Source organism: Actinomyces culturomici, assembly GCF_900499005.1.
Lineage (GTDB): Bacteria > Actinomycetota > Actinomycetes > Actinomycetales > Actinomycetaceae > Pauljensenia > Pauljensenia culturomici.
This window is the reverse complement of the sequence record NZ_LS991316.1, coordinates 889823-946368: the sequence shown is the minus strand read 5'-3', so window position 1 is coordinate 946368 and position 56546 is coordinate 889823. Positions and strand designations below refer to the sequence as shown.

Here is a 56546-nt window from a genome sequence, read left to right as displayed (position 1 = left end):
CGAGCGCGTCGGCGACTACGCGGAGGTCCACGGCCTCCTGCCCCTCGCCGTCGTCTCCGAGCAGGCATCGCGCTGCATGGACTGCGGCACGCCGTTCTGCCACATGGGCTGCCCGCTCGGCAACGTCATTCCCGATTGGAACACCTACGCGTACTCCGATCGGTGGGACGACGCGATCGAGCGCCTCCACGCGACGAACAATTTCCCGGAGTTCACGGGGCGCCTCTGCCCGGCCCCCTGCGAGTCCGCGTGCGTCCTCGGCATCAACCAGGAGCCCGTGACGATCCGCAACACCGAGCAGACCGCCGCCGACACCGGGTGGGAGTCCGGGACGATCACCCCGCAGATTCCGCACCGCCTCACCGGCCGCACGGTCGCCGTCATCGGCTCGGGGCCCGCGGGCCTCGCAGCCGCCCAGCAGCTCACCCGCGCCGGTCACACCGTCGCGGTCTTCGAGCGCGACGACGCTCCCGGCGGACTCCTGCGCTACGGCATCCCGCAGTTCAAGCTCGAGAAGTCCGTCCTCGATCGCCGCCTCGAGCAGATGCGCGCCGAGGGCACCCGCTTCCACTCGGGCGTCAGCATCGGCGTCGACCTCACCGGGGAGGACCTCCTCGAGCGCTTCGACGCGGTCGTCCTCGCGATCGGCTCGCGCGTCGGGCGCGATCTGCGGGTCGCCGGCCGCGAGCTCGACGGCATCCACCAGGCGGTCGAGTACCTCACCGCCTCGACGAAGCACGTCCTCGGCGTGAGCGACGAGGGCTTCATCTCCGCGAAGGGCAAGCACGTCGTCGTCATCGGCGGCGGCGACACCGGCTCCGACTGCGTCGGCACGGCGATTCGCCAGGGCGCGGCCTCGGTGACGAGCCTCGAGATCATGCCAAAGCTCCCGTCCGAGCGGACGGCGAAGGACCCGTGGCCGACGTTCCCGCGCCTCTTCACCGTCTCCTCCTCCCACGAGGAGGGCGGCGAGCGCGTCTACTCCGCGTCGACCGCCGAGCTCGTCGGCGACGAGTCGGGACGCGTCGCGAAGCTCCGCCTCACCGACGTCCGCATGGAGAACGGGCGCCTCGCCCCGGTCGAGGGGACGGAGCGGGAGATCCCCACCGAGCTCGTCCTCCTCGCGATGGGCTTCACCGGCGTCGAGTCGGACGGCCTCGTCTCCCAGCTCGGCCTCGAGGTCGATGGGCGAGGGCGCATCGTCCGCGACGACTCGTGGGCGACGAGCGCGCCGGGCGTCTTCGTCGCCGGCGACGCCGGACGCGGCCAGTCGCTCATCGTGTGGGCGATCGCCGAGGGCCGCTCGGCGGCGGCCTCCGTCGACGAGTACCTCCGCGGCCGCACGGAGCTCCCCGCCCCGATCCGGCCGACCTCGCTCCAGTACCGCCCCTGATCGAAAGAGCGCGGGAGGGGCCGGACGGCGGTCCGGCCCCTCCCGCGTCTATCCTGGTGCGGTGGCAGATCCAGCGACCTACCGGCCCCCGACGAGCGAGATCCCGACCTCGCCGGGCGTCTACCGGTTCAGCGACGCCGAGGGCCGCGTCATCTACGTCGGCAAGGCGAAGAATCTCCGCAACCGCCTGACGAACTACTTCCAGGATCCCGCGAACCTCCATCCGCGCACGCAGCAGATGGTCTTCACCGCGGCGCGCGTCCAGTGGACCGTCGTCCGCACCGAGGTCGAGGCGCTCGCCCTCGAATTCACGTGGATCAAGGAGTTCGATCCGCGCTTCAACGTCGTCTTCAAGGACGACAAGACCTACCCCTACCTCGCGGTGACGATGGGGGAGCGCTTCCCCCGCGTCCACGTCACCCGCCAGGCGAAGCGGGCCGGCACCCGCTACTACGGGCCCTACACGCAGGTGTGGGCGATCCGCGAGACGATCGACCTCCTCTCGCGGGTCTACCCGGTCCGGACCTGCGCTCCCGGCGTCTTCCAGAGGGCGAAGGCGCAGGGGAGGCCCTGCCTGCTCGCGCACATCGACAAGTGCTCCGCGCCCTGCGTCGGCCGGATCTCCGAATCGGATCACCGGGCGCTCGCCGAGGCGCTCTGCGAGTTCATGGAGGGGCGCACAGGACCGATCGTCGCCGATCTGCGCCGTCGTATGAAGGAGGCGGCCGCCGCCCTCGACTTCGAGACCGCGGCCCGCCTGCGCGACGACCTCAAGGCCGTCGAGACCGTCCTCGAGAAGAACGTCGTCGTCCTGCCCGACGGCACCGACGCCGACGTCTTCGCCCTCGAGGCCGACGAGCTCGACGCGGCCGTCCACGTCTTCCACGTGCGCGGCGGGCGTATTCGCGGCACGCGCGGGTGGGTCGTCGACCGGGTCGACGGCGCCTCCGAGGAGGTCCTCATGGAGCGCCTCCTCGAGCAGGTGTACTCCGAGCTCCCGCCCGCCGACTCCCGCCCCGTCGAGCCGAAGTCCGGCCCGAACTCGATCGACGACGTCGCCCACACCCCGACCCGGGCGGTTCCGCGCGAGATCCTCGTCTCCCTCCTCCCCGAGGACGCGGAGACCGTCGCCGACTGGCTCTCCGGGATCCGCGGGGCGCGCGTGCGCCTCCACGTCCCCGAGCGCGGGCCCAAGGCGAGCCTCATGGCGACGGTGCGAGAGAACGCCCGTCAGGCCCTCGAACTCCACCGGACCCGCAGGGCCGGCGACCTCACCGAGCGCTCCCGCGCCCTCGAGGAGCTCGCGAAGAACCTCGGCCTCGACTCCGCGCCCCTGAGGATCGAGTGCTACGACGTCTCCCACACGATGGGGACCGACCAGGTCGCGTCGATGGTCGTCTTCGAGGACGGCGCCCCGCGCAAGGACGCCTACCGGACCTACAACATCCGCGGAGAGGACGGGAGCGGCGCCCCGGACGACACGAGCGCGATGGACGAGGTCCTGCGCCGCCGCTTCTCGCGCCTCCTCGCCGAGGAGGTCGGCCAGGAGGGCGAGGATGAGGAGGGCGTCGCCTACGCGTCCGGCCCGATCGACGAGGCGACCGGCCGTCCCCGTCGTTTCTCCTATCGCCCCGACCTCGTCGTCGTCGACGGCGGCCTCCCGCAGGTGAACGCCGCGAGGCGCGCCCTCGACTCGATGGGCGTCGACATCCCCCTCGTCGGCCTCGCCAAGCGCCTCGAGGAGGTGTGGGTGCCCGGCGACGAGTTCCCGCTCATCCTCCCGCGTGCCTCGGCGGCCCTCCACCTCCTCCAGTACCTGCGCGACGAGTCCCATCGCTTCGCGATCACGAAGCACCGCAAGCGGCGCGGGCGCGCGCAGACGCGCTCCGCCCTCGACGCGATTCCCGGCGTCGGGCCCGCCCGTCAGTCCGCCCTCCTCGCGCAGTTCGGCTCCGTCAAGCGCCTGCGCGCGGCGTCGATCGACGAGGTCGCGGCGGTTCCCGGGATCGGGCCGGCGCTCGCGACCGCGATCCTCGAGGCCCTCGCCTCCGACTGAGCCGCCTCGACTACCCTGGGGGCGTCCCCTCGCGAAGGAGCCCCCATGCCCGATGCCCGCGATCTTCCCCTCCCGCGCCGGATCCTCCTCCTCGGATCCGGCGAACTCGGCAAGGAGCTGACGATCTCCCTCCAGCGTCTCGGACGGGAGGTCGTTGCCGTCGACTCCTACGACGGCGCCCCCGCGATGCAGGTCGCGGACTCCAGGCGCGTCCTCGACATGACTGATCCGGAGGCCCTCGCGGACCTCCTCGAGGAGGTCCGCCCCGACCTCGTCGTCCCCGAGGTCGAGGCGATCGCGACCGACGCCCTCGTCGCCTACGAGGCCGCGACCGGTCGACAGGTCGTCCCCAACGCCTTCGCCGTGCGCGCGACGATGGACCGCCAACGGATCCGCGCCCTCGCGGCCTCCCTGCCGGGAGTGCGGACCTCCACGTTCCGCTTCGCGTCGAGCGCGCAGGAGCTGCGCGAGGCGCTCGCCCACACGGGACTGCCCGCCTACGTGAAGCCGACGATGTCGTCCTCCGGGCACGGCCAGTCGCGCATCGTCTCCGCCGACGAGGCCGAAGCCGCCTGGGAGGCGGCCGTCGAGGGAGCGCGCTCCGACACCGGGCGCGTCATCGTCGAGGAGGAGATCCCCTTCGACTCCGAGATCACGCTCCTCACGATCCGGTCCTGGGACGCCTCCACAGGATCGGTCGTCACGTCCTTCTGCGCGCCCATCGGGCACCGCCAGGTCGACGGCGACTACGTCGAGTCCTGGCAGCCCGCCGAGGTGAGCGCCCCCGCCCTCGCGGCCTGCGAGGAGATGGCGCGCGCCGTCACCGGCGCACTCGCCGACGGGGGAGCGGCCCCGGCCCTCGGGCTCTTCGGCGTCGAGTTCTTCCTCAAGGGCGATGAGGCGTGGTTCTCCGAGCTCTCCCCGCGCCCCCACGACACGGGGATGACGACGATGGCAACCCAGGCGCAGTCCGAGTTCGACCTCCACGCCCGGGCGATCCTCGGGCTGCCCGTCGACGCGTCGCTGCGCGCCCCCGGCGCCTCCGCGGTCGTCAAGTCCACCGCTCCGATCGACGATCCCGAGTACGCGGGCGTCGCCCGGGCCCTGGAGGTCGCCGACGAGGTCCGGATCTTCGGGAAGCCCGTCACCCGGGCCGGGCGCCGACTCGGCGTCGTCCTCGCCTCCGACGTCGATGCCGGTGCCGCGAGGGAGCGGGCGAACAGGGGCGCCGCCCTCGTGACCGTGCGCGAAGCGTCGCCGTCGGCGGGCGGGGCGGGCGAGGTGAGTGGCATCCTGTGAGGATGAACGACGACGCGCGCACCCCGAACGAGGGACCCGAGACCTTCCCCTCGGGGATCCCGATCCTCGACCGCCTCCCCGCCGAGGCGCCGGCCCCCGACAACGAGGTCCTCATCATCACCGGCGCCTCCGGAGCCGGGCGAACGGGAGCGGCGCGAGCCCTCGAGGACCTCGACTGGTACGTCGTCGACAACCTCCCGCCGATGATGATCCCCGCGCTCGTCGGCATGATGTCCCCCGAGGGCGGCGGCGTCCACCGCCTCGCCGTCGTCGTCGACGTCCGGTCGCGCACGTTCTTCGCCGACCTCTCGAAGGCCCTCGACCAGCTGAAGTCGATGGGCGCCGCCTACCGGATCGTGTTCCTCGAAGCGACCCCGGAGGCGCTCGTCAAACGCTACGAGTCGAACCGGCGCCCCCACCCCCTCCAGGGCGGCGGCACGCTCCTCGACGGGATCGAGGCCGAGGCGCGGCTCCTCGCGCCCGTGCGGCGCATCGCCGACGAGATCATCGATACATCCCGGATGAACGTCCACGAACTCACCCGGCACATCCGCGACGTCGTCGCCGACGAGGGTCCCCGGCCCCTCCAGATCACCGTCGAGTCCTTCGGCTTCAAACGCGGCATCCCGATCGACGCCGACCACGTCCTCGACGTCCGCTTCCTCAAGAACCCGTACTGGGTCGACGAGCTGCGTCACCTCACGGGGCGCGACAAGCCCGTCGCCGATTACGTCCTCGACCAGCCCGGGGCCCGCGACTTCGTCCTCGGCTACGCGGACCTCCTCGCGCCGATGCTCCAGGGCTACCTCGTCGAGCTCAAGCCCTTCGCGACGATCGCCGTCGGATGCACGGGCGGGCAGCACCGCTCGGTCGCCTGCGCGGAACTCATCGCCGGGCGCCTGCGCGAGAGAGGCTATTCTGTCCGGGTTCACCACCGCGATCTCGGGAGGGAATGATGACCTACCTCGACGCCGCCGGATGGGCCCAGAGGGGCGAATCCGGGGACTCCGTCGTCGCGCTCGGCGGCGGCCACGGCCTCTCGGCGACCCTCCGTGCGCTCCGGCACATCACCCGATCGCTCACCGCGGTCGTCACCGTCGCCGACGACGGCGGCTCGTCCGGCAGGCTCCGCCGGGAGATGGAGATCCTTCCGCCCGGCGACCTGCGCATGGCCCTCGCGAGCCTGTGCGAAGAGACCGAGTGGGGACTCACCTGGCGCGACGTCCTCCAGACGCGCCTGGAGACGACGGGCCCGCTCAACGGGCACGCCCTCGGCAACCTCCTCATCTCCGGCCTGTGGCAGCTCCTCGACGACCCGGTCGAGGGACTCGACTGGGTGGGGCGCCTCCTCGGCGCGACCGGCCGCGTCCTCCCGATGTCGACCGTCCCCCTCGAGATCGAGGCCGACATGGACGACGGCGGTCGCCACTACACGGTGTCCGGTCAGTCGAAGGTCGCCATCGCCCCCGGCACCGTCGAGCACATCCGCCTCCTCCCGGAGAACCCGGAGGTCCCCGCCCCCGTCCTCGAGGCGATCTCCGAGGCCGAGTGGGTCGTCCTCGGACCGGGGTCCTGGTACACCTCCGTGATCCCGCACCTCCTCGTGCCGGACCTCCACCGCGCGCTCGCGACCACGGACGCCCACCGGGCGCTCATCCTCAACCTCTCGCGCCAGCGCGGCGAGACCGATCGCATGACGACCGCGGATCACGTGCGCGCGATCCGCGACTACGCGCCCGACTTCAAGCTCGACGTCGTCATCGCCGATCCGACGGCGACCGACGACATCGACGACCTCATCGTCGCCTCCGAGGAGCTCGGCGCCCGCGTCCTCCTCCGCCAGGTCCGCACCGGCGACGGCCAGCCCCATCACGATCCGCTCCGGCTCGCGGCGGCCCTGCGCGACGCCTTCGACGGGTTCCTCGGCGAGGTCGGCCGCGCCGAGACCTGGCTGTGAGGGGAGGGGCCATGTCGCTCACGACCGATCTCAAGGACGAACTCGCCCGCACGCCGGCTCCCAGCCCGGCGGCGATGGCCGCCGAGGTCGCGACCACGCTGCGCTTCGCGGGGGGCCTCCACCTCGTCTCCGGCCGGATCCTTATCGAGGCCGAGCTCGATTCGCCGGTGGCCGCTCGCAGGCTCCGCGCCTTCCTCCACGGCCTCTACAACGCCGAGTCGACCGTCGTCGTCGTCTCGGGGGGCTCGCTGCGCCGCGGCAAGCGATACGTGGTCCGCGTCGTCCACAAGGCCGACGAGCTCGCCCGCATGACGGGCCTCGTCGATTCGCTGCGCCGCCCCGTGAGGGGACTGCCGGCCACGCTCGTGGCCTCCGGCGTCGAGGAGGCGGCGGCGATCTGGCGCGGGGCGTTCCTCGCCCGCGGCTCCCTCATGGAGCCGGGCCGCTCGACCTCGCTCGAGGTCACGTGCCCGGGGCCCGAAGTCGCTCTCGCGATGGTCGGATGTGCGCGCAAACTCGGAGCGGCTGCACGTTCGAAGGAGGTGCGCGGCTCAGATCGCGTCTCCGTCCGCGACTCCGAGGCGATCGGGATCCTCATCGGCGCGATGGGCGCCGAGCAGACGCACCGCGCCTGGCAGGACCGCCGCGAGCGTCGCGAGGCCCGCGGATCGGCGAACCGCCTCGCGAACTTCGACGACGCCAACCTCCGGCGCTCGGCCCGGGCCGCCGTGGCCGCGGGGGCCCGCGTCGCCCGCGCCTTCGAGATCCTCGGCGACGACGTCCCCGAGCACCTCCTCGAGGCGGGGCGCCTGCGCCTTCAGTTCAAGCAGGCGTCCCTGGAGGAGCTCGGCAAGCACCCCGACCCGCCGCTGACGAAGGACGCCGTCGCGGGCCGGATCCGACGCCTCCTCGCGATGGCGGACAAGGCCGCGCACGAACGGGGCATCCTCGATACGGAGGCCGCCCTCACCCTCGACATGCTCGACGAGGACTAAAGTCCGTCGCCCCCGTCCCGGCTTCCCGGAGACGGGGGAGCGGGCGGTCATCGGGCGTGCTCGGGGGCGGCTCGGGGTGTAAATTGTCAGTGCTGGAACCGCAGTGATCTGCGGGCCGGGTCCGCATCCCGCGAATCCGGTTGCACCGAAAGAACGTGCCCGCGCAGGGCACGAGCAGGAGGACAATAGTGACCACCCGCGTTGGCATCAACGGCTTCGGCCGCATCGGCCGCAACTTTTTCCGCGCCGCTCTCGAGCAGGGCGCGGACATCGAGATCGTCGCCGTCAACGACCTCACCGACACCAAGACCCTCGCCCACCTCCTCAAGTACGATTCGATCCTCGGTCGCTTCGGCGGCGAGGTCTCCTACGACGAGACCTCGATCATCGTCAACGGCAAGGCCATCAAGGTCCTCGCCCAGCGCAACCCCGCCGATCTCCCCTGGGGCGAGCTCGGCGTCGAGGTCGTCGTCGAGTCGACCGGCTTCTTCACCGATGGCGAGAAGGCCAAGGCCCACCTCGAGGCCGGCGCCAAGAAGGTCGTCATCTCCGCTCCGGCGAAGAACGTCGACGGCACCTTCGTCATGGGCGTCAACGAGAAGGACTACGACAACGCGACGATGAACATCGTCTCGAACGCGTCCTGCACGACCAACTGCCTCGCCCCGCTCGCCAAGGTCCTCCACGAGAACTTCGGCATCGTCCGCGGCATCATGACGACGATCCACTCCTACACCGGCGACCAGCGCGTCCTCGACGCCCCGCACTCGGATCTCCGTCGCGCCCGCGCCGCCGCCCTCAACATGATCCCGACGAAGACCGGCGCCGCCCAGGCCGTCGCCCTCGTCCTCCCCGAGCTCAAGGGCAAGTTCGACGGCCTCGCCGTCCGCGTCCCCACCCCGACCGGCTCCCTCACCGACCTCACCTTCCAGGCGGAGAAGGAGGTCTCCGTCGAGGCCATCAACGCCGCCGTCAAGGCCGCCGCCGAGGGCGAGCTCAAGGGCATCCTCGCCTACACCGAGGATCCGATCGTCTCCACCGACATCGTCGGCGATCCGCACTCCTCGATCTTCGACGCGCTCGAGACCAAGGTCATCGGCGATCTCGTCAAGGTCCTCTCCTGGTACGACAACGAGTGGGGCTACTCCAACCGCCTCGTCCAGCTGACGGCCCTCGTCGGCTCGAAGCTCGCCTGAGCATCGACTCACTCGCTGTGATCAGCTGACACGGGCGCCCGCGCACCTTCCGGGGTGCGCGGGCGCTCGCGTTCACCACGACAATTCGGGCGCGCGAGCGCCCGCGGTAGAAAGGCCGGTTCCATGAGGACCATCGACACCCTCGGGGATCTGCGCGGCAAGCGCGTCCTCGTCCGCTCGGACTTCAACGTGCCGCTCAAGGACGGCGTCATCACCGATGACGGCCGCATCCGCGCGGCGCTCCCCACCCTCAACGCCCTCGTCACCGCGGGCGCCAAGGTCGTCATCATGGCGCACCTCGGCCGCCCGAAGGGCCAGGTCGACCCCGCGTACTCGCTCGCGCCGGTCGCCGCCCGCCTCGGCGAGCTCATCGACGCCCCCGTCACCCTCGCCGGCGACGTCATCGGCGAGTCCGCGAAGGCCACGGTCGCCGCGCTCGCCGAGGGCGAGATCGCCCTCCTCGAGAACGTGCGCTTCGACGCTCGCGAGACCTCGAAGGTCGACGCGGAGCGCGAGGAGCTCGCGGCCGCCTACGCCGAGCTCGGCGACGCCTTCGTCTCCGACGGCTTCGGCGTCGTCCACCGCAAGCAGGCGTCCGTCTACGACATCGCCAAGCTCGTCCCGTCCGCCGCGGGCCTCCTCGTCCTCAAGGAGATCGAGTCCCTCCGCCGCGCGACCGAGAATCCCGAGCGCCCCTACGGCGTCGTCCTCGGCGGCTCGAAGGTCTCCGACAAGCTCGGCGTCATCGCGAACCTCCTCAAGAAGGCCGACCTCCTCTTCATCGGGGGCGGCATGGTCTTCACCTTCCTCGCCGCGCAGGGCCACTCGGTCGGCAAGTCGCTCCTCGAGACCGACCAGATCGAGACCGTCAAGGGCTACATCGCCGAGGCCGCCGAGCGCGGCGTCGAGCTCGTCCTCCCGGTCGACGTCGTCGTCGCCCCCGAGTTCGCGGCCGACGCGCCCGCGACCGTCGTCCCGGTCGACGCGATCCCCGAGGACCAGATGGGCCTCGACATCGGCCCCGAGTCTCAGAAGCTCTTCGCCGAGAAGCTCGCGACCGCGAAGACCGTCGCGTGGAACGGCCCGATGGGCGTCTTCGAGTTCCCCGCCTTCGCCGCCGGCACCAAGGCCGTCGCGCAGGCGCTCTCCGAGGGCGACATGTTCTCGGTCATCGGCGGCGGCGACTCGGCCGCGGCCGTCCGACTCCTCGGCTTCGACGAGTCGACCTTCGCCCACATCTCCACGGGCGGCGGCGCGTCCCTCGAACTCCTCGAGGGCAAGACGCTCCCCGGCATCGCAGTTCTGGAGGACTGAACAATGGCACGCACCCCCCTCATGGCCGGCAACTGGAAGATGAACCTCGATCACTTCGAGGCGAATCACCTCGTCCAGGGCCTCGCGATGGAGCTCAAGGACCACGACCACGACTACGCCAAGTGCGAGGTCCTCGTGATCCCCCCGTTCACCGACATCCGCACCGTGCAGACGATCGTCGATGCCGATGAGCTCGGCATCAAGTACGGCGCCCAGGACGTCTCGATCCACGACAACGGCGCGTACACCGGCGAGATCTCGACCGCGATGCTCGACAAGCTCGGCTGCACCTACGTCGTCATGGGGCACTCCGAGCGCCGCGAGTACCACAACGAGTCGGACGAGCTCGTCGGCCAGAAGGCCCGCAAGGTCCTCGACGCCGGCATGACCCCGATCCTCTGCTGCGGCGAGGCCCTCGAGATCCGCAAGGCGGGCACGCACGTCGAGTTCGTTCTCGGCCAGATCCGCGCGGCCCTCGCCGGCTGGTCCGCCGAGGACGTCGCGAAGATCGTCATCGCGTACGAGCCCATCTGGGCGATCGGCACCGGCGAGACCGCCACCGCCGACGACGCCCAGGAGGTCTGCGGCGCGATCCGCGCGGCGCTCGCGCAGGACTTCGGCGCCGAGACCGCCGAGGCGACGCGCGTCCTCTACGGCGGCTCCGCCAAGCCCGGCAACATCAAGGAGCTCATGGCTCAGCCCGACATCGACGGCGCGCTCATCGGCGGCGCCTCGCTCAAGGCCGAGTCCTTCGCGGAGATGGCGCGCTTCTACGCCTGATCCGAAACTCCCCGCGGGGGCCGACCGGTGCGCCGGTTGGCCCCCGCGGCGCGTCGCCCGGTAGACTCGACCACGTTCGACCGGAGGCCGACCGGCCCCGCTGAGAAAGAATCGGAAACACAGTGACCGCACTCAAGATCACCCTGATCGTCCTCATCGTGCTCACGAGCCTCCTGCTCACGCTCACGGTGCTCATGCACAAGGGCAAGGGCGGCGGCGTCTCCGACATGTTCGGCGGCGGCATCTCGTCGACCGCGGGTTCCTCCGGCGTCGCCGAGCGGAACCTCAACCGCATCACGCTCGGCATCCTCATCATCTGGGTCGTCTGCATCATCGCCTACGGCCTCATGCAGAAGTGGGTCTTCTGAGCCCTCTCCTTCACGGCCTCGCCCCCGCGGAATGATCCGCGGGGGCGTCGTCGTATTCGGGCCGCGGCTCCGAGCCGCTCTGGAACGGGGCGAATGCGCTCAGCCGTTGATGAGGCGCGCCGCGCCCTCGTCGATCCAGGCGGTGGCCCCGACCTCGAGGATGCGGGACACGGGCAGGACGTCGGCGGGAAGGATCGGGGAGGAGAGCTCGGCGAAGGCGCGTTCGAGAGCCTCGGCCTTCGAGTCGCCGGCCGCGACGAGGTGCGCGGAGGCGGCGTCGCGCAGCACCGGCAGGGTGAGAGTGATCCGGTGCGGCGGCGGCTTCGGGGAGTCCTCGACCGTGAGGACGTCGACGTCGTCGGGGAGCGCGCGACCGGGGAAGAGGCTGGCGACGTGCCCGTCGGGGCCCATCCCGAGGATCACGAGGTCGAGGCGCCGACCACGCATGGCCCGCGCCCATTCGCCCGCGAAGCGGGACGCGGCCTCGTCGAGCGGCGCGCCCTCGTCGACCGGCATCGGGTGGAGCCGGGCCGGGAGCGACCCGAGGAGCGCGGAGATCGCCTCGGCGTCGTTGCGGTCGGGGTCGCCCGCCGGGACGTAGCGCTCGTCGACCCACCAGACGTCGACGCGCGACCAGTCGATCCCGGGCGCTCCCGCGAGGGCCGGCAGCAGGCGCTGGGAGACGAAGCCGCCGGCGATCGCGAGATCGACGCGCTCCCGCGACGCGCTGAGCGCCGCGAGCTCGGCGCCGATGGACGCCGCCGCGTCCGCGACGAGGGCATCGACGGTCGGCCGAACCTCGAGGCGCATCACGCGTCCGAGCCCTCGGACGCGGCGGAGGCGGAGCCCCCGCAGGCGAGGCGCTCGCGCGCCTCGGGCAGCAGGGGGAGCTCCTCGGTGAGGAGCGCGCCGTAGTAGGCGTCCGGGTCGAGCCGGCGGAGCTCCTCCATGAGGCAGTCCTGAACGGACCTGCGCGGGAGATTGACATCCGCCGTCTCGAGGCCGGTGCGGTGGAGGTGGGCGACCGAGGACGTCGCGGAGCGCTGGAGGGAGACCTCCGAGTCGTCCGCGAAGCGGAAATGGACACCCGTGATGGTGAGCGCCTCGGGATCGGTGACCCGCTCCACCTCGATGCCGAACTGGCGGCGAATCCAGGCCGCCACGAGGAAGGACGAAGGGTGGGTCTCGTGCCCCGTCACGAGCGCGGAGACCGGAGGCTCGGGGAACTCGTGGGCGACCGCCGCGAGGAGTGCGCGCCACAGCGTGACGCCCGACCACCCGAGGTCGGTGTCTCCTGGCGTGTAGGAGCGGGCGAGCCCGAGAAGGGTCTTCAGCGGGCACTCGGTCTCGCGTGAATCGGTGATCCGGCGGACGGCGATGCGCCCGAGCGGGTGCTCGCCGGGATTGGCCGGGGGAGTAACCGGCCAGAACGCGACGACCGGCGTGTCGGAGAGGAGGAGCGGCATGACGAGCGTGTCGAGGGCCGAGGCAGCCTCTCCCTTCGGCTCGAGGACGATGACGTCGGAGGGACCGGCGGCGTCGCCGACGCGGATCTGCGCGTTGAGGCGGGCGGGACCGTCCATGGAGCCGGAGTCGACGACGACGATGACCCGGCACGGGTGCTCGCGGGAGGCCGCGTCGGAGATCTCGATCGCCCGGTCGACGTCGATGAGGTCGGGGACGACGATGATGAGCGTGAGGACGCGCCCGAGGGCGGTCGCGCCCCGGTCGTCGCGGAGGGCGACGATGCGCGAGGCGACCTCGAGCGAGGTCGTGTCCTTGAGGGTGATGATCACGGGAGCCTCCAGGCGCGCCCGTCGCGCGCCATCATGTCGTGCGCGGAGACCGGGCCCCACGAGCCCGGCCGGTACTGTTCGGGCTGTCCGAGCCCCTCCCAGTGGGAGAGGATCGGATCGAGGATCTGCCAGGAGAGCTCGACCTCGCGCTGATGCGGGAAGAGCGGGGCGGATCCGACGAGGGCGTCGAGGATGAGGCGCTCGTACGCCTCGGGGGAATCCTCGGTGAAGGCGTGGCCGTAGCCGAAGTCCATCGTCACGTCGCGGACCTGCATCTCGGTGCCCGGCACCTTCGCGCCGAACTTGATCGTCATGCCCTCGTCCGGCTGGACGCGGATGACGAGGACGTTCTGCCCGGACTCGGTGAGTTCGGAGTTCTCGAAGGGGACGTGGGCGGCGCGCTTGAAGACGACCGCGATCTCGGTGACGCGCTTCCCGAGGCGCTTGCCCGCCCTCAGGTAGAAGGGGACGCCCGCCCACCGGCGCGTGTCGACGAAGAGCTTGATCGCCGCGAAGGTCTCGGTGCGCGACTCCGCCGGGATGCCGTCCTCCTCGAGGAAGGCGGCGACGCTCGCGCCGCCCTGCCACCCGGCCGCGTACTGGCCGCGGGCGGTGGAGGCCGTGAGATCCTCGGGCAGGCGGACCGCGGAGAGGACCTTCTCCTTCTCGGCGCGCAGCGCCTCGGGGGAGAAGCGGACCGGCTCCTCCATCGCCGTGAGGGCGAGGAGCTGGAGGAGGTGGTTCTGGATGACGTCGCGGGCCGCGCCGATCCCGTCGTAGTAGCCGGCGCGCGTGCCGATGCCGATGTCCTCGGCCATCGTGATCTGGACGTGGTCGACGTAGTTCGCGTTCCACAGGGGCTCGAACATCGTGTTCGCGAAGCGCATCGCGAGGACGTTCTGCACCGTCTCCTTGCCGAGGTAGTGGTCGATGCGGAAGACGTCGGACTCGTCGAACACCTGGGAGACGACGCCCGAGAGCTCGCGGGCGGACTCGAGGTCGTGGCCGAAGGGCTTCTCGATGATGACGCGCCGCCACTCGCGGCCCTGCCGCTGGTTGAGGCCGGTCGCGGCGAGGTGCTCGGAGACGACCGGGAACCACGAGGGCGGGATCGAGAGGTAGAAGGCGTGGTTGCCGCCGGTGCCGCGCGAGCGGTCGAGTTCGGCGACGGTGTCGGCGAGGCGCCGATAGGCGGCGGGGTCGTCGAAGGTTCCCGAGACGAAGCGCAGTCCCGTGCGGAGCTGCTGCCACGTGCGCTCGTTGAAGCCCGTGCGCGTGTGGGCCTCGATCGACGCGCGGACGTAGTCCTCGAAGTCGGAGGGGCTCCAGTCGCGGCGGGCGAACCCGGTGAGCGCGAAGGCGGGATTGAGGAGGCCGCGGTTCGCGAGGTCGTAGATCGCGGGGAGCAGCTTCTTGCGGGCGAGGTCGCCGGTGATGCCGAAGATCACGAGGCCGCAGGGCGGCGAGATCCTCGGCAGGCGGCGGTCCTCGGGGTCGCGCAGCTCGACCGCGGCAGCAGACATGGGAGTCCTTTCGCACAGGTGGGCGCCGCACGGGCGCCCGTCCGTTCGTCGATCGTAGTCCGGGGCGGCGGGCGACGCCGGGCGAGGAGCGGCGTTCGACCGCCTCCTTCGTCACGATGCGGGCGGCCCCGCCCTCGTGAACGAGGACGGGGCCGAGCGCCGGGCGAGGGGATCACTTCGCGGCTGCGATGGACTCCTTCGCAGCGGCGACGAGGTGCGCGGCGTCGAAGCCGTAGTCGGCGAAGAGCTTGTTGCCGTTCGCGGACTCGCCGAAGTGCTCGAGGGAGACCGAGCGGCCGGCGTCGCCGACGAGGCCGCGCCACGAGAGCGCGATGCCGGCCTCGATGGAGGCGCGGGCCTTGACGGCGGCGGGGAGGACGGACTCCTTGTACTCGGCCGACTGCTCCTCGAACCACTCCATGCAGGGGACGGAGACGACCCGCGCCTTGATGTCCTCGGCGGCGAGGAGGTCCTTCGCCTCGAGGGCGTACTGGACCTCGGAGCCGGAGGCGAGGAGGAGGACGTCCGGGGTGCCCTCGACGTCGGCGAGGACGTAGGCGCCCTTGGCGAGGCCCTCGGCGGAGGCGAGGCCGGTCTCGTCGCCGCGCGCGGGCACCGGGAGGTTCTGGCGCGAGAGGACGAGGGCGGCGGGCTTGGCGTTCTCGAGGACGGTCTTCCACGCGACCGCGGTCTCGGTGGCGTCGGCCGGGCGGACGACGGCGAGGTTCGGGATCGCGCGGTAGGCGGCGAGGTGCTCGACCGGCTGGTGGGTCGGGCCGTCCTCGCCGACGCCGATGGAGTCGTGCGTCCACACGTAGGTGACGGGCAGATCCATGAGGGCGGCGAGGCGGACCGCGCCGCGCATGTAGTCGGAGAACACGAAGAACGTGCCGCCGTAGGGACGGGTGAGGCCGTCCGCGGCGATGCCGTTCATGATCGCGCCCATCGCGAACTCGCGGATGCCGAAGTGGAGGTTGCGGCCGAAGGGGTCGCCCGGCCACGCGGCGGTCGCGTTCTCGGCGGGGATGAACGAGGGCTCGCCCGGCATGTTCGTGTTGTTCGAGCCGGCGAGGTCGGCCGAGCCGCCCCACAGCTCGGGCACGGCCGAGGCGATCGCGGCGATCGTCTTGCCGGAGGCGGAGCGGGTGGCGACGGCCTTGCCGGGCTCGAAGACCGGGAGGGCGGCGTCGAGCTCGGCCGGGATCTCCTTCGCGAGGACGCGGTCGAGGAGGGCGGCGCGGTCGGCGTTGGCGGACTTCCAGGCCTCGAAGCGGGCGTCCCAGTCCTTCCGGTACTCGGCGGCGCGGTCGGCGGCGTTGGCGCGGGCGTGGGCGACGGCCTCCTCGTCGACGCCGAACATCGCGTCGGGATCGGCGCCGAGCGCCTCCTTGAGGCCGCGGAGGGCCTCGTCGCCGAGCTTGGAGCCGTGGATGCCGCCGGTGTTCTGCTTGCCGGGGGTCGGCCAGCCGATGATCGTGCGCAGGGCGATGATCGAGGGCTTGCCGGTCTCGGCCTTCGCGGCCTCGATCGCGGCGTCGAGGGCCTCGACATCCTCGGCGTAGGAGCCGTCCTCCTTCAGCCAGTTCACGCGCTGGGTGTGCCAGCCGTAGGCCTCGTAGCGCCCCAGCACGTCCTCGGTGAAGGCGATGTTCGTGTCGTCCTCGATGGAGATGTGGTTGTCGTCCCAGATGAGGATGAGGTTGCCGAGCTGCTGGGTGCCCGCAAGGGACGAGGCCTCGGAGGCGACGCCCTCCTGGAGGCAGCCGTCGCCGGCGACGACGTAGACGTAGTGGTCGAAGACCGACTCGCCCATCGGGGCCTCGGGGTCGTAGAGGCCGTGCGAGCGGCGGGCGGACATCGCGAAGCCGACGGCCGAGGCGATGCCGGTGCCGAGCGGACCGGTCGTGATCTCGATGCCCTTCGTGTGCCCGTACTCGGGGTGGGCGGGGGTGAGGGAGCCCTGGGTGCGCAGCGACTCGAGGTCCTCGAGCTCGAGGCCCATGCCGGCGAGGTACATCTGGCAGTACTGGGTGAGCGAGGAGTGGCCGGCGGAGAGGACGAAGCGGTCCCGGCCGAGCCAGCGCGGGTCCTTCGGGTCGAGGCGCATGTGGCGCTGGAAGAGGAGGTACGCCGCCGGTGCGAGCGAGATCGCGGTGCCCGGGTGGCCGGAGCCGACCTTCTCGACGGCGTCCGCCGCGAGGATCTTCGCGGTCTTCACCGCGCGGTCGTCGAGTTCATCCCACTTGAGTGTCACATCGGCCTCCAGCCGTCATTGCCCCGCCATCGGGGCGTCGGAATCTTCCCCTGGAAGTGTAGCGAAGGGCGGGGGATGATCGGAGGAGGGACCCCTGCTCAGATGTGCACTCCGGCCTGGGAACCCGCCCTCGGGCTCGCGCGCGGGGCCTTCGACCCAGGACGCGTCGCCGTTGATCGACGAGGGCGGGGCGATACGCTGACCTCATGGGGGAGTTCGAGGAGTTCGAGGCCGACTGGCTCACCCATCTGCGCGTCGAGCGCGGCGCCTCGGTCCACACGATCTCCAACTACCGGCGCGACGTCGATCGGTACCTCGCCGACCTCCGGTCGCGTGGGATCGAGGATCTCGGCGCGATCGGCGCCGACGAGGTCGAGCGGCACCTCGCCGACCTCGCCTCCGGGGCGCTCACGGGGCGCCCGGCCGCTGCCTCGTCGGTCGCGAGGGCGAGCGCGGCGATCCGCGGCTTCCACCGTTTCCTCGTCCGCGAGGGGGCGGCGAGCGACGACCCGGCCGCGCGCGTGTCGGCCCCCAAGCAGGGGACGCGCCTGCCCAAGGCCCTCGGCGTCGACGAGGTCGGCGCGCTCCTCGAGGCGGCGAAGCTCGGCGAGGACGCGGCGGCCCTGCGCGATTCGGCTCTCCTCGAGCTCCTCTACGCGACGGGGGCGCGGGTCTCCGAGGCGGTGGGCCTCGCCCTCGACGATCTCGACCTCGACGAGGACCTCCCCGTCGTCCGCCTCTACGGGAAGGGGCGCAAGGAGCGCCTCGTGCCCCTCGGCCACTACGCGAAGGACGCGCTCGGCGCGTACCTCGTGCGCGCGAGGCCGGCCCTCGCCGCGAAGGGGAGGGGAACGCCGGCGGTCTTCCTCAACACGAGGGGACGGCCCCTCTCGCGCCAGAGCGCGTGGGAGGCGATCCAGCGGGCGGCCGCGCGCGCCGGTCTCGACGCGAAGGTGTCGCCCCACACGCTGCGCCACTCCTTCGCGACGCACCTCCTCCAGGGCGGCGCCTCGGTGCGCGACGTCCAGGAGCTGCTCGGCCACGCCTCCGTCCAGACGACCCAGATCTACACGAAGGTCGCGCCGACGACGCTTGTCGAGGTCTACCGCTCCTCGCACCCGCGGGCCCGGGCCCACGGCGGCGCGAGCGCCTCATGACCTAGACTCTCCTTGTGACGAACGACGTGCAGCCCACCCTGTCCGGTGACATCGGCATGGATCCCGATGACTTCCCGATCCCCGCGCCCCTCGCCGGGCACGGCCCCGCCCGCGTCATCGCGATGTGCAACCAGAAGGGCGGCGTCGGCAAGACGACGACGACGATCAACCTCGGCGCGTCCCTCGCCGAGTACGGGCGCAGGGTCCTCATCGTCGACTTCGACCCCCAGGGCGCGGCGTCCGTCGGCCTCGGCATCAACGCCCTCGACATGGATCTCACGATCTACACCCTGCTCATGAACCCGAAGGCGGACGTCAAGGCGGCCGTGTGCCGCACCCCCGTCGACGGCCTCGACATCATCCCGGCGAACATCGACCTGTCGGCCGCCGAGGTCCAGCTCGTCACCGAGGTCGCCCGCGAGTCCGCCCTCGCCCGCGTCCTGCGCCACGTCGAGGACGACTACGACGTCATCCTCATCGACTGCCAGCCCTCCCTCGGCCTGCTCGCCGTCAACGCCCTCACCGCCGCGCACGGCGTCATCGTCCCCGTCGAGGCGGAGTTCTTCGCCCTGCGCGGCGTCGCGCTCCTGGTCGAGACGATCGAGACGGTCCGCGACCGCATCAACCCGCGCCTGAAGATCGACGGCATCGTCCCGACGATGGTCGACCAGCGGACCCTCCACTCGCGCGAGGTCCTCGAGCGCCTCGACGAGGCCTTCGGCGACCTCGTCTTCACGACCCGGATCGGGCGCACGGTGAAGTTCCCCGACGCCTCGGTCGCCTCCGAGCCGATCACGACCTACGCGCCGAACCACCCGGGGGCGAGGGCCTACCGCCGCCTCGCCCGCGAGGTCATCGCCCGTGGCGACGCCGCCTGACGAGGTCCTCGACGGCCAGAGCGCCATCGACGACTTCCACGTCGCCCTCGACGTCTTCGAGGGGCCCTTCGACCTGCTCCTCCAGCTCATCGCGCGCAAGCGCCTCGATATCACGGAGATCGCGCTCGCCGAGGTCACCGACGAGTTCCTCGCGCACATGCGCCTCTTCCCCGACCTCTCGCGGACGACGGAGTTCCTCGTCGTCGCGGCGACGCTCCTCGACCTCAAGGCGGCGAGCCTCCTCCCGCGCACCGAGGCCGATCCTCAGCTCGCCGCCGAGGACCTCGAGGCGCGCGACCTCCTCTTCTCCCGGCTCCTCCAGTACCGGGCCTTCAAGGGGGCGTCGGCCGAGATCGGCCGGCGCCTCGAGGCCAACGCCGGTTTCGTCGCCCGCGCCGTGCCGCTCGAGCCTCACTTCGCGGCGCTCCTGCCCGAGCTCGTGTGGACGGCGAGCCCCGAGGACCTCGCCCTCGCGGCCGTGCGGGCGCTGACGAGCGCCGAGCCCGAGGTCGTCACCGCCCACCTCCACGACCCGGTCGTCCCAGTTCGCGAGCAGGCGCTGCTCCTCGCCGAGCGGCTTTCCAGGCTCGGTCGGGCGAGCTTCCACGACCTCGTCTCCGACGCCGCGACGACCGCGATCGTCGTCTCCCGCTTCCTCGCCGTCCTCGAGCTCTACCGGCGCCGCGCCCTCGACGTCGCCCAGGACGAGCCGCTCGGCGACCTCGTCCTCGTGTGGACGGGCGGGCCGGACACCGTCATCGACATCGACGAGGCCGACTACTCCGGGTCCTTCGAGCCGGAGGATTCGCACGCTGGACACGAGAGCGCGCCGGGGGCGCGGGACGGGGAGGACGCATGAGCGCCGACGACTTCGTGAACGCGGGAGCCGCGCCGGACGGCGCCGCGGTCGGGGACTCGCGTCTCGACGCGGGCGAGGCCGAGCTCTTCGCGCCGCTCGAGGCGATCCTCATGGTCGCCTCCGAGCCCGTTCCCGCCGCCGACCTCGCCGATGCGCTCGACGTCGACGAGCACGTCGTCGCGGGCTCCCTCGCCGCGCTGGCGGCCGAGTACCGCGGCGAGTCCGGGGCGAGGCGCCGGGGATTCGAGCTCCGGGAGACCGCCGGCGGCTGGCGGATCTACTCCGCCCGCGAATGGGCCGGGCTCGTCGGACGCTTCGTCGTCGGCTCCGCGCAGTCGAGGCTCTCGCAGGCCGCGCTCGAGACCCTCGCCGTCATCGCCTACCGCCAGCCCGTCTCGAGGTCGCGCATCTCGCACATCCGCGGCGTGAACGTCGACGCCGTCGTGCGTACGCTAGTGACGAGGGGACTCGTCGAAGAGGTGGGAGAGACCGATTCGGGCGCCCACCTCTACGGGACGACCCGTGAATTCCTCGAGAAGATGGGGTTCGCGTCCCTCGACGACCTGGTGCCCCTGGCGCCCTATCTGCCGACCGGCGACGAGCTGGACGAACTGGAGGAGCAACTGTGAGGAACGATCCCTACGTCGAGGGCGGAATCCGCCTGCAGAAGGCGCTCTCGCAGGCGGGCGTCGCCTCGCGCCGCGCCGCCGAGGAACTCATCGATCAGGGCCGCGTCCAGGTCGACGGGCAGGTCGTCCGCAATCAGGGCGTCCGCATCGATCCGACGAAGCAGACCGTCCACGTCGACGGCGAGCGCGTCTTCTTCGACGAGGCGAAGCACGTCGTCCTCGCCGTCAACAAGCCCGTCGGCACCGTCTCGACGATGTCCGACCCCGAGGGCCGTCCGACCCTTTCCGACCTCATCGTCGACTACCCCGAGCGCCTCTACCACGTCGGCCGCCTCGACATCGACACCTCCGGCCTGCTCCTCCTCACGAACGACGGGGAGCTCGCCAACCGGCTCACGCATCCGAGCTACGAGGTCCCCAAGACCTACGTCGCGCGCCTCCACGGCGAGGTGAAGCCCTACGTCAAGCGGAAGCTCACCGAGGGGATCGAGCTCGAGGACGGCCCCATCAAGGTCGACTCCTTCCGCGTTCTCGACACCTACGGCGACATCACGACGGTCGAGATCGTCGTCCATGAGGGCCGCAACCGCCTCGTCCGCCGCATGATGGCCGAAGTCGGCTACCCGGTCCGCGAGCTCGTCCGCACGGCGTTCGGACCGATCCACCTCGAGCGCCTCCAGCCGGGCACGACCCGCCGGATCAAGGGGAACGCCCTCACGGCGCTCTACGCGTCCGTGGGACTCTGACGTGTCGTCCCTCCGTCCCGTCGCGACTACCGGACCCGTCCTCGTCGTCGGGTCCGGGCTCCTCGGCGCCTCGCTCGGCCTCGTGCTGCGGGGCGCGGGCGTCGACGTCTACCTCTCCGACACCTCGCCGACGGCGCTGCGCCTCGCCCAGGACATCGGTGCGGGCACTCCCGTCTCGGAGATCGCGGATCCGCTCCCGACGCTCGTCGTCGTCGCCGCCCCGCCGGACGTCGCCGACGTCTGCGTCCTCGAGGCGCTGCGCGCCTACCCCGACGCCGTCGTCACCGACGTCGCCTCCGTGAAGTCCGCGGTCGCCGAGGGCGTGCTCAGCGCCGCGGCGGCGGGGGAGGACCCCTCGATCGCGGCGCGGTACGTCGGCTCCCACCCGATGGCGGGGCGCGAGCGCTCCGGCGCGGGCGCAGCCGACGCCGATCTCTTCTACGGGCGCCCCTGGGTGGTCGTCGCGCACCCGACCTCCGACCCGCGCGCGGTCCTCGCCGTCCGCGCGCTCGCGACCGATGTCGGCGCCGTGCCGATCGAGATGGACGCCGCCGCGCACGACGCGTCCGTCGCGCTCGTCTCGCACGTCCCCCAGCTCGTCTCCTCGCTCCTCGCCGCCCGTCTCGCCGATGCGCGGCTCGAATCGCTCGGGCTCGCCGGTCAGGGACTGCGCGACACGACGCGCATCGCCGCATCGGATCCCCGGCTGTGGACCGCGATCCTCGCGGGGAACGCCGCTCCCGTCGTCGAGGTCCTCAAGCCGCTGCGCGACGACCTCGACGACCTCCTCGTCCACCTCGAGGCCGCCGCCGAGCGCGGGCCGCTGCGGGGCGGCAGCGTCGGCGCGGTCAACCGCGTCATGGAGGCCGGCAACCGCGGCGTCGCCCGCATCCCGGGCAAGCACGGCGGCGCCCCGAGCCGCTACGCCGAACTCGAGGTCCTCATCCCCGATAGTCCCGGCGAGCTCGGTCGGCTCTTCACCGAGCTCGGCGAGATCGGCGTCAACATCGAGGACCTCGTCCTCGAGCACTCGGCCGGCCAGGCGGTCGGCCTCGGGCGCATCTCCATCGATCCGGCCCGCCTCGCCGAGGCCGAGGCCGATCTCGAGCGCCGCGGATGGCGCCTCATCAACCACGCCCCGCAGGGCTGAACGCGGAAAGGGACTCCCATGGACGACGCTGCGCGCCGCGAGGCGATCTCGAGGCTCGGCATCACGATCGCGATCGACGGCCCGGCGGGATCCGGGAAGTCGACGATCTCGAAGCTCCTCGCGAGGCGGCTCGGCATCGGGTACCTCGACACCGGCGCGATGTACCGGGCGCTCACGTGGTTCGCCCTCGAGAAGGGGATCGATCTCACCGACGAGGCGGCGGTCCGCGCCGCGGCCGATGCGATGCCCCTCGACATGCACCCCGACCCTGACGCGCCCTCGTACGCGGTCGGCGGGATCGATGTCACGACCGCGATCCGGGAGCCGCGCATCGCCCTCGCGATCCCGCACGTCTCGACGAACCTCGAGGTCCGCCACTGGATGGCCGTCGAGCAGCGCCGACGGATGATGGCCGCCCGAGAGGAGGGCTCCGGCATGATCGCCGAGGGCCGCGACATCACGACCGTCGTCTGCCCCGACGCCGACGTCCGGGTGCTGCTCCTCGCCGACGAGGAGGAGCGCCTGCGTCGGCGCACCCTCGAGCTCCACGGCGAGGCGACCCCCGAGCTCATGGAGCGCGTCCGCGAGCAGATCACGAAGCGCGACACAGCGGACGCCACCGTCTCGGAGTTCCTCACGCCCGCCGAGGGCGTCGACGTCGTCGACTCCTCCGGCCTCGGCATCGAGGGCGTCGCCGAGGCGATCCTCGCCCTCGTCGATGCGGACCTCGAGGCGCGCGCGGCGCTCTGACCTTCCTCGGTCGGCCCGCGCCCGCGGCGCGGGGCCTCTCAGCGCCGCACGAGCGGCGCGAGGCGGGCGATGCCCTCGCGGATGTCCTCGATCGATGCCGAGCACGACAGACGCACATGGGTGTCCGCGGTGAGCGGCCCGAAGTCGCGGCCCGGCGTGAGCGCGACGCCGCATTCGGACAGGGCCCGCGCGCAGAACTCGTCGGCGCTCATACCGGTGGCCGACACGTCGAAGTAGACGTAGAACGCCCCGTCCGGCGCGACGGGCACGGGCAGCCCGAGGTCCGCCAGCGCCTCGGTCGCGGCGGCGCGCCGCTGCGAGAAGAGGTCGCGACGCGCCTCGCACCACCGGATCGACTCGGGGTGGAAGCACTCGAGCGCGGCGATCTGCGCGGGCGTCGACGGGCAGATGAGGAGGTTCTGCGCGAGACGATCCATCGCCTCGACCATGTCCTCGGGGACGATCGCCCAGCCGAGCCTCCAGCCCGTCATGCCGAAGTACTTCGAGAAGCTCGAGATGACGATCGCGTCGGGGTCGGTCGCGAGGACGCTCGCCGGACGACGCCCGTCGGCCCGGTCGTCGGAGAGCTCGAGGTAGATCTCGTCGATGACGCGCCATCCGCCGCGCGCCCGGACGAACTCGCAGATCCGCGCGAGCTCCTCGGTCTCGACGGACGTGCCCGTCGGATTCGAGGGAGAGGCGATGAGGACGCCGCGGGTCTCCTCGGTCCAGTTCTCCTCGACGAGGGAGGCGTCGAGCTGGTAGCGGGTCTCGGGCCGGGTCGGAATGAGTGCGACGTCCGCGCCGAAGGTCGCGAGGAACTGGCGGTTGCACGGGTACGACGGATCGCCGAGGAGGACACGGTCCCCGGGGTCGACGAGCGCCGCCGACACGAGGAGGAGCGCCGCCGACGCCCCGGCCGTCACGCACACGCGTTCGGGCGCGATCTCGATCCCGTGGAGGTCGCGATACCGCTGCGCGATGGCGCGTCGCAGCTCGGGGAGCCCCAGGGCGTCCGTGTAGGGGAGGGGCCGCGACTCCCGCGCGATCTCCTCGAGCGCCGCGAGCACGCGTGGCGGCGCGCCGGTGTCGGGCTCGCCGAGCGAGAGGCGGATGACGTCGTTTCCGGCGGCGGCCAGTCGCGACGCCTCCGCGGCGACGGCCATCGCGTAGAAGGGCTGGAAGTTGCGGGCGCGGCGCGACAGTCGGGTCATGGGGCCGATTGTCCCACCGGAGGGGCACTGTCATGTGGGACCTCCCTCAGGGAGCCCGCCCCGCCCTCGGCGATCGGCTACGAGTGGGCGGCGGCGAAGGCGTCCTGCAGCTCCTCGTTGAGACCTCTGACGATCGCCGGGTCGATCTTCGTCTCGCGCCGGTCGTAGGTGAGGAGTCCGTTCGTCTCCTGTTCGACGTCGCTGAGCTGCGTGTACGTCGCCGCAGTGAGGCCGTGCTCGGCGAGGGGGATGAGCTGGTCGCGGTAGAGGGAGGAGAGCGCGGCGGCGAAGGACTCGGGGTCGTCGTGGAATCCGTACCCGTAGGGGACGAGGCCGGGGCGCACGTGCCCCTCGACGGCGAGGTTGAGGCCGCCGAACTCGGAAAGGTAGTAGGGCCTCGGGTCGCGCTGCGTCGGAGGGGTGAGCCTGAGGACGTAGCGGTGGCGCGAGCGGAAGTCGCCGCACCTGTGCCCCTGGTCGAACCAGCCGGAGGCCGCGTCGACGAGGCGCGTCGGGTCGGTGCGCCGCGTGATTGTCTCGAGGAGGCGAGCGTTGAACTGCCCCCACCCCTCGTTGAAGGGGACCCACACGAGGATCGAGGGGTGAACCTCGAGGAGCTGGATCGCCGCGATCCAGTCGCGGATGAACTCCTCGCGATCCTCGGCCCGCTCGCGCCCGGTCCGCAGGCGGAAGAGGCGGGAGCGGTCGGGGCTCGTGACGTCGAGCGCCTGGATCGCTCCGGAGAGCTTGATCCCGAGCGGCGCCTTCGCGCCCGACACGGCGTCCTGCACGAGGACGAGGCCGAGGCGGTCGGCGAGGTGGTAGAAGCGGCGCGACTCGGTCTTGATGTGGACGCGTACGCCGTTGAAGCCCATCTCCTTCATCCGCTCGAGGTCGAAGGCGAGCGCCTCCTCGGACGGGGCGGTGAGTCCGGATTCGGGCCAGTACCCCTGGTCGAGCGGGGCGTTGAGAAGGAACGGGCGTCCGTTGAGGAGGATCGACCGTCCCTTCCCGGACGTGCGCCTCCTGCGCGTGCGGGAGCCCCGTCTCGCCGGATCGGAGATCGCCACGGTCCTCACGCCGAACCAGGTCGCCGCCTCGTCCTCGTCGATCCGCACCCGCGCGCGGTAGAGGAAGGGGTCGTCTGGGCTCCACGGGCGGGCGTCAGGGATGCGGACCTCGACGGGGACGCCGGTCGTGCACTCGACGCGCAGGGCCCCGTCCGGCGTGTCGATATCGACGAGGGCGGGGCGGCCGGCCTTTTCGGCGGAGACGAGGAGGTCCACCGTCTCGAGGTCTTCGTGCGTTCTGACGGCGACGCGCGTGAGGGCGATGTCGGGGAGCGGCTCCATCCACACGGTCTGCCAGATGCCCGAGGTGGGGGAGTACCAGATCGTCGTCGGGAGGAGGGCCTGCTTGCCGCGCTGCTGGCGGCCCGTGTCGGTCGGGTCAACGACGGCGACGCGGATCCTCACCGTCTCCCGGGCGGTGTCCGGCAGATCGACGGAGAAGGGGAGGTAGCCGCCCGAGTGGGAGCCGGCTCGCACGCCGTCGACCCAGACGGCGCAGCGGTAGTCGACCGCCTCGAAGTTGAGGGCGATGCGCCGGCCGCGCCACGACTCCGGGATCTCGACCTCGCGCTCGTAGTGGAGGACGTCGGCGGGGGTGAAGGGCCGCGCGACGCCGGAGGCCTCGGTCTCGGCGGCGAAGGGGACGAGGATCTCGCCGTCCCATTCGTCGACGCTCGGCTCCTCAGGGCCGAGAGCGTCCTCGGCGCCGGCCGTCGGCGTGATCGCGTACCGCCAGCGGCCGTTGAGGCAGCGCCACTCCGCGCGCTCGAGCATCGGGCGCGGGTAGGCGTCGAGGGGCGTTGCGGGGAGGTCCTCGCCCCAGGGGCTGACGAGACGTGCGGTATTCGACATGATGTCGATCATATGGGCGGTGAACTGCGAGGAATCGGGGAATCGGCGGGATGGGGCCGATTGGCGCTCAGGGCGCGCCCTGGGCTATCATCATCTGGTCGCCACAAGCGACGAATCGAATACGGGCTGTGGCGCAGTTTGGTAGCGCACTTGACTGGGGGTCAAGGGGTCGTGGGTTCAAATCCCGCCAGCCCGACGAAAAGCCCGGAATCTCAACGATTGAGGTTCCGGGCTTCGTCGCGTTTCCCTCAATCTCATCTTGAAACTCATCTTGAGATTCAGAGCCGCGAGCGGCTCCGGGAGACCTCCTGGAGGTCGTCCTGCATGTGAGCGCCGTGCCCGAGAATCGGCTGCCCAGGGCGACCTCCACCTACTCGGGAGGTTTCCAATGTCCTGTTCATGCTCAACTGTTGCCGTCGTTCGTCCCCGTGTCTGGGTGGGCTGCCTCGGGTGCTACAACGCCGGTCGCCTCGTGGGGAGGTGGGTCGATGCCGAGAGTGCCGCCAGCCTCACGTCTGAGGAACTCCACGGCTACCCCAGTGCTCACGACGAACTGTGGTGCCTGGATACCGAGGGCTTCCCTTACGGGACCGGGGAAGTCTCCCCGTCCGTCGCCTCGAAGTGGGGTGAACTCTATGGCGAGGTGGGGGAGACCCTCTGGCCTGCGCTGGTGTCGTGGGTCGAGAGCGGCTGCTACGTCGTTGATGCTGATGAGTTGCCGTGCGTGTCCGACTTCGAGGAGCGGTTTTGCGGCTGCTGGGAGTCGGAGACTGACTACGCCAACCAACTCGCCGAGGAGATGGGCGTGTGGGATGAGGTGCCCGAGCACCTGCACTCGTACGTGGACGTGCAGAAGTGGTGGCGGGACGAGCGGCTCGACTACAGCATCACCGAAGCGCCCAACGGCGGCGTGTGCATCTTCCGGTGCTGCTGACCCTCGTGCCTGCCGCGCATAGGTATCGCTACCGTCGCGCCAGTAGAGAGTGGGGATCCATGTCGAGCTGCACTGCCAGGTCCTCGATGGAGTCGAGCGTGAGATTGCGCTCGCCGCGTTCGATGCCTGCCAGGTACCGGGGTGTGACCCCGAGTCGCTCAGCCAAGCCCTCCTGAGTGAGCCCCCGACGATGACGCTCGGCGCGCACGTTCACACCGAGCGCTCTCCGCAGAGTCCTTGTCGTTCCGCCGCTCACCTAACCCATCGTCCGTGCTGGTACTTCCCAGTTCCAGGTACCGATAACTTCCACCAGAACCGATCGCTACCACTAGGGTGGTCCTGTAAGCGGTTCCCCTCATGATTCAAGCCAAAAGGAGATCCCCATGAATCCACGCTCGCGTACGCTCTCCCTCTCGTCCCTCCTCCTCGTCGGCGCTCTGGCCCTGGCAGGGTGTGCTGGTTCAGCCTCCTCCTCAGGTACGGACGCAGCCGCAAGCGGCGGTGCATCCGCCACCAATGAGCGCGTGGTCTTCGAGTTCGCCTCCACTCCCGACAGCGCCCCGGGCGGTGAGGTCACCGTCCAGTTCCCCGACGGTCTCACTGAGGCTCTGGAGATCGACAACGTGACCGTTCCGGTCAAGTCGGTGACGCTGCGCTCTCAGGAGGTCACGTCCACGAGCCTGTGCGCCGTCGAGGGTCACGTGGAGTTCAACGAGGGCGGTGAGGCGGTGGTGACCAAGCCGGTCCCGCCCAAGACGAACATCAATGAGAAGACTGGTGAGGCGATGCCCGAGGAGGGCGACCGGTCGAGCATGGGACCGGCACATTGGGCGGCCCGGTACTACGGCGTAGCGATGGATGCCCCCTACGGGAGCGAGATCCTTCCCATGTCGCAGTTCGATGCGAACAAGCCCGAGGAAGGTGTGTACATGGATTCGCCGGACTCCTTCGTCGAGGTCCTGCCCTGCGCAACGTCGGTAGACGACAACGGCAGCGGCGTGAAGGAATCCTTCGGGTTCCAGCGGGTTGACAGCGAGAGCGAATCAGGGTCGAGCGATTTCGCCTTCGTGACGTTCAGCGTGATGCGCGACGGGACGATCCTCATCCCCAGCGCGAAGGTCAACGGGTACACCCGAGACGGCAGCGGTAGCTGGGTGCAGAAGCACAAGTGAGATCATTCTGTTCAAGATCGACCTGTGAAGGGAACCCCCTGGCCTTGCGGTAAGGGGGTTCCCTCTTTTCTCGTTTTCGATTCACATCCCGTACCCGTCGTCATACTCGGTGGTGGGGAGGCTCAGCGTCTCCAGGGTCCGTGCCCGACGTTGGACGAGCCGGTTACCGTGCATGCGCTCGACCTCGCGCGCCTGATTGATGAGCATCTCAGGGGAGCGCGCAAACGTCCGCTCGGCAGCAGCCTTCGCCTGCTCGATCTTCCTCTGCGTCGCGTCATCCACGTGCTTGCCGAGAACCGTTGCAAGATGCCGAGCGCCCACCGTTGCGAGGTATCTCGCTTGCTCGTCGGGGATCGAGTGTGCGGTCATCGCCTCGGCGTAACGTTCATCTGCGAGGGCGAGCCGTTCGCGTGCTGCTTTCTGGAGGCGTTCAGCCTCGGCGATGCCCTGAGCGCGTCCCTCGGAGAGACCCTGCTCGTAGCCCTCGCGTCGTCCCTCCTCCCGTGCTGTTTCCCGTTCCGTCTCGACCTGCTTGCGGGCGAGCCGGACCTGGAACTCCTCGCGCTCAAGAAGCTCGCCCTCGTAGCGCAACTCGTCGCGGTCAGCCTTGAGTTGGTCGCGCTGCCCGTCAAGCTCGCGACGCTCGTCACGAAGCGCCCCGTAGACCGCCTTAGTCTCGCTCTTGTCATGGCGCAGGGGGTCGACCTCGCGCTCCACGGGCCAGCCGCGCGCGACCATGTATTCCTTAAGGTCGTCCTGGTAGCGCTCAAGCTTTTGTCGCCCAGTGAGCATCTTGCCGTCCTCACCCAGCACGTCACGGTGCGCGGCGTAGGCCCTTGACCACTCCGGGCGGAGGCCGCCCTCGTGTTTTGGGTCATCGGCGAACGTGTCTGCGAGCAATTGGATGTGCGGCGTTGTCTCCGAGTGCTGGACATCGAACCCGAGTATGGCCTCAAACCCGCCGGGGATGACGTTCTTGCCGAGGAAACGCAGAACGTCCGTAAAGTACCTCATCGCCTCGTCGCGATCACGCGCGACCCATCGGGAGCGGCCCTTGCCGTAGAAGTCCGGGACCTCCTCACACATGCTCTTGGGCAGGTGCGCGACGAACATCGAGGTCGTCACCGTGCCGCCTCGCATCTTGCCCTGCTTGTCTGGCTTGTCCTCGCGCAGGGGCGAGGTCAGTCGCTCAACCCTTGATTGCCCATAATCGAGCACCTGCTGCATAGACGTGGCGCGGACAAACCGGCCCTTCCCGTCGTTTACGAACCCCCGGTCGAGGGCCTCGTCCTCGACCACGATGTTCGTGTTCTCGCGTGCCCAGTACTCGACCGCTTTCGGGTCGAGTTCGCGCATCATCTCGTGCACGATCGCACGCCGTTCCCCGACGGCTTTAGTGTGGGTCACCCGAAAGCCAGTGCGTCCTGTCGTGTCGCTCATCATTTTCTCCTCACTCGTTCACGTTGTTCTCTCGTTCGTCGGCGCAGTGGCGGGTGCTCTGGGACCCTCGCTTCGCTACCCAGAGCACCCGCCCTTGCATCCGTGTGCCAACTCCTCGGGTCCCTGGTCGCTACGCTCCCTGCCCGAAAAGTTGCCCCACGGGTCACACCTTGTGTCTCCGGGTCCCCTCGCTTCGCTACCCCCGATACACAAGGTGTATTAACCCCCTAAGACAGTTACGCTTCGCTTCACTGTCCGGGGGCTGCTCCGCAGGGCGGGGACCCTTCGTTGAACCAGCGCTTGCTCGGTTCAACTCCGGGTCCCCGAGGCCGTCACCAGCGCGCCGCTGGCACATCGGTGTCGGCCTGGTCATAGCCCTCGTCGGAGCCCCACCGGAGCTCCTCCTTGGGCTCCTCCGCTGTGCGGTTCTCGGTGCTGTTCGTACCGAGAAGCCGACGCACTTCGTCGGCGATACCGGGCCCGTTCAGCGTGCGAACGAGCGCCTGCATTGCCTCCGGCGTGTCCGCAAAAACGAGGGTTGCGACGGCCTCTCCGAGGGCCGTCTTTGCGGACAGGAGTTCTCTCTGCTGCGCCTCCTTCAGTGCGCGCCGGAGGGCACGTGCCTCGGAGTTCTTTGCGGCGAGTTCCTTCTCAATCTCGGCTGCTGTCTTGGACATGGTTGCGTTCCTTTCGTGATGTGGTTGGTGGTCTGGTTTTGAGGGTCAGATTGTCCAGGGGGAGCCAGTCAGGGCCTCCGGCTGCTCCTCCGCGATCACCACCTGCGGGGTGCCGTAGTAGTCGCGGACGAAGACCTTTGCGGCGAGGTCGAGACGACCGTCCTGCGCGAAAGCAGCCTTCTTCGCCGCCGCCTCTTCATGGGCGAGACAGAATCGTTCTGCCTTCTCCGCCTTGCGCTGGTCTTCGGCTGCCTTCGCCTCGGCAATCCGCTTCTCCATCTCGATCTGGTCGATCGGAGAGACGGCAGCGCTCGACGCCTGCTCGGTGGTGGTCTCCTCCGCCGTCGGCTCCGGTTCAGGTTCGGGCTCAGGTTCGACGACAGACCCTTCGAGCAGAACGAGGTCCTGACCTGCCTGCCAGCCCTCCGTCTCCTCGAAGCCCATATCAGGCGATGCCACCGCGAGTAGACCGGCGAGCGCGTTACACGCGCCGTCGGCGGAGTGCGTGACCGTCCCGAGAGCACCGAAGCGCAGATCAATACGTCGGTCCGCGATAACCGCCTGGCGAGTGCCCTTCAGACGACCGACGGGCGAAACGAGATACGCCCGTTCGCCGTCGACGTGCTGCACCTTCACTGTTGCTGCGAGGCGACGGATGAACTGGTCCAGGGCCTCGTCCACGTTGCCCTTGTTCCGGGTCCAGAAGAAGTACTGGTCCGGCGGGATGGTTGCCGTCAGGACGATCAGCCGGGGCGCGACCTCCTGCTTGTTCTGGTAGCGGGCGCGGGCAGGCGAGGCGTTGTATGGGTCGAGTAGCAGTAGCCAGTCGTTTGCCTCCATCGCCGACCCGCGAAGGTCATCGAGGAAGACGACCTCCTGCCCCTGCCAGTCGTCCAGAGGGTTCGCCGTCGCGGCACGGTAGACGCGCCACGTCTCGCCGCACTCCTTGGCGAGGCCGAGGGTCCGGGCGATGAAGTCCTGAGCGATCCGGGTCTTGCCGACCCCGGCCTCACCCCAGATGAAGACGACCGTCGTGTGGAAGTCGCCTTGGCGCAGTTTCGCGGCGGCCTGGTAGGCGCGACGCTGACCGTAAGCGCCGAACGCCTCGTCCATCATCGTCTTGTGCCGGGAGTAGATCGTGAAGAGCTCATCAGTCAGCATGACCTGCTCCTTCGAGACGAGGCCCTCCAGGATCAGGTCGCGCAGATAATCCGCCGACTCGTTCACGTTCTTGGTCTTGATCGTCGCCGCACCGCGAGCCCAGACCTCCCGCCTCTCGGCGTGGATGTCCATGTAGTTCTTCCCCCGAAGAGTGGCGACCTCCTCCGCCGGGTACTGGTATTTGTCCCGGTACTTGGCGTGGACGAGGTAGGCGAGCATGTTGTCGAACGCGTAGCGTCCGGCTTTCGGCTTCTCGACGTACTGCGGATCCACGCCGAGGAACCCGGCGAGCTGCTCCACGGACGCGGAGGACTTGCGGTCGGCAAACCGGAAGACGGCGTGGACGTGCCTCTCTTTCGGAACGCGGTCGTACTGGTGCGTGACCTCGTTCCACTGGTCCTGCTCGTCCTTGTCGTGGATGATCGCGTACGCGGCCTCGACCTTGCAGCCGACGGCTTCCAGTCGCTCCACCAGGTAGGTCCCCAGACTGAGCGCGTCGCAGTCCAGTGCGGTCGCGTTGTGGGGGTCATCGGCCCAGGTCCACAGGTCCGACTTCAACTGCTGCGTGAGGCCGATCAAGGTCGGGTTGTTCGACTGCTTGCTCATCGCCGGTCACCTCCCGACTGATTCGCAGTGTGGTGACGAGGACCGAGGCAGGGGTGCGCCTGGCGACCTCTGTCGAGGCACCGGAGCCTGACCGGTGCCTCGACGAAGGCCGCCGCACCGGGCGCAAGAAGGCCTCCGAGGGGGTCACGTAAGTTAATTGACCCCCAATTGACCCCTAATTGACGACCTAATTGACCCCCTGAAAACAGGCGGAAGCGCGTCTCGTTCGAGGTGGTGTCAAGGATGAGTTTTGCCTGGTGTTCCAGCCGATTGTTGGGGTGCGCGGCAGTCGACAAGCCCCTGCCGCGCGCGCGTAGAGCGTCAATTAGACCCGTTTTGGCCAGAAAACTCTTGAGGAGGCCCCAGGTGCGCATTTCACACGAGGGCGTGCCCGCGTCGCGGGCAAGCCTCGGGGCCTTCGGCCCCTCGCTCGCGGGGGAGAAGGTGGTGATGGTGGGGTTCATCGCTGACCCCCGGTGACGGTCCGGTGAGCCTGCATGAAGGAGCGCAGGTCGCGGACCTGATAGGCGACGGAGCCACGACGACGGCCCTGGCCGTCCAGGTCACCGCCCAGGTCGTACTTGAGGTAGGATGGCCCCTTGCCCAGGCTGCGCCAGTTGGTGAGGGTCTTGGTGGAGACGCCGAGGAACTCGGCGGCCTCAGCGGGGGAGAGCGCGCGCTCGTCGTCGAGCACGGTAGAGGTTGCAGCGGGAGCGGCGGACATGGCGAAAGCCCTTTCCTGACGAAGGAAAGGGCTTGGCACCGCTCACTATCGAGTCGGAAACCCTTGCTGAACCTCGCACGGGAGAGGTCCCTGCCCACGTGGGCGCGGCTTGCTCATCGGCACCATCACATCCCGTCGAGGATGGTGTGGGGGCCCAGACGGACCCTCAGACGGCCAATCTCACGCCGCTCCAGGCTCATCCCCTCACCCCGGAGATATCGAGGTGTACTGACCCCTTGGTGGGATCGGCCCGAAGGACTTGCTCCGATCCTAGCATGGCCCGTCAAGTCCCCGCAAGCCCACCTCACTCCCACTTGAACCAGGGGAACAGCGTATCTTACAATGGAGGTATGACAGAACCGGCAACGAAGAAGAAGCGAGCGGCCCGTGTCGTGCTCTCGCCCGGCCAGCACTCCATCGACCGAGCGACCCCAGCCCCCATCGACGGCGGTTTCCGCCTCCAGTGGCGCATCATGCTGCACGACGGGCGTACGGTCCACATGAAGAGCCAGGCCCCTACGAGGGCGGAGGTGCGTGCCAGGGCGCGCGCCAAGGCTGCTGAATTGCTTCAGACCTCCGGGGCGTCCTCGTGGTCGCTGCGCTCGCAGGTGGCCGAGTACATGGAAGCCGTCACCAAGCCCGCCATTGAGTCCGAGCGCCTCGCTGAGGCCACGCGGGCACGGTACTGGCTCGCCTACCGGCTACTGCTGGGCGAGTGCGGCTCCGACGAGAAGGGCCACTGCCACCGGCACGCCCTCAAGGGACTGTCCATCGAGGCGGCCATGCGCCCCCGTGCCCTCAAGGAGTGCCTGGAGGAGATCGGGCGGCTGCATGGGGCCAAGAACGTGAAGCACGCGAAGTTGGTCGCCTCGAAGTACCTCGCCCGACCACTGAAACTGGACGGCCTGTTGCAGTACAACCCGCTGGCCGATCTGGACCTCGACCTGTCGAGATCCCGCAAGCCACCCGTCCAGCGTGGCGGGCACGCTCTCACGCGGGAGGAGTATCGGAAGGCGATCGACTGGCTGCTTACCCAGGACCCGAAGGCGGTGGAGAAGCCCAGGCGCGGGCGCTGGACTCTTGAGGACCGGATTGCCGAGCGCCGGGCTCTGCTGGAGTTCGTCCTCACCCAGGCCGCCACGGGGATGAGGACCTCAGAGATCGGTAGGCGTCCCGTGAGCGAGGTCGAAGTGGACGACAACGGGAACGTCGTGTTCGTCCTCGGTGAGGCCGCTACCAAGACGAGGCGGGCTCGTCGCGTGCCCGTGCTCGACGACACCGTGGCCCGGCTGCTCGTGGAGAGGATCGAGCGGCTGCCCGAGGGTGCGTACCTGTTCGGTGCGCCCACCGACCCGATGAAGGAGTGGCTGCCCCGGAACCGCGACCGCAAACTCGCAGCCCTCTACGAGGAACTGGCCGAGGCGTGCGGCATCGAGATGTTCAAGGTGGAGCGCGGGCACTCATGGAGGACGACGATCAACTCGATCTTGGCCGACGTGGTTCCCGAGGACCAGCGGATCAGGCTGCTCGGCCACACCCGCGAGATCAACCGCTCCCACTACACCGACGCCCGCGAGGTCGAGGCCCTCAAGGAAGCCGCTTCCCAGGCCCTCACCTCATCTTGAAGAGTATCTTGAATCATGGGATTTCGAGGGTTTCGTCGGGAGTTGGCGGGAAGTATGGATGGCACTGAATCGTTGCTATCCCGCCAGAAACCGGCAGCACCCCGGGGCTCCCTGTGATTTGAATACCCTTCTCAAGGGGTCGTGGGTTCAAATCCCGCCAGCCCGACAGTGTGAAGTCCCGGACCCTCGGCGGTCCGGGACTTCGTCGTCTCTCGCTCGTCGCATCTTCCCCAGTTCCCATCCGCCCGCGGTGGCGCCGACGCACATGCCGGTGACCAGTCGGAGGATGGTAGCGACTCGGAACGCGATCCGAGCGGTTCGCAGTGGCGATTGAAGGGGAGGGGACGATGCGGCACGTTGTCGTTCTGCGCGGCGCGCCCGCCTGCGGGAAGTCGACGTGGGTGAGGGAGCGGGGTCTTCGCGCGCACGCCATCGGTCTCGGCGACTTCCGCGTGGAGGCGCCGAAGGGAGGCGTCATCGCGATCCCGAGCCTCGTCGAGGCCCTCGGATTCTGAGAGCGCGCGACTCGGGACCGTCACGAGGCCACGAATCGCACGATTTCTCAACCGGTATTGACGAGTGTGCGGGCGTGCGCCCCCGGTGCGCGCGTTGGACCACGCGGCGGCCTACTTCCGGTGGCGCGAGTAGTGTCCGAACCGTCACCAGCACTCGAAGGGGAGGCCGATCATGGCACTGCACGAACTCACTTTCACCTCGGCGAACGCCCGGGACGAGATCCAGGCGTGGATCTACACACCGGCGAAGCCCGCTCGGGCCGTCGTCCAGCTCATCCACGGACTCGGAGAGCACTCGCGTCGCTACATCCACCTCATCACAACGCTCCTCGACGCGGGATTCGTCGTCGCGGCCGACGACCACGCCGGGCACGGGCGCACGGCGATGAAGTCCGGCGTCTGGCAGGACGCCGGCGAGGATCCCGCGCGCGTCGTCGTCGAGGACGAGTTGCGACTCCGCGACCTCGTCTCCGAGCGATTCCCGGATCTGCCCTACGTCGTCTTCGGTCATTCGTGGGGCTCGATGATCGCCCGAGTCTTCGCCTCGCGCCGTCCCGAAGGACTCGCGGGCCTCGCGATCTGCGGCGTCGTCTCGCAGATGAAGGGCCTCGAGAATGAGGCCGTCATCGCGGGAATCGACGCGGCGATCGCCGAGAACGGCGGAGAGGCGCTCGACACGACGGGCGTCACCCTCGGTCTCTTCGAGGGCGTGCTCGACCGGTACGTCGACGTTCAGGGGCCGACCGACTGGGTCGCCGTCGATCGCGGCATCATCGCCGACCATGCGACGGATCCCTACAACAACTTCGGGGCTCCGATGACCCTGCGCTTCGCGCGCGGCTTCATCGACCTCTACCAGCAGGCGACCGGCCCCGAGTGGGCGCCGAGCATCCCCAAGGAACTCCCGGTCCTCCTCCTGTCGGGAGACCAGGATCCGACGGCGAACTTCGGCGAGGGAACCTACCACGTCGCCAACAGCCTGTGGACGGCGGGTCTGCGCGATGTCCGTACCCGGATCTACACGGGCCTGCGCCACGAGGTGCACAACGAGCCCGCGTCGCGGGCGGACGTCGAGGCGGAGATCGTCGCCTTCGTCGAGCACTGCATCGGCGACTGACGCCGATCCGGCGTAGGGGAGAGGGGCACGTGGACGGCCCCTCTCCCCTTCGTCATGCTCGCGTCCGTCTCATCCCCTCGGCGGCGCGGTCGTCGCGCGGACGACGAGCTCGGTGGGGATGAGGACGCGTCGGGTGCCGTCGGCGATGCCGTGCTCGATCTGCTCGGCGACAAGCTCGACCATCGTCGTCCCCGCGGCGTGGAAGTCCTGGACGACGGTCGTCAGGGGCGGGAGGAAGTGCTCGGCGAGCGGAAGGCCGTCGAAGCCGACGACCGACATGTCTCCCGGCACGTCGATCCCCCGACTGCGCAACGCGGCGATGCAGCCGAGGGCGACTTCATCGTTCGCGCAGAAGACGGCCGTCGTCTCCGCCTCGTCGGCGAGTTCGAGCCCGGCGCGATATCCATCGGACACCGACCATCCGCCGATGAGTGGAGCCGTCGAGCGCAGACCGCGCTCCTCCATGCGGCGCATCCACGTCGCATGGCGCACCGCCGCGGACGGCGAGTCCTCGGGGCCGCGGATGTGGGCGATGCGCCTGTGTCCGAGGTCGACGAGGTGATCCACCGCGGCCTCGCCGCCTCCAGGGGCCTGCGGCCCGTCGCCAATGTGTCGAAGACGCGGTGCGACGTCCTCGTCTGCGCGGAAGTCGGCTCGCAGTCCTCCAAGGCGCGGAAGGCCGCCAAATTCGGCAAACCGATCGTCCTCGCCGCCGATTTCCTCGCCTGGGCGGAATCCACTGCGCCCCGATAGTCTCGAGGAGGAATGCCGATCGCGTCCGGACCACTGCCGGGCGCGCGCAGTCAAGGAGGACCGATGATCGACGCCTGGAAGGACGCTCTGCGCCGCACGACCGATTTCGCGGGAAGGACGGACCGCGCCGGATTCTGGAAGGTCGCGCCGCTCGGCCTCGTCCTCATCGGCATCGTCGAACTCGGGATCATCGCGTGGCGGGGCATCGTCCTCGCCTTCGAAGCCGATCCGCTGTTCCCCTGGAACTTCGTCGTCCTCCACGTGCTCGCCCTCGCGGCGTCCCTGCCCTTCCTCGTGCTCACCGTTCGCCGCCTGCGGGACGTCGGCGCGCAGGTCGTCCCGTGGACGGCCCTCGCCCTGGCGCCCTGGCTCCTCTTCGGCGCCTACGTCCTCTACGCGGGTTCGCTCGACTCGACGGCGGGGGAGCGGCTCCTCTCGCCGATGGTGCTCCTCTCGAGCGCGTCCGTTCTCATCGTCGGGCTCGTCCTCGCGAGGCCGGGCGTCGAGGACGGGCGCTAGGACCCCGTCGGGCTCGCACTCGCCTCTCCGGCGAGTCTCGCCACGCCGCGCAGGAGAGCGCCTGCGAGAGCGGGAGCGCCGATCCGCGGAAGCCGTCGCAGTCGCCCGATCATCCGGGGGAGGAGCGCCTCGCGACCGTCGGCGACCGCCTGGGCGATCGCGAGGGCGAGGAGCGGGTGGGCGTCGAGGATCGAGTGCCCGATCCGCGGCACCTCGACGAGGACGCCGCCGGGCGCGAGCGAGGCGAGCCGGGCGGCGACGGGCCCGGGCGTGCGCAGATCGAACTCGCCGGAGACGACGACGGTCGGCACTCGAAGGCGGCGCGCGGCCTCGCGCAGATCGACGGGACCGCGCGCGTAGGACGGGGCCTCCCCCTGGTGGGCCGCGACGAAGGCCTGCGGATCGAGCGGTCCGCCGTCGCGCGGGAGGCCGAATCCGAGCTCCCCGAAGGCGATCCCGCGAACGAGGTCCGGCTCCATGATGCGCGGCGTCCGGCGTCCCGAGAATTCGCCCGAGCCCGCGCCCTCGAGGATGCGCCGCAGGAGCGGGAATCGTCCGGAGGCCCACGCGGGGGCGAGCCTCGAAAGGACGTCGGGGCCCGCGTACTCGTGGACGAAGCGCGCCAGGTTCGCGAGTTCAGCGTCGGCGAGGCGCTCCCCGAGGCGCCGTACCCCGTCCGCGGCCGCCTCGTAGCCGGCGGCGGCGCCGCTCCAGAGGAGCGCGCGCAGGCGCTCGCGCGCTGCGCGCAGATCGTCGATGGGGTCGAGGAGCGGCGAATCGAGGACGAGGGCCGCGATCCTTCCGGGATGCCGTGCGGCGAAGAGCTGGGCGAGGGCGCTCCCGTAACTCGCGCCGTAGACGACGGCCCTCTCGACCCCCTCGGCGTCGAGGACCGCGTCGAGGTCGTCCGCGGCGGCGGCCAGAGTGACGTCCGTCGTCCTCAGCTCCGCCCCGTCCTCGTCCCTGCGCGAGGCGCCGACGCCGCGGTGCTCGACCATGAGGAGGTCCATCTCGCGACGGGCGGCGAGGCGTCTCAGGAGGGAGTACGGGAGGTCGGAGGACATGCCGGGACCGCCCGGGATCACGAGGATCGGGGCCGAACGACGGGCGGTCCGGGTCCGCAGGTACTCGAGGCGAAGGGCGCGGCCGTCCGCCAGCGGCCGCTCGACGAAGGAGCGCCGCGAGGGGAGGAGGACGCGGGGGAGGCGCACGAAGGGCCCGGACATGCGACGATCGTATGCCCGGGCTCCTCGCCCGTCCCGTCGAAGGCGGATCAGGCCGGCTTCACATCCCTCCTGGAGAATCCCTCGACGCCGATGACGACGAGGACGAGCGCGACCGCCATGAGGATGAGGATCGGCGTCCAGGAGAATTCCTCGAAGGGGAGGTACGGCGTCGCTGCGAGCGGGAGCGCGTCGAGGACCTTGTCGGGGATCCCGAAGACCTCGCCGAACATCGTGAGGAACCAGGTCGCCACCATGAGCGCCCAGGCGATCGGCGTGGAGATCCGCGGAACGAAGGCCCAGAGAACGAGGGCGAGCCCGACGTACACCATGACCGCCGGCCAATAGGCGAGCGCCGCGAGGGCGAGACGGCCGCCCTGAGACGCGTCGTCGATCGACGCGCCGTAGACCGCGCCGACGAAGCCGCCGCCGATGAGGAGGAGGACCGCCGACCACACGGCGGGGATGAGGAGGCGCTCGTAGGACCAGCGGCGTCGGCCGACGGCGCCTGCGAGCTGGGGCTCGATGATCCCCGTGGCCTCGTCGCCGCGCAGGCTCACCGTCGTCTGCAGCGCGAATATCACGGTGATGAGGGCCATCATCGAGACGAGCCGGGCGACGAGGGCGGTGACGCCCGAGCCGCACAGAAGGGCGTCGACATTGGGGCCGGCGTCGTCGAGGAGCTTCGTCATCGATTCGACGACCGAGCCGAACATGAGCCCGCACAGGGCGATCGCGATCGTCCACCCGAGGATCGCGTTGCGCTCGAGGCGCAGCGCGAGGCCGAGCGGCGAGGCGTACCGCTTCGGTGCTCCGGCCTTTCCGAGCCTTTCTGGCAGGAGGCCGACGCCGTAGTCGCGACGCGACTCGAGGATCCACGCGGCCGCGAGAAGGACGAGGGCGAGGGCGATCATGAGCGCGAAAGGACCCCAGGAGTTCGTCGCATAGGGCTGCATCCGCTGCCCCCACCCGTAGGGGGAGAGCCACGAGAGACCCTCGGTGCCGAGGTCGGCGATCATGCGGACGACGTAGAGGCCGACGAGGATCGCCGATCCGAGCGCGTTCGCGCCGCGGGAGGTCTGCGCGAGCTGTCCTGCGAGCGCCCCGACGCCGAGCCCGACGAGGCCGATGCCCGTCACCGAGCCGCCGAGCACGAGGGATCCCGCGATGCCCGTCCCGTCAGGATCGAGGTGGTTGGCGACCGACACCCCGGTCATGCCGAGTCCGACGAGGAGCGCGAGGATCGCGTAGGAGATCCAGGAGGCGACGGAGTACGCGTGGATGCCGAGGACCCTCGAGCGGAGGAGCTCGGTCCGCCCCGTCTCCTCGTCGGCGCGCCCCGTCCGCGTGACGAGGAAGACGATGCCGATCGAGAGGGCGAGGACGACGGTCATCCACCCCTTCGTCCACACGGCGCCGCCCATCGTGTTCGCCGCGTCCGAGAGGCCGGTGATCGCCTTCATGCCGGGGGTCGCCGACAATGCGGCGAAGTCGTCGAGCGACTTCTGCGTCGTGAAGGTGTCTGTGTAGTAGGCGGCGATGTACTCGTACATGCCGACGATGACGAGGAGCCACACGAGGAGGCGCACACGGTTGCGCCGCCACACGAGCCGGAGCATCGCGGGCAGGCCGGCGGCGCTGCGCGCCGGGATGCCCCGCCCCGTCGTCACGGGGAGGGCGTGGGCCGGGGCGCTCATCGCGCGCCTCCGTTCCCAGTGCCGAGGGCCGCGAGCTCGTCGCCGTAGTGGCGGAGGAAGAGCTCCTCGAGCGAGGGCGGGTTCGCGACGATCGAGGACGGCCCGAGCGCCGATGCGGCGGCGAGGACCGTCGGGAGGTCCGCCTCGTCGACGGCGAAGGTCGCACGATCCCCCTCGACCTCGAGATCGTGGACCTCGGGCATCGAGGCGAGCGGGGAGGGATCCTGGGCGAGAACGAGGCTCACCTGCGTGCGGGTGAGGTGACGGAGCTCCGCCATCGTCCCGGACTCCACCGTCGCGCCCTCGCGGATGATCGCGACGGTGTCGGCGAGCTTCTCGACCTCGGAGAAGATGTGGCTCGAGAGGAGGACGGAGCGGCCCTCGGACTTCAGCTCGCGGATCGATTCCTGGAAGGCCGCCTCCATGAGGGGATCGAGGCCGCTCGTCGGCTCGTCGAGGATGAGGAGCTCGGCGCGCGAGGCGAGCGCGGCGACGAGGGCGACCTTCTGACGGTTGCCCTTCGAGTAGGTGCGCGCCTTCTTCGACGGATCGAGCTCGAAGCGCTCGAGCATCGCCTCGCGCCGCTTCGGCTCGAGGGGACCGGAGAGGCGGACGAGGATGTCGATCGCCTCGCCGCCTGTGAGGTTCGGCCAGAGCGTGACGTCGCCGGGCACGTACGCGAGGGAGCGGTGGAGTCGCACGGCGTCCTTCCAGGGATCGCCGCCGAGGAGGGTTGCGGACCCGCCGTCGGCCTTGAGGAGGCCGAGGAGGATGCGGATCGTCGTCGTCTTGCCCGATCCGTTGGGCCCGAGGAACCCGGTGACGGAGCCGGCGGGCACGTCGAGGTCGAGGCCGCGCAGCGCGCGGACCTTTCCGAAGTTCTTCACGAGGCCGCGAACGGTGATCGCGGATTCTGCAGGGGACACGGGGTCCTCCTTCTCTCATGGGCGGGCGGGGAGGCGGAATCGCCTACTCCGGATGGGCGCCTCCGCGCGAGTCGGCGGAGGCGATGTGGGCGAGGTACTGGTCGAGCACCGAGGGGTCGGCGAGGAGCCCCTCGGTGTAGAGCTCGAGCGAGGGGAGGATCTCGTCGGAGCGCACGTCGGACAGGGACGCGACGAAGGCGTCGGGCGACTGATCGGGGGCGGTGAGGAAGCGGATGAGCAGCGCGCCCATGCCCTGTGCGGCGAGGTAGCGCAGTCGCGCCTCCTCGTCCCTCGAGGGCCTGATGAGCCCCGCCTCGACGCTGAGGCGCATCGGCTCGCGCATGGAGTCGACAAGCCGATCGAGGAACTCCCTCGCGGGCGCGCCTCCGTCGCCGATCGCGCGCAGCATGTAGACGAGGAGCTCGGCCATCGGGCCGGGCACGGCGAGGAAGTCGAGGAGATAGGCGGTCGGCCGGTCGATGCCGGTGGATTCGATCTCCATGTAGCGGCGGAGGACCTCGGCGTCGCAGTCGGCGCGCAGTCCCGCCTTCGAGCCGAAGTGGTGGGTGATGAGGCCGGGGGAGACCCTGGCGCGCTCGGCGATCGTCCGCACGGAGGCGCCGAAGCCCTCGTGCGCGAACGCCGAAATGGCGGCGTCGCGGATGCGCGCCTGCGCGGTGAGATCGGCGGCCGGCCGGTCCCCTGCGATCGCTGTTGAACGCATGTCTCAAACGCTATACGCATGTATAGCCCGATGGGAAGGGAATGCGCGTCCGCCCTCGTCGATCGCGAAGGAGGACGAGGGCGGAGGATGCGGAATCGACGAGGGCGGGGCGGCGAACCTCAGGAGGGGAGTCGACCGGCCTCGAAGTCGAGGAGGTACCGCTTCGCGTCGAGCCCTCCGAGGTACCCGCCGAAGGATCCGTCCCGTCGGGTCACTCGGTGGCAGGGCACGACGAGGGGAAGCGGATTGCGCGCGCAGGCCGAGGCGGCGGCGCGATGGGCCCTCGGTCGTCCCGCCTTCTCAGCGAGCCCCGAGTACGTGAGCGTCGTCCCGTAGGGGATCTCGGGAAGGAGGCGCTCGACCTCGGCGTAGAAGCCGGAGGAGAGCGACCAATCGAGGGGAAGGTCGAACGCGCGGCGCGCACCCGTGAAGTACTCGCCGAGCTGGGTCACGGCTCCCGCGAGGGCCTCGGCGTTCTCGACCGGCTCCTCGCCGAGGCGCTCGGCGACCCGTGCGCGGACCTCGTCGAATCCTTCGAGGGCGAAGGCGACGCGGACGAGTCCCTCATCCGTCGCTACGAGCAGGACGTCCCCGATGGGCGTCGACGTCGTCGTCCACTGCAGCATGAGACTCTTCCTTCCTCGGCGCCCTCGGCGCCACGGGGACGAGCGTAGGCCCTCCCGGGCGACGGGCGACGCCGCGCCCCTCGTCGACGCCGAGGGAGCGAAGGGGGCCGTCGCGACCTCCGGCTACGCCCAGCAGACCGGGCACGTCACCGGCCGCATGGGCCTCGGCTCACGGGCCCGCCAGGCGACCGTCGTCGGGCCGGACGCGGGCCTCGCCGATGCCCTTGCGACCGCGCTGCTCGTCGACGGGCGCGAGGGGGCCCGTTGGTTCACGGATTTCGCCAACGCCGACGTCTCGGCATTCCGGCCAGTCTCGCGCTGGGGCGCGATCGTCATCGAGGGCGACGAGCTCCTCCGCCTCGGATCCTGCCGACCGGCCGCCTGAGAACGCGGCGCACGCGCCCCGGGGCGTCCCCGGGGCCGTGGCGCCTCAGGAGCGCGAGCGGGCGAGCAGGCGCACGGGCATCGACTCCCATCCGCCGAGGGGCTCGCTCGCCCTCGTACCCGCACCACCCTCGGCGAGGTCGAATCGATCGAGGAGCGCCCGGATCGCCACCCTCAATTCGGTCGTCGCGAGGCCGCGACCCGGGCAGACGTGGGGGCCGATCCCGTAGACAAGGTTCTTCGCCGCGTTCTCGGCCGGTCGGAACTCGTCGGGATCGCCGAAGGCCTCGGGGTCCCGGTTCGCGCTCGTCCAGTGGATGACGAGACGGTCTCCGGTCTCGAGGGCGTGCTCGCCGAGCATGTGCGGGCACGCGGCGACCCGGCGATTCGACGTGAAGGGGTCGTCGATGCGGAGGGCTTCGTCGATGAAGGTGTCGAGCGTCGCGTCGTCGGCGGCGCGCCACGCGTCCTGGTCCTCAGGGTGGGCGATGAGCCGGGCGACGAGGACGCCGAGGCAGAGCGCGAGCGACCCGAGGTCCCCGCCCGGCCAGTTCCGCAGGATCGAGACGAGCTCGGCGTCCGACAGGGGAGTCCCGTCCTCCTTCGTCACCGCCATGAGATCCGTCGTGAGGTCGCGGGGGACTCCCGGCGCGCGCCGCTCCTCGAGGAGCGAGCGGATGATCGCGTCGAAGCGCTCGGCGACCGCGCGCGTCCGCTCGAGCTCCCCGGACCGCGAAGAGCGACCCGAATCCGGTCACCGCGTCGACGACTCCCTCGGGCAGCCACGCGACGACCTCGCGCGCGACCTCGGCGAGGGCGGGTTCGGCGCGGCCGATCGTCTCCGCGTCGAGGAAGGGGTCGAGGATCCGCCGCATCTCGGCGTGCTCGGCGCCATCGAGCCCGTTGGGCACCTGGAGGAATCGCGAGACCTTCGAGGAGAAGACCTCGGGCGAGGTCGCGACCTCGACGGCCTCTGCGTGGGCGGTGACGATGAGGCGTCCCGCCTCGTCGCGGTGGGTGGTCATGGGGCCTCCTGGAGTCGGGCCCGGGCGCCCGGGCGCGTTCCATCATGGCCCCGCGGCCGCCGCCGCGCAGCAGGATCGACGAGGTCGGGGCTCAGCTCCTGGAGAGCGCCTTCTCCATGGCGTCGAACTGGGCGTCGACCTCCGGATTCGGCCGCCAGGTCCGGCGCGACACGAGGACCGCGACGACGAGGTTGAGGAGGAAGCCGGGGACGATCTCGTACATCGCGTTCGACAGGACGTCGACCGTGCCCCACACGTAGGTCATCACCGCGCCGGAGACGAGGCCGGCGAAGGCTCCGGTCGACGTGAGGCGCCTCCAGTAGAGGCTGAGGAGGAGGAGCGGTCCGAAGGACGCGCCGAATCCCGCCCAGGCGAAGGCGACGAGCCCGAGGATCGCGTTGTTCTTGTCGAGGGCGAGCATCATCGCGACGAGCGCGACGATGAGGACGCCGACGCGGCCGAGGAACAGCTTGCGCTGGGGCGACCACACGCGCCCCGTGAGGGCGAGGAGATCCTCGACGAGGGCGGAGGAGCAGACGACGAGCTGGCTCGACATCGTCGACATGATCGCCGCGAGGACGGCGGCGAGGATGAAGCCCGCGACGAAGGGGTGGAGGAAGATCCTCGACATCGTGAGGAACACGGTCTCCGGATCGGAGAGGGTGAACTCGGGGTGCCGGCCGATGCAGCCGATGGCGATGAGCGCGGTCGAGATCGCGCCGAAGGCGGTCGCGACCATCCAGAGGAACGAGATCCGGCGGGCGACGGCCGCCTCGCGCGGGGAGCGCAGCGCCATGAAGCGGACGATGATGTGCGGCTGACCGAAGTAGCCGAGGCCCCAGGCGGCCGTCGAGATGACGCCGATGATCCACAGGAGCGGACCCTTGTCGTGCCAGCCGGCGAAGAGGTTGAGGGCGTCGGGGTTGATCGCCCGCATCGCATCGGCCGCGGGGCCGAAGCCGCCGAGGTCGACGAGGGCGACGACGGGGACGCAGATGAGAGCGGCGAGCATGAGGAGTCCCTGGGCGACGTCCGTGAGGGTCGCGCCGAGGAAGCCGCCGAAGGCCGTGTAGACGAGGGTGATCGCGGCGACGATGAGCATGCCGACGAGGTAGTGGAGCCCGAAGCTCGCCTCGAAGAACTTGCCGGCGGCGACCATGCCGGAGGACACGTAGAAGGTGAAGAAGACGAGGATGACGAGCGCCGCCGCGATCCGCAGCGGCCTGCCGCCCTCGCCGTGACGGTTGGCGAGGAAGGACGGGATCGTGATCGAGTTCTCCGCGATCTCCGAGTACGCGCGCAGGCGCGGGGCGACGAACTTCCAGTTGAGCCACGCGCCGATCGTGAGGTCGATCGCGATCCACGACTCGTAGAGGCCGGAGGCGTAGATCGCGCCGGGCAGGCCCATGAGGAGCCACGCCGACATGTCCGCCGCGTTCGCGGACAGGGCGGCGACGACGGGGGAGAGGCCGCGCTCGGCGAGCATGTACCCGTCGAAACTCCGGGTCCGCCGGTACGCGTACCAGCCGATCGAGAGCATCATCGCGAAGTAGATCGCGATGGCGATGAGCTGGAAGCCGTGGTCGCTCATGTCACTTCCTCCTGCGCTCGCGCACGCGCATCGAGAGTTGGATGGGGGTGCCCTCGAAGCCGAACTCCTCGCGGAGGCGCCGCTCGATGAAGCGGCGGTAGCCCGGGTCGAGGAAGCCGGTCGTGAAGAGGACGAAGCGGGGCGGGCGGCTCTGCGCCTGCGTGCCGAACAGGATGCGCGGTTGCTTGCCGCCGCGCAGCGGATGCGGGTGCGCGGCGACGAGCTGGCCGAGGAAGGCGTTGAGGCGCCCGGTCGGGATACGGGTCTCCCAGCCCTCGAACGCGGTGTCGAGCGCGCGGGCGATGCGGTTCGTGTGCCAGGCGGTCTTCGCCGAGAGGTTGATCCGCGGGGCCCAGCCGACCTGGACGAGCTCGCGCTCGATCTCGGACTTGATCTCCTTCTGGCGCTCCTCGTCGACGAGGTCCCACTTGTTCGTCACGATGACGAGGGCGCGGCCGGCGTCGACGACCTGCTGGACGACGCGGACGTCCTGCTCGGTGAGCGGCTGGGAGCCGTCGAAGAGGACGAGGGCGACCTCGGCCTTCTCGAGGGCGGCCTGCGTGCGGATCGACGCGTAGTAGTCGGCGCCGGTCGTCCGGTGCATCTTGCGGCGGATGCCGGCGGTGTCGACGAACCACCAGAGGCGCCCGTCGAGCTCGACGAGCTCGTCGACGGGATCGCGGGTCGTGCCCGCGAGGTCGTCGACGACGACGCGCTCGGCGCGCGCGAGGGCGTTGAGGAGCGAGGACTTGCCGACGTTCGGACGGCCGACGAGGGCGACGCGGCGCGGCCCGCCCTTCGGCAGGGCGGTCGCGACGGCGGACTGAGCGGGAAGGACCTCGAGCACGGCGTCGAGGAGGTCTCCGGTGCCGCGGCCGTGGAGCGCGGAGATCGGGTGGGGCTCGCCCATGCCGAGGCTCCACAGGTAGGCGGCGTCCGCCTCCTGCATGGGGGAGTCGACCTTGTTCGCGGCGAGGACGACCGGCTTGCCCTTCGAGCGGAGCATCTCGACGATCCGCTCGTCGGAGGCGGTGACGCCGACGGTCGCGTCGAGGACGAGGAGGACGGCGTCGGCGAGGTCGACGGCGATCTCCGCCTGCTCGGCGACGGACCGATCGATGCCCTTGACGTCGACCTCCCAGCCGCCGGTGTCGACGACCGTGAAGTCGCGCCCCGCCCATTCGGCGGGGTAGGAGACGCGGTCGCGGGTGACGCCCGGGGTGTCCTGGACGACGGCCTCGCGCCGACCGAGGATCCGGTTGACGAGGGTCGACTTGCCGACGTTGGGCCGCCCGACGATCGCGAGGACGGGGAGACCGGCCTCGGGTCCCTCGTCCCGGAGGTCCTCGGCATCGGAGTCGAGGAGGGCGAGATCCTCCTCGTCGAGGTCGAAGAGCTCGAGGTTGCGCCGCATCTGGGCGGCGCGCAGCTCGGTCTCCTCGGGGGAGAGAGCCTCGGCGAGGTCGTCGTTCACCGTCTCGGGCGCGTATTCGGGCGAGAAATCGTCAGTCACCCGCCCATCCTACGGGGACGGCCGCGCCGAACGGCGATCCGGCCGTCCGCCGGGCGGATCTCACACGTGCGAGCGCAGGTCGTACTTGAGGACCTCGCGGGCGACGGGGACGTCGTTGTACTCGTGCTTGATCCCCTCGATGTCCTGGTACCACTCGGCTCCCTTGCCGGTGATGATCACCGTGTCGCCGGGCCGGGCGGCGAGGATCGCGCGGCGCACGGCGTCGCGACGGCACGTCGTCGTCTCGACGACGCCCGCCATGTCGGGCCGGACCGAGGCGATGCCGCGCAGGAGGTAGTCGCGGATCGACTGGGGGTCCTCGGTGTGCGGGTTCTCGTCGGTCACCCACAGGCGGTCCGCCTCGCGCGCGGCGATGGCGGCGAGCTCCTCGCGCTTCGACGCGTCGCGGTCGCCGTCGGTTCCGAAGACGATGTGGAGCTCGCCCGCGGTGAGCGCCCGGGTCGAGCGGAGCGTCCATTCGAGGGCTTCGGGGGTGTGCGCGTAGTCGACGATGACGAGCGGCTGGTTGCCGGGCTCGGGGTTGACCTTCTCCATGCGCCCGGGGATCTGCTCGGCGCCCTCGAGCGCCTCGATGACGGCGTCGACGTCGTACCCGAGCTGGGCGACGGACACGACCGCGACCGCGGTGTTCTGGACGTTGACGTCCCCGAGGATCGGCATCTCGACGCGGTGGCGCGCCCCATCCGGATCGACGAGGGCGAAGACGACGCGCCCGATCGAAGTGTCCGGATGGACGTCCTCGACGCGCCAGTCGGCCTCGGCGTCCGTAAGGGCGGAGACCGTGACGACGGGGACCTCGGCCTCGGCGGCGAGCCGCTTGCCCCACTCGTCGTCGACGCAAACGACGCCGCGCTTCGAGTGGACGGGCATGAAGAGCTCCTTCTTCGCGGCGAAGTAGTGCTCCATATCGCCGTAGTAGTCGAGGTGGTCGTGCTGGAGGTTGGTGAAGGCGGCGACGTCGAAGACGACGCCGTCGACCCGTCCGAAGCTCAGGGCGTGCGAACTCGTCTCGATGACCGCGGCGCCGAGCCCCTTCTCGAGGGCCAGGGCGAGGAAGCGCTCAACGACGGGCGCCTCGGCGGTCGTCTGGTCGGAGCGGAAGCGCAGCGACCCGATCCGCGTCTCGACCGTGCCGCACAGGGCCGCGTCGTCGAATGCGACGCCGAGAGCGGCGCGCATGAGGAAGGACGTCGTCGTCTTCCCGTTCGTTCCGGTGACGGCGAGGGTCGTGAGCCTCTCGGCCGGCGCGCCGAGGATCGTGCGGGCGAGGATCGCGGCGGCCGAGCGCGGATCCTCGACGACGACCGCGGGCATGTCGATCCCGTCCTCGCGCGCCTTCGCCGCGCCCTCGTCGTCGGTGAGAAGAACGGTCGCCCCGGCCTCGTGGGCGGCCCGAGCGAAGCGGACGCCGTGCTGGGTGAGTCCGGGGATCGCGATGAAGATCCAGCCGGGCGCGCAGTCGTTCGAACTCACCGTCGCGCCGCTCACCTCGATCGCGCCGATCGCGGCGTCGTCGAGCGGAGCGCCCGCGGACGAGAGGATCGCGGAGGTCGCGATACCCTCGAGGGCGAGGGACAGGGGGAGTGGGGCGACGGAGGGGCGGATGTCGGCGACGGAGCTCATGGCGGAAACTCTACCGCCGAGACTCGCCCGACCCGCTGCGCCGGAGCCGGTGGCGCGCCCCTAGACTCGGAGCCATGCGACCTCTCTCCCGGATTGAAGCCCTCGAGCGCGCCGACGCGATCGCCCTCGAGACCGTGCGCGTCGAACTCGACCTTCGAGGGGCGGGAGAAGCGGATGCGGTGGTCTTCCCTGTCCGTTCGATCCTCCGACTGACCGCGCGCACTGAGTCGACGTTCCTCGACGTCGCCGGAGAGGTCGAGGCGCTGCGGATCGACGGCGAGGAGCGCGAGGTCCGTCACGAGGACGAGCACCTCGCCCTCGAGGGCCTCCCGATCGGACGCGAGGTCGAGGTGGAGGTCTCCGCGCTGTGCCGCTATTCGCGCACCGGCGAGGGCCTCCACCGCTACGTCGATCCGGAGGACTCCCGCGTCTACCTCTACACGCAGTTCGAGCCCAACGACGCGCACCGTGCCTGGCCCTGCTTCGACCAGCCCGATCTCAAGGCGCGCTGGACATTCGTCGTCGACGCGCCGGCCGATTGGGTCGTCGTCTCGAACGGAGCCGAGGAGTCCGTCGAAGAGGTCGAGGGCGGGACCCGTCGGACCTTCGCGGAGACGCGACCGCTCTCGAGCTACATCACCGCGGTCGTCGCGGGCGAGTGGGCGGTCGTCGACGGCGGAGTCTGGAGCGGCGGCGCGGCCGACTCGGCGCGCATCGACGTCCCCCTGAGGCTCCTGTGCCGCTCGGCCCTCGCGCCCTCGATGGACTCCGAGGATCTCCTCGCCGTCACCCGCGCCGGACTCGACTTCTACCACTCCGTCTACGGGACGACCTACCCGTGGGGGACCTACGACCAGGTCTTCGTCCCCGAGTACAACCTCGGGGCGATGGAGAACCCCGGGTGCGTGACCTTCACCGAAACCTACCTCTCGCGCGAAGCGCCGACCTTCGCCGAGCGACAGAAGCGGGCGAACACGATCCTCCACGAGATGTGCCACATGTGGTTCGGCGACCTCGTCACGCCGAAGTGGTGGGACGACCTCTGGCTCAAGGAGTCCTTCGCCGAGAACCAGGGCGCGATGGCCGCCGCACGCGCGACCGAGTACGCGGGGGAGCGGGCCGCCTTCGCCGTCGGGCGCAAGGTGTGGGCCTACGAGCAGGACCAGATGCCGACGACCCACCCGATCGCCGCCGATATCCCCGACGTCGGAGCGGCGAAGACGAACTTCGACGGGATCACCTACGCGAAGGGCGCCGCCGTCCTCAACCAGCTCGTCGCCTGGGTGGGGGAGGACGCCTTCTTCGCCGGCGCCCGCGAGTACTTCCGCCGCCACGCCTTCTCCTCCGCGACCCTCTCCGACCTCGTCGCCTGCCTCGAGGAGTCCTCGGGCGAGGACCTCGGCGGATGGGTCGACGCGTGGCTGCGCACGTCGGGACCGGCCGTCCTCGCCGCCTCCTGGGAGGTCGACGAGGCCGGGGCGGTGCGCGCGTTCCGACTCGTCGACGAGGGCCCGGAGCCGGGGATCCGCCCCCACCGCCTCGCAGTCTCGACCTGGGCGGTCGAGGGCGGGACCCTCGTCCAGCGGAACGCCTTCGACGTCCGAATGACCGGGGCGAGCGCCGACATCGACCCCAAGGGCGTCCTCGCGCATCCGGGCGCGGCCGCCGACCTCGACCTCGTCGTCGTCAACGACGGCGACCTCACGTACGCGGTCTCGCGCCTCGACGCGCGCTCGACCGACACGGCGCTCGCCTTCCTCCCGACCTGCCCCGACCTCACGACGCGCTGCGTCGTCTGGGCGTCGCTCTGGAACGCCCTGCGCGACGGACTCCTCGATCCGCGACGTTTCATCCCCGCCGCGCTGCGCGCCGCCGAGGCCGAAGCCGATGAGACGCTCGCCGACCGGCTCGTCGCGATGGCCCGCGACGCGATCCTCTCCTTCCTCCCCGGTTCGGCGCGCCCCGAGTTCGCCCGAGATTTCGAGCGCGCCGCGATCCGAATCGCGCGGTCCGCCCCCGCCGATCGCGCGCGAACGTGGACGCGCGCCCTCATCGCGCTTCTTCCGACCGCTGCGGACGAGGAGGCGATCGCCGTCGTCCGCGGCATCGCCGACGCCTCGACGGATACGGGCTGGCTCGCGCGCGCGGCCCTCGCCGCCCGCGGCCTCCTCGACCGCGACGCCCTCGAGGCCGCCTACGCCGCCGCCCCGACCGGTGAGGCGGCCCGTCACCTCGTCCGCGCCCGCGCCGCCCTTCCCGACGCCGACGCCCTCGAGGAGGCATGGGCGCTCATCACCGGGCCCGGCGCCGTCAACGACCGCCTGAGCGCCGCCTTCGCGGGCCTCGCGATGTCGACGCGCACCGGCGAGTCGGTCGTCCCCCGCGCGCTCGACGCCCTCGAGTCCTTCTGGAACTCCCGCACGATCGGACTCGGCATCCGCTACGTCCGCGGCGCCCTCCTCGGCGGCGTCGACCTCGAGGACGAGGCCTCGCGGACCGATCGCGTCGACCGGGTCGACGCCTGGCTCGCCGCCCACCCGGACGCCCCAGCGCCTCTCGCGCGCCTCCTCGTCGAGCACGCCGACGACGCTCGGCGGTCCTTGCGCGTCCAGGAGCGGTGGGCGAAGCGATGAGCGAACCCGAACGCGAGCCGAAGCGGGGAGGAGGATGCGACCCCGCGGCCTCGATGTCGCTGCTCACGCAGCTGCTCTCCAACCCGCTCGACGCCGGGTACACCGACCACGCTGAGCAGGCCCACGGCCTCCTGCGCTGGTGGCAGCGGCTTCTCGTCCTCCTGTTCTCGCTCGCCCTCGGACTCGGCTCGGTCGCCGCGGTCGGCGCCCTGCGCGACGCCAACGCCCACTCGGCCGCCTCGGTCCTCGTCGATCAGGCCCAGTCGAAGCGCGCGACCGTCGAAGCCCTCCAGGACGACGTCCAGTCGCTCTCCGCCAGGGTGAACGCCGCGGTCGGAACGCAGGGGGCGGTCCCCGCGCTCGATCCGAACCTCGCGCTCGCCAACTCCCTCACTCCGGTCGACGGCCCCGGCCTCGTCGTCACCCTCAAGGACTCCGAGTCCGCCACGACCCTCGCGAAGGGGACGCGCGGGGCGGTGCGGGACCTCGACCTCAACGTCGTCGTCAACGCCCTGTGGTCCGCCGGCGCCGAGGCCATCGCGATCAACGGCATCCGGATCGGCCCGGGAACCTTCATCCGGACCGCCGGCTCGGTGATCCTCGTCAACATCACGCCCGTCCAATCGCCCTACGAGGTGAGCGCGATCGGCGACGCCAACGCCCTCTCCGTCGCCCTCGTGCGCGGATCAACGGGCGACTTCCTCTCGAGCGCGGAATCGGTCAACGGGATCACCGTGAAGACCGCCGCCGACTCGACCCTCGAACTGCCCGGCCTCGACCTGCGCACGACTCGCGAGGCCGAGGCGATCCCATCGAACGAAGGGAACTGACGTGCTCGCGATCATCGGACTGGCGGTGGGGATCCTCCTCGGCCTCTACATCGACCCGACGGTGCCGACCTGGCTCCAGCCGTTCCTCCCGGTCGCCGTCGTCGCGGGGCTCGACGCCCTCTTCGGCGCGACGAGGGCCTGGCTCGAAGGAGCCTTCCACGACCGGGTCTTCGTCATGTCGTTCTTCTGGAACGTCGTCGTCGCCTGCCTCCTCGTCCTCCTCGGAACACAGCTCGGCGTCGGCTCCGCGATGACGACCGCGGTCGTCGTCGTCCTCGGCATCCGCATCTTCTCGAACACGGCGTCGATCCGCCGACTGATCTTCAAGGCCTGACATGTCCTCGCCCGTCATCGAGCCGCACCACGACGACAGGGACCGCGGGGGTCCGCTCCTGCCCCGCATCGGCCGCGCCGTCTTCGCCGCGCCCCGCGCGATGCACGTGCTCCTCCTCGTCATCTGCCTCGTCCTCGGCTTCGCCCTCGTCACCCAGGTCCGCGCCCAGCGCTCCGACCCCCTCGACTCGCTCTCCCAGGACGACCTCGTCGTCCTCCTCTCCGAGCTCAACGCCCAGGAGGACTCCCTGCGCAAGGAGAGAAGCTCCCTCCAATCCCAGGTCGCCGAACTCGAGAACGCAGCGTCCGAACAGGAGGCCGCGGCGGAGGCCGCCCGCAAGGCCGACCAGCAGGCGCGCATCAACGCCGGCACCGTCGCCGTCCACGGGCCGGGCGTCCTCATGCGCGTGAGCGACGACGCCGACGCCCTGTCGGCGACCGAATTCGTCATGACGCTGGGGGAGCTGCGCAACGCGGGCGCGGAGGCGATCGAGCTCAACGGGGTGCGCCTCTCGACCCGCTCGGCCTTCACCTCGCGCGACGGGGTCGTCTCGGTCGACGGCACGACGATCTCCTCGCCCTACGACTGGCGGATCGTCGGCGACGCGCAGACGATCTCCACGGCGCTCGAGATCCAGGCGGGCTCGGCCGCGCAGATGCGCGCGAAGGGCGCGAAGGTCTCGATCACGGAGTCCGACGACCTCGTCATCGAGTCGGTCGCCACCGTCCTCGAACCGAAGTACGCCGAGGTCGCGAAGTCCGAATGACCCGTCGATCGGGTGGATTCGGGTTCGAGCGCCTAGACTGACCCCAACATCACCAGTCGCCGACCAGGGAGGGACGATGGAGCCGTCGCAGGACTTCGATCCGACCGCCACATCCGTATTCGGACTGTCGCCCGCGGAGGACCAGACCGATTCCCCGGTCGTCCTCTCCGCGCGCGATCGCGAGGCCGTCGAGGCCCTCCCCGCCGGTTCGGCGCTCCTCATCGTCCAGCGCGGTCCGAACACCGGCGCCCGATTCCTCCTCGACCCCGAGGTGACGTACGCCGGGCGCTCCCCGAAGTCGGACATCTTCCTCGACGACGTCACCGTCTCGCGCAAGCACTGCCAGTTCATCGCCGAGGACGGCGGCCACGTCGTCCGCGACTCCGGCTCCCTCAACGGCACCTACGTCAACCGCGAACGCGTCGATCAGGTGCGTCTCAAGGCCGGCGACGAGGTCCAGATCGGCAAGTACCGCCTCACCTACCAGCCCTCGACGCGCACGGCATGAGCGCGGCGGAGTCCCTCGCCGCCCCGCAGTCCGCTCCCGAGCCCTGGCCGCGCGGGGCGGATCGTCGTCCCGTGCACTCGATCGGGCAGGTCGTCGGCGAGCTCAAGGCGGAGTTCCCCGCCATCACCCTCTCGAAGGTCCGCTTCCTCGAGGAGCAGGGGCTGGTGACGCCGGCCCGCACGGGCGCCGGCTACCGGAAGTACTCGCGGGCCGACATCGAGCGCCTCCGCTTCGTCCTCGCCGCGCAGCGCGACTCGTTCACGCCGCTCAAGGTCATCGGGGACCAGCTCCGCGCCCTCGACGCCGGTCACGAGGTCGAGACGGCCCGTTCGGCGCGCGTCGTCGCCTCCGAGGGCCGGGTCGTCGCCCCCTCGAACGCCCGCTCCATCTCCGCGCGCGATCTCTCCGATCTCACGGGGGTCGACCTCGACGGGCTCGAGCGCTACGTGCGCCTCGGGATCATCGCCCCCGACATCGCCGGGTACTTCCCGGCACGTGCCCTCCAGATCGTCCAGATCCTCGTCCAGCTCGAGGCCCAGGGCTTCGACGCGCGCCTCCTGCGCTCCGTGCGCACCGGCGCCGAGCGGAGCGCGGACATCGTCGACCAGACGGTCTCCTCCCAGACCTCCCGGCGCCGCTCCGGCGACGTCGAACGTGCTCACGCCCTCGTGGGGGAGTGCGGCGAGCTCCTCGCCGATCTCCACCGCGAACTCCTGCGCGTCAGCCTCTCCCAGCTGCAGTCGAGCGGCGGCTGAAACCCTCGACCTCTACTTGAAGGTGAGGCTCGCCGCGTGGATCGTTGACCGACCCCCGCCCAGCGCCTAGCGTGGAGTCACCGTCAACGATCGATCCCTTCGAAGGAGTGCTCCGTGAGCGCCGAACCCCGTGAAGCCGCGACGCGGCAGGCCATGCTCTTCGGCGACCCCCTCGAAGGACTCGAGGGCGACGATCTCGGCTATCGCGGACCCGTCGCCTGCACGGCGGCCGGCATCACGTACCGCCAGCTCGACTACTGGGCGCGCACCGGCCTGCTTCAGCCCTCGGTTCGCGCGGCGCGCGGCTCGGGCTCGCAGCGCCTCTACTCGTTCAAGGACATCCTCGTCCTCAAGATCGTGAAGAAGCTCCTCGACACCGGCGTCTCCCTCCAGCAGGTGCGCACCGCCGTCGTCCAGCTCCAGGACAGGGGAGTGGACGACCTCGCCTCGATCACGCTCATGAGCGACGGCGCCTCCGTCTACGAGTGCACGTCGACCGACGAGGTCATCGACCTCCTCCAGGGCGGGCAGGGCGTCTTCGGCATCGCCGTCGGGCGCGTGTGGCGCGAGGTCGAGGGAACGCTCGCCGACCTGCCGATCGAGCGCCTCGGCGAGCACGTCGACGAACTCGCCGAGCGTCGCCGCCGCAAGCGCTCGGCCTCCTGAGTCTTCCCGCCTTCAGGGGCGCGGAGGGGGCGCCGACTCCGGTCGGCGTCCCCTCCGCGTCTTCAGCGCGGCGTCAGCGTCCGAGCCGCGCCGAGGCGGTGAAGCCCGATTCGACGTCGACGATCTCGACGTCGACGATGCCGTTCTCGTCGACCGCGTAGCGCTCTTCGACGAGGGGACCGCGCTCCGTCCGAATGACGGCGACGCGCGTGAGGTCGACGCCGACCTGCTGGAGATTCCGATCGAAGGGCATGAGGAGTTCCCCGCAGGGCGCGACCTCGCCGCGCGGCACGCCGAAGGCGTCGGCCTGGCGGTATTCGACGAAGCGGTAGTAGCCGAGGTTGTGGGCGGCGCGGTATCGGCGCGTGACGACCGTCCGGGCGCCGGGCGTCCACCGGGCGTCCGGGGGGAGCAGCGGGTCGAAGGAGACCGCCTGTCCGGCGTCGATCTCGCGGAAGACGCCGACGCCGCGCGAGAGCCGGTCGGTGACGGAGTAGCCCGCGCCCTCGTCGGCCGCGATGGCGAGGCCGATGGCGGTCGACCCCGCGGTGTGGGGCGAGCGGTGGACGCGCCGCCCGAAGCGGGCGCGGAGGATCCGCGAGACGAGCGGGAGCTGCGAGGCGCCGCCGACGACGTAGAGGCCGGCGACGGAGTCGGGGAGGACGCGGCCGTCCTCGGAATCGGCGAGGAGCGGATCGAGGACCTCGAGCGTGTGGTCGACGAGGGCGGTCGCCGCGTCGTAGTAGGCGGAGACGGGCACGGAGACGTCGACGCCGCGCACGTCGATGGAAATCGCGCGCGTCTGAGGGGCGAGGGACTCCTTCGCGATGCGCGCCTCGTCGAGGAGCCGCATCCATTCGTCCTCCGCGAGGTCGGCGAGGCGCAGCCCGGCGGCCTCGACCGCGGTCTTCGCGAGCACCATGTCGAAGTCGTCGCCGCCGAGGAGGTTGTCGCCGCGGGAGTCGACGACGGTGTGGGCGGTGCCCGTCGCCTCGACGAGGGAGGCGTCGAAGGTGCCGCCGCCGAGGTCGTAGACGAGGACGGAGGTGCGGCGGGAGTTGAGGGTGCCCGCGTGGCGGGGCGGGGACTCGAAGCCCGCGGCGGGGGGGTCGGTGGGCATCTCGAGGACCGGCCAGCCCGCGAGGCGGGAGGCCCCGGGCGGGGGGGAGGGGCGGGGCGGGCTCCTATAACAAACTGACGCGGGCGGCGGAAGAAGGGGGGG

General features: G+C 70.5%; 54 protein-coding genes and 1 tRNA gene (1 of these 55 cut by a window edge). 33 read left to right on the top strand and 22 right to left on the bottom strand.

The genetic code is table 11. The annotated features are described in order from the left end of the window. From DY157_RS04100 to secG, 10 genes are all read left to right on the top strand, one after another. On the top strand, positions 1-1393 hold the 3' portion of the coding sequence (locus tag DY157_RS04100; RefSeq protein WP_115727347.1) for a glutamate synthase subunit beta. Its footprint begins 65 nt before the window's first position; only the last 1393 of its 1458 coding nucleotides appear in the window; the start codon falls outside the window, past its left edge; it ends in the stop codon at positions 1391-1393. Positions 1394-1454: 61 nt separating this feature from the next. Further along, on the top strand, positions 1455-3449 hold the full coding sequence (gene uvrC, locus DY157_RS04095; RefSeq protein ID WP_115727346.1) for an excinuclease ABC subunit UvrC: 1995 nt from the start codon (positions 1455-1457) through the stop codon (positions 3447-3449). A 45-nt stretch (positions 3450-3494) separates the two neighbouring features. Beyond that, positions 3495-4748, top strand: a complete 1254-nt coding sequence (purT, locus tag DY157_RS04090; protein ID WP_115727345.1) for a formate-dependent phosphoribosylglycinamide formyltransferase — start codon at positions 3495-3497, stop codon at positions 4746-4748. A gap of 2 nt (positions 4749-4750) precedes the next feature. Next, entirely contained in the window at positions 4751-5704 is a 954-nt protein-coding gene (rapZ, locus tag DY157_RS04085) for an RNase adapter RapZ (RefSeq protein WP_115727344.1), read from the top strand. Further along, the gene (locus DY157_RS04080; protein ID WP_115727343.1) at positions 5704-6705 is read left to right on the top strand and encodes a gluconeogenesis factor YvcK family protein; all 1002 of its coding nucleotides are present in this window, start codon (positions 5704-5706) and stop codon (positions 6703-6705) included. The genes rapZ and DY157_RS04080 overlap by 1 nt, the downstream gene beginning before the upstream one ends. Before the next feature lie 11 nt (positions 6706-6716). Next, positions 6717-7700, top strand: a complete 984-nt coding sequence (gene whiA / locus DY157_RS04075) for a DNA-binding protein WhiA (RefSeq protein ID WP_115727342.1) — start codon at positions 6717-6719, stop codon at positions 7698-7700. 188 nt (positions 7701-7888) lie between these two features. Then, positions 7889-8896 (top strand): type I glyceraldehyde-3-phosphate dehydrogenase, encoded by a 1008-nt coding sequence (gap, locus tag DY157_RS04070; RefSeq protein WP_115727341.1) that lies wholly within the window; start codon positions 7889-7891, stop codon positions 8894-8896. 123 nt (positions 8897-9019) lie between these two features. Further along, the gene (locus tag DY157_RS04065) at positions 9020-10210 is read left to right on the top strand and encodes a phosphoglycerate kinase (protein WP_115727340.1); all 1191 of its coding nucleotides are present in this window, start codon (positions 9020-9022) and stop codon (positions 10208-10210) included. 3 nt (positions 10211-10213) lie between these two features. Then, positions 10214-10990: a triose-phosphate isomerase gene (tpiA, locus tag DY157_RS04060; RefSeq protein WP_115727339.1), complete on the top strand. Its 777-nt coding sequence runs from the start codon at positions 10214-10216 to the stop codon at positions 10988-10990. 122 nt (positions 10991-11112) lie between these two features. After that, positions 11113-11358, top strand: coding sequence for a preprotein translocase subunit SecG (gene secG / locus DY157_RS04055; RefSeq protein WP_115727338.1), 246 nt, complete (start codon positions 11113-11115; stop codon positions 11356-11358). Positions 11359-11457: 99 nt separating this feature from the next. Here secG and pgl read toward each other — a convergent pair whose 3' ends face one another. The 4 genes from pgl to tkt all read right to left on the bottom strand — a co-directional run bounded on the left by pgl (position 11458) and on the right by tkt (position 16931). Further along, positions 11458-12168 (bottom strand): 6-phosphogluconolactonase, encoded by a 711-nt coding sequence (gene pgl / locus DY157_RS04050; protein ID WP_115727337.1) that lies wholly within the window; start codon positions 12166-12168, stop codon positions 11458-11460. Further along, positions 12168-13154: a glucose-6-phosphate dehydrogenase assembly protein OpcA gene (locus DY157_RS04045; RefSeq protein ID WP_115727336.1), complete on the bottom strand. Its 987-nt coding sequence runs from the start codon at positions 13152-13154 to the stop codon at positions 12168-12170. Before DY157_RS04045 ends, pgl begins: the two co-directional genes overlap by 1 nt. Then, on the bottom strand, positions 13151-14677 hold the full coding sequence (gene zwf, locus DY157_RS04040) for a glucose-6-phosphate dehydrogenase (RefSeq protein WP_115727335.1): 1527 nt from the start codon (positions 14675-14677) through the stop codon (positions 13151-13153). Before zwf ends, DY157_RS04045 begins: the two co-directional genes overlap by 4 nt. A gap of 172 nt (positions 14678-14849) precedes the next feature. Continuing rightward, entirely contained in the window at positions 14850-16931 is a 2082-nt protein-coding gene (gene tkt, locus DY157_RS04035; protein ID WP_115727334.1) for a transketolase, read from the bottom strand. Positions 16932-17137: 206 nt separating this feature from the next. On the opposite strand from tkt, the gene DY157_RS04030 reads away from it, so the two are divergent. From DY157_RS04030 to cmk, 7 genes are read left to right on the top strand one after another with little or no spacing between them, the layout of a single operon-like run. Beyond that, on the top strand, positions 17138-18088 hold the full coding sequence (locus DY157_RS04030) for a site-specific tyrosine recombinase XerD (protein ID WP_115727333.1): 951 nt from the start codon (positions 17138-17140) through the stop codon (positions 18086-18088). A gap of 56 nt (positions 18089-18144) precedes the next feature. Next, positions 18145-18966, top strand: coding sequence for a ParA family protein (locus DY157_RS04025; RefSeq protein ID WP_407923461.1), 822 nt, complete (start codon positions 18145-18147; stop codon positions 18964-18966). Next, the gene (locus DY157_RS04020; protein ID WP_115727331.1) at positions 18950-19825 is read left to right on the top strand and encodes a segregation and condensation protein A; all 876 of its coding nucleotides are present in this window, start codon (positions 18950-18952) and stop codon (positions 19823-19825) included. The genes DY157_RS04025 and DY157_RS04020 overlap by 17 nt, the downstream gene beginning before the upstream one ends. Then, the gene (gene scpB, locus DY157_RS04015; RefSeq protein WP_115727330.1) at positions 19822-20454 is read left to right on the top strand and encodes an SMC-Scp complex subunit ScpB; all 633 of its coding nucleotides are present in this window, start codon (positions 19822-19824) and stop codon (positions 20452-20454) included. The genes DY157_RS04020 and scpB overlap by 4 nt, the downstream gene beginning before the upstream one ends. Then, the gene (locus DY157_RS04010; protein ID WP_115727329.1) at positions 20451-21200 is read left to right on the top strand and encodes a pseudouridine synthase; all 750 of its coding nucleotides are present in this window, start codon (positions 20451-20453) and stop codon (positions 21198-21200) included. Before scpB ends, DY157_RS04010 begins: the two co-directional genes overlap by 4 nt. Before the next feature lies 1 nt (position 21201). Next, positions 21202-22350 carry a prephenate dehydrogenase gene (locus DY157_RS04005; RefSeq protein WP_115727328.1) on the top strand — a complete coding sequence of 383 codons (1149 nt, stop codon included), beginning with the start codon at positions 21202-21204 and terminating at the stop codon, positions 22348-22350. Between the two features lie 18 nt (positions 22351-22368). After that, on the top strand, positions 22369-23100 hold the full coding sequence (cmk, locus tag DY157_RS04000; protein WP_115727327.1) for a (d)CMP kinase: 732 nt from the start codon (positions 22369-22371) through the stop codon (positions 23098-23100). A gap of 38 nt (positions 23101-23138) precedes the next feature. On the opposite strand, the gene DY157_RS03995 is transcribed toward cmk, so the two are convergent. After that, on the bottom strand, positions 23139-24314 hold the full coding sequence (locus DY157_RS03995; RefSeq protein WP_115727326.1) for an aminotransferase class I/II-fold pyridoxal phosphate-dependent enzyme: 1176 nt from the start codon (positions 24312-24314) through the stop codon (positions 23139-23141). A gap of 77 nt (positions 24315-24391) precedes the next feature. Next, on the bottom strand, positions 24392-26236 hold the full coding sequence (locus DY157_RS03990; protein WP_235827064.1) for a glycoside hydrolase family 2 protein: 1845 nt from the start codon (positions 26234-26236) through the stop codon (positions 24392-24394). A gap of 122 nt (positions 26237-26358) precedes the next feature. On the opposite strand from DY157_RS03990, the gene DY157_RS03985 reads away from it, so the two are divergent. Continuing rightward, positions 26359-26432, top strand: a tRNA-Pro gene (locus DY157_RS03985). A gap of 240 nt (positions 26433-26672) precedes the next feature. Further along, a complete protein-coding gene (locus tag DY157_RS03980) occupies positions 26673-27170 on the top strand; it encodes an antirestriction protein ArdA (protein ID WP_235827063.1) in 498 nt (165 codons plus the stop codon). 28 nt (positions 27171-27198) lie between these two features. Here DY157_RS03980 and DY157_RS03975 read toward each other — a convergent pair whose 3' ends face one another. After that, positions 27199-27384, bottom strand: a complete 186-nt coding sequence (locus tag DY157_RS03975; RefSeq protein WP_268876497.1) for a helix-turn-helix domain-containing protein — start codon at positions 27382-27384, stop codon at positions 27199-27201. A gap of 169 nt (positions 27385-27553) precedes the next feature. Between DY157_RS03975 and DY157_RS03970 the strand changes: the two genes are divergently transcribed. Continuing rightward, the gene (locus DY157_RS03970) at positions 27554-28342 is read left to right on the top strand and encodes a hypothetical protein (protein WP_160159447.1); all 789 of its coding nucleotides are present in this window, start codon (positions 27554-27556) and stop codon (positions 28340-28342) included. An 81-nt stretch (positions 28343-28423) separates the two neighbouring features. Here DY157_RS03970 and DY157_RS03965 read toward each other — a convergent pair whose 3' ends face one another. The 4 genes from DY157_RS03965 to DY157_RS03950 all read right to left on the bottom strand — a co-directional run bounded on the left by DY157_RS03965 (position 28424) and on the right by DY157_RS03950 (position 32950). Next, positions 28424-29782 (bottom strand): hypothetical protein, encoded by a 1359-nt coding sequence (locus DY157_RS03965; RefSeq protein ID WP_160159446.1) that lies wholly within the window; start codon positions 29780-29782, stop codon positions 28424-28426. 332 nt (positions 29783-30114) lie between these two features. Continuing rightward, the gene (locus DY157_RS03960) at positions 30115-30459 is read right to left on the bottom strand and encodes a hypothetical protein (RefSeq protein WP_115727320.1); all 345 of its coding nucleotides are present in this window, start codon (positions 30457-30459) and stop codon (positions 30115-30117) included. Between the two features lie 45 nt (positions 30460-30504). Then, positions 30505-32226: a Rep family protein gene (locus tag DY157_RS03955; protein WP_115727319.1), complete on the bottom strand. Its 1722-nt coding sequence runs from the start codon at positions 32224-32226 to the stop codon at positions 30505-30507. A 460-nt stretch (positions 32227-32686) separates the two neighbouring features. Beyond that, positions 32687-32950, bottom strand: coding sequence for a helix-turn-helix domain-containing protein (locus DY157_RS03950; RefSeq protein WP_115727318.1), 264 nt, complete (start codon positions 32948-32950; stop codon positions 32687-32689). Between the two features lie 350 nt (positions 32951-33300). On the opposite strand from DY157_RS03950, the gene DY157_RS03945 reads away from it, so the two are divergent. The 3 genes from DY157_RS03945 to DY157_RS03940 all read left to right on the top strand — a co-directional run bounded on the left by DY157_RS03945 (position 33301) and on the right by DY157_RS03940 (position 36207). Then, entirely contained in the window at positions 33301-34575 is a 1275-nt protein-coding gene (locus DY157_RS03945; RefSeq protein ID WP_160159445.1) for a tyrosine-type recombinase/integrase, read from the top strand. A 347-nt stretch (positions 34576-34922) separates the two neighbouring features. Further along, positions 34923-35090, top strand: a complete 168-nt coding sequence (locus tag DY157_RS11340; protein WP_160159444.1) for a hypothetical protein — start codon at positions 34923-34925, stop codon at positions 35088-35090. Positions 35091-35262: 172 nt separating this feature from the next. Further along, positions 35263-36207, top strand: a complete 945-nt coding sequence (locus DY157_RS03940) for an alpha/beta fold hydrolase (protein ID WP_115727316.1) — start codon at positions 35263-35265, stop codon at positions 36205-36207. Positions 36208-36276: 69 nt separating this feature from the next. Here the strand turns inward: DY157_RS03940 and DY157_RS11335 are convergent, their stop codons facing one another. Then, positions 36277-36774, bottom strand: coding sequence for a substrate-binding domain-containing protein (locus tag DY157_RS11335; protein ID WP_160159443.1), 498 nt, complete (start codon positions 36772-36774; stop codon positions 36277-36279). Between DY157_RS11335 and DY157_RS11330 the strand changes: the two genes are divergently transcribed. Both DY157_RS11330 and DY157_RS03930 read left to right on the top strand, forming a co-directional pair. Next, positions 36766-36960 carry a hypothetical protein gene (locus DY157_RS11330; protein WP_160159442.1) on the top strand — a complete coding sequence of 65 codons (195 nt, stop codon included), beginning with the start codon at positions 36766-36768 and terminating at the stop codon, positions 36958-36960. The genes DY157_RS11335 and DY157_RS11330 overlap by 9 nt on opposite strands. A gap of 63 nt (positions 36961-37023) precedes the next feature. Next, on the top strand, positions 37024-37479 hold the full coding sequence (locus DY157_RS03930) for a DUF805 domain-containing protein (RefSeq protein WP_160159441.1): 456 nt from the start codon (positions 37024-37026) through the stop codon (positions 37477-37479). Here DY157_RS03930 and DY157_RS03925 read toward each other — a convergent pair. The 5 genes from DY157_RS03925 to DY157_RS03905 form a co-directional block, all read right to left on the bottom strand. Next, positions 37476-38705, bottom strand: a complete 1230-nt coding sequence (locus tag DY157_RS03925) for an alpha/beta fold hydrolase (protein ID WP_115727314.1) — start codon at positions 38703-38705, stop codon at positions 37476-37478. The genes DY157_RS03930 and DY157_RS03925 overlap by 4 nt on opposite strands. Positions 38706-38752: 47 nt before the next feature. Beyond that, positions 38753-40399: an ABC transporter permease gene (locus DY157_RS03920; protein WP_115727313.1), complete on the bottom strand. Its 1647-nt coding sequence runs from the start codon at positions 40397-40399 to the stop codon at positions 38753-38755. Further along, the gene (locus DY157_RS03915; protein WP_115727312.1) at positions 40396-41325 is read right to left on the bottom strand and encodes an ABC transporter ATP-binding protein; all 930 of its coding nucleotides are present in this window, start codon (positions 41323-41325) and stop codon (positions 40396-40398) included. Before DY157_RS03915 ends, DY157_RS03920 begins: the two co-directional genes overlap by 4 nt. Before the next feature lie 43 nt (positions 41326-41368). Then, the gene (locus tag DY157_RS03910; RefSeq protein WP_115727311.1) at positions 41369-42049 is read right to left on the bottom strand and encodes a TetR/AcrR family transcriptional regulator; all 681 of its coding nucleotides are present in this window, start codon (positions 42047-42049) and stop codon (positions 41369-41371) included. Between the two features lie 119 nt (positions 42050-42168). Continuing rightward, a complete protein-coding gene (locus tag DY157_RS03905) occupies positions 42169-42675 on the bottom strand; it encodes a methylated-DNA--[protein]-cysteine S-methyltransferase (RefSeq protein ID WP_115727310.1) in 507 nt (168 codons plus the stop codon). On the opposite strand from DY157_RS03905, the gene DY157_RS03900 reads away from it, so the two are divergent. Further along, positions 42674-43060 (top strand): hypothetical protein, encoded by a 387-nt coding sequence (locus tag DY157_RS03900; protein ID WP_160159440.1) that lies wholly within the window; start codon positions 42674-42676, stop codon positions 43058-43060. The two genes, DY157_RS03905 and DY157_RS03900, sit on opposite strands and share 2 nt — an antisense overlap. Positions 43061-43105: 45 nt before the next feature. Here DY157_RS03900 and DY157_RS03895 read toward each other — a convergent pair whose 3' ends face one another. From DY157_RS03895 to DY157_RS03880, 4 genes are all read right to left on the bottom strand, one after another. After that, the gene (locus tag DY157_RS03895) at positions 43106-43675 is read right to left on the bottom strand and encodes a cytochrome P450 (protein ID WP_115727308.1); all 570 of its coding nucleotides are present in this window, start codon (positions 43673-43675) and stop codon (positions 43106-43108) included. A 500-nt stretch (positions 43676-44175) separates the two neighbouring features. Beyond that, positions 44176-45675, bottom strand: a complete 1500-nt coding sequence (gene putP / locus DY157_RS03890) for a sodium/proline symporter PutP (protein WP_115727307.1) — start codon at positions 45673-45675, stop codon at positions 44176-44178. A gap of 1 nt (position 45676) precedes the next feature. Next, entirely contained in the window at positions 45677-47188 is a 1512-nt protein-coding gene (der, locus tag DY157_RS03885; RefSeq protein ID WP_456236500.1) for a ribosome biogenesis GTPase Der, read from the bottom strand. A gap of 60 nt (positions 47189-47248) precedes the next feature. Continuing rightward, positions 47249-48832 (bottom strand): UDP-N-acetylmuramoyl-L-alanyl-D-glutamate--2,6-diaminopimelate ligase, encoded by a 1584-nt coding sequence (locus tag DY157_RS03880; RefSeq protein WP_115727306.1) that lies wholly within the window; start codon positions 48830-48832, stop codon positions 47249-47251. Positions 48833-48906: 74 nt separating this feature from the next. Between DY157_RS03880 and pepN the strand changes: the two genes are divergently transcribed. From pepN to DY157_RS03845, 7 genes are all read left to right on the top strand, one after another. Further along, positions 48907-51465: an aminopeptidase N gene (pepN, locus tag DY157_RS03875; RefSeq protein ID WP_115727305.1), complete on the top strand. Its 2559-nt coding sequence runs from the start codon at positions 48907-48909 to the stop codon at positions 51463-51465. Continuing rightward, a complete protein-coding gene (locus DY157_RS03870) occupies positions 51462-52295 on the top strand; it encodes a DUF881 domain-containing protein (protein ID WP_115727921.1) in 834 nt (277 codons plus the stop codon). Before pepN ends, DY157_RS03870 begins: the two co-directional genes overlap by 4 nt. 1 nt (position 52296) lies before the next feature. After that, positions 52297-52629, top strand: coding sequence for a small basic family protein (locus DY157_RS03865; RefSeq protein WP_115727304.1), 333 nt, complete (start codon positions 52297-52299; stop codon positions 52627-52629). A 1-nt stretch (position 52630) separates the two neighbouring features. Further along, positions 52631-53395 (top strand): DUF881 domain-containing protein, encoded by a 765-nt coding sequence (locus DY157_RS03860; RefSeq protein WP_115727303.1) that lies wholly within the window; start codon positions 52631-52633, stop codon positions 53393-53395. Positions 53396-53471: 76 nt separating this feature from the next. Further along, on the top strand, positions 53472-53903 hold the full coding sequence (locus DY157_RS03855; protein ID WP_115727302.1) for an FHA domain-containing protein: 432 nt from the start codon (positions 53472-53474) through the stop codon (positions 53901-53903). Continuing rightward, positions 53900-54658 (top strand): transcriptional regulator FtsR, encoded by a 759-nt coding sequence (ftsR, locus tag DY157_RS03850; protein WP_115727301.1) that lies wholly within the window; start codon positions 53900-53902, stop codon positions 54656-54658. The genes DY157_RS03855 and ftsR overlap by 4 nt, the downstream gene beginning before the upstream one ends. 114 nt (positions 54659-54772) lie before the next feature. Next, the gene (locus tag DY157_RS03845) at positions 54773-55324 is read left to right on the top strand and encodes a MerR family transcriptional regulator (RefSeq protein WP_115727300.1); all 552 of its coding nucleotides are present in this window, start codon (positions 54773-54775) and stop codon (positions 55322-55324) included. 73 nt (positions 55325-55397) lie between these two features. Here DY157_RS03845 and DY157_RS03840 read toward each other — a convergent pair whose 3' ends face one another. After that, positions 55398-56444, bottom strand: coding sequence for an Hsp70 family protein (locus tag DY157_RS03840; protein ID WP_328587398.1), 1047 nt, complete (start codon positions 56442-56444; stop codon positions 55398-55400). Positions 56445-56546: the final 102 nt, after the last annotated feature.

Bases quoted from the DNA above. Each gene is read 5' to 3' on its own strand.
- purT (WP_115727345.1), top strand. From the start codon at position 3,495: ATGCCCGATGCCCGCGATCTTCCCCTCCCGCGCCGGATCCTCCTCCTC.
- rapZ (WP_115727344.1), top strand. From the start codon at position 4,751: ATGAACGACGACGCGCGCACCCCGAACGAGGGACCCGAGACCTTCCCC.
- DY157_RS04080 (WP_115727343.1), top strand. From the start codon at position 5,704: ATGACCTACCTCGACGCCGCCGGATGGGCCCAGAGGGGCGAATCCGGG.
- whiA (WP_115727342.1), top strand. From the start codon at position 6,717: ATGTCGCTCACGACCGATCTCAAGGACGAACTCGCCCGCACGCCGGCT.
- DY157_RS04065 (WP_115727340.1), top strand. From the start codon at position 9,020: ATGAGGACCATCGACACCCTCGGGGATCTGCGCGGCAAGCGCGTCCTC.
- tpiA (WP_115727339.1), top strand. From the start codon at position 10,214: ATGGCACGCACCCCCCTCATGGCCGGCAACTGGAAGATGAACCTCGAT.
- pgl (WP_115727337.1), bottom strand. From the start codon at position 12,168: ATGCGCCTCGAGGTTCGGCCGACCGTCGATGCCCTCGTCGCGGACGCG.
- zwf (WP_115727335.1), bottom strand. From the start codon at position 14,677: ATGTCTGCTGCCGCGGTCGAGCTGCGCGACCCCGAGGACCGCCGCCTG.
- DY157_RS04030 (WP_115727333.1), top strand. From the start codon at position 17,138: ATGGGGGAGTTCGAGGAGTTCGAGGCCGACTGGCTCACCCATCTGCGC.
- DY157_RS04025 (WP_407923461.1), top strand. From the start codon at position 18,145: ATGGATCCCGATGACTTCCCGATCCCCGCGCCCCTCGCCGGGCACGGC.
- scpB (WP_115727330.1), top strand. From the start codon at position 19,822: ATGAGCGCCGACGACTTCGTGAACGCGGGAGCCGCGCCGGACGGCGCC.
- cmk (WP_115727327.1), top strand. From the start codon at position 22,369: ATGGACGACGCTGCGCGCCGCGAGGCGATCTCGAGGCTCGGCATCACG.
- DY157_RS03995 (WP_115727326.1), bottom strand. From the start codon at position 24,314: ATGACCCGACTGTCGCGCCGCGCCCGCAACTTCCAGCCCTTCTACGCG.
- DY157_RS03990 (WP_235827064.1), bottom strand. From the start codon at position 26,236: ATGTCGAATACCGCACGTCTCGTCAGCCCCTGGGGCGAGGACCTCCCC.
- DY157_RS03970 (WP_160159447.1), top strand. From the start codon at position 27,554: ATGAATCCACGCTCGCGTACGCTCTCCCTCTCGTCCCTCCTCCTCGTC.
- DY157_RS03965 (WP_160159446.1), bottom strand. From the start codon at position 29,782: ATGAGCGACACGACAGGACGCACTGGCTTTCGGGTGACCCACACTAAA.
- DY157_RS03960 (WP_115727320.1), bottom strand. From the start codon at position 30,459: ATGTCCAAGACAGCAGCCGAGATTGAGAAGGAACTCGCCGCAAAGAAC.
- DY157_RS03955 (WP_115727319.1), bottom strand. From the start codon at position 32,226: ATGAGCAAGCAGTCGAACAACCCGACCTTGATCGGCCTCACGCAGCAG.
- DY157_RS03950 (WP_115727318.1), bottom strand. From the start codon at position 32,950: ATGTCCGCCGCTCCCGCTGCAACCTCTACCGTGCTCGACGACGAGCGC.
- DY157_RS03945 (WP_160159445.1), top strand. From the start codon at position 33,301: ATGACAGAACCGGCAACGAAGAAGAAGCGAGCGGCCCGTGTCGTGCTC.
- DY157_RS11340 (WP_160159444.1), top strand. From the start codon at position 34,923: ATGCGGCACGTTGTCGTTCTGCGCGGCGCGCCCGCCTGCGGGAAGTCG.
- DY157_RS03940 (WP_115727316.1), top strand. From the start codon at position 35,263: ATGGCACTGCACGAACTCACTTTCACCTCGGCGAACGCCCGGGACGAG.
- DY157_RS03930 (WP_160159441.1), top strand. From the start codon at position 37,024: ATGATCGACGCCTGGAAGGACGCTCTGCGCCGCACGACCGATTTCGCG.
- DY157_RS03925 (WP_115727314.1), bottom strand. From the start codon at position 38,705: ATGTCCGGGCCCTTCGTGCGCCTCCCCCGCGTCCTCCTCCCCTCGCGG.
- DY157_RS03920 (WP_115727313.1), bottom strand. From the start codon at position 40,399: ATGAGCGCCCCGGCCCACGCCCTCCCCGTGACGACGGGGCGGGGCATC.
- DY157_RS03910 (WP_115727311.1), bottom strand. From the start codon at position 42,049: ATGCGTTCAACAGCGATCGCAGGGGACCGGCCGGCCGCCGATCTCACC.
- DY157_RS03900 (WP_160159440.1), top strand. From the start codon at position 42,674: ATGAGACTCTTCCTTCCTCGGCGCCCTCGGCGCCACGGGGACGAGCGT.
- DY157_RS03905 (WP_115727310.1), bottom strand. From the start codon at position 42,675: ATGCTGCAGTGGACGACGACGTCGACGCCCATCGGGGACGTCCTGCTC.
- DY157_RS03895 (WP_115727308.1), bottom strand. From the start codon at position 43,675: ATGGCGGTGACGAAGGAGGACGGGACTCCCCTGTCGGACGCCGAGCTC.
- putP (WP_115727307.1), bottom strand. From the start codon at position 45,675: ATGAGCGACCACGGCTTCCAGCTCATCGCCATCGCGATCTACTTCGCG.
- DY157_RS03880 (WP_115727306.1), bottom strand. From the start codon at position 48,832: ATGAGCTCCGTCGCCGACATCCGCCCCTCCGTCGCCCCACTCCCCCTG.
- pepN (WP_115727305.1), top strand. From the start codon at position 48,907: ATGCGACCTCTCTCCCGGATTGAAGCCCTCGAGCGCGCCGACGCGATC.
- DY157_RS03870 (WP_115727921.1), top strand. From the start codon at position 51,462: ATGAGCGAACCCGAACGCGAGCCGAAGCGGGGAGGAGGATGCGACCCC.
- DY157_RS03860 (WP_115727303.1), top strand. From the start codon at position 52,631: ATGTCCTCGCCCGTCATCGAGCCGCACCACGACGACAGGGACCGCGGG.
- DY157_RS03855 (WP_115727302.1), top strand. From the start codon at position 53,472: ATGGAGCCGTCGCAGGACTTCGATCCGACCGCCACATCCGTATTCGGA.
- ftsR (WP_115727301.1), top strand. From the start codon at position 53,900: ATGAGCGCGGCGGAGTCCCTCGCCGCCCCGCAGTCCGCTCCCGAGCCC.
- DY157_RS03840 (WP_328587398.1), bottom strand. From the start codon at position 56,444: ATGCCCACCGACCCCCCCGCCGCGGGCTTCGAGTCCCCGCCCCGCCAC.